The 57671-nt window shown below is 56.7% G+C and carries 47 protein-coding genes, 1 tRNA gene and 2 pseudogenes (2 of these 50 only partly in view); 26 read left to right on the top strand and 24 right to left on the bottom strand.

Features of this window, described 5'->3' with window-relative positions:
• The 3 genes in view from HMPREF3044_RS05330 to HMPREF3044_RS05320 are tightly spaced (at most 20 nt apart) and all read left to right on the top strand, a layout consistent with a single transcriptional unit that may run on beyond the window.
• Positions 1 to 466 carry the final stretch of a FecCD family ABC transporter permease gene (locus HMPREF3044_RS05330; RefSeq protein WP_005392125.1) on the top strand. The gene continues 566 nt to the left of window position 1, outside the view, so only the last 466 of its 1032 coding nucleotides appear in the window; its start codon lies off the left edge, out of view; its stop codon occupies positions 464 to 466.
• Positions 466 to 1260 (top strand): ABC transporter ATP-binding protein, encoded by a 795-nt coding sequence (locus HMPREF3044_RS05325; RefSeq protein WP_005392123.1) that lies wholly within the window; start codon positions 466 to 468, stop codon positions 1258 to 1260. Before HMPREF3044_RS05330 ends, HMPREF3044_RS05325 begins: the two co-directional genes overlap by 1 nt.
• Positions 1261 to 1280: 20 nt before the next feature.
• On the top strand, positions 1281 to 1583 hold the full coding sequence (locus tag HMPREF3044_RS05320; RefSeq protein ID WP_005392121.1) for an ArsR/SmtB family transcription factor: 303 nt from the start codon (positions 1281 to 1283) through the stop codon (positions 1581 to 1583).
• A 137-nt stretch (positions 1584 to 1720) separates the two neighbouring features.
• On the opposite strand, the gene HMPREF3044_RS05315 is transcribed toward HMPREF3044_RS05320, so the two are convergent.
• From HMPREF3044_RS05315 to HMPREF3044_RS05280, 8 genes are all read right to left on the bottom strand, one after another.
• Positions 1721 to 2599: an urease accessory protein UreD gene (locus HMPREF3044_RS05315; protein ID WP_005392120.1), complete on the bottom strand. Its 879-nt coding sequence runs from the start codon at positions 2597 to 2599 to the stop codon at positions 1721 to 1723.
• 1 nt (position 2600) lies between these two features.
• Positions 2601 to 3224: an urease accessory protein UreG gene (gene ureG, locus HMPREF3044_RS05310; RefSeq protein WP_005392119.1), complete on the bottom strand. Its 624-nt coding sequence runs from the start codon at positions 3222 to 3224 to the stop codon at positions 2601 to 2603.
• A gap of 107 nt (positions 3225 to 3331) precedes the next feature.
• Positions 3332 to 4072 (bottom strand): urease accessory protein UreF, encoded by a 741-nt coding sequence (locus tag HMPREF3044_RS05305; protein ID WP_005396004.1) that lies wholly within the window; start codon positions 4070 to 4072, stop codon positions 3332 to 3334.
• Positions 4053 to 4523 carry an urease accessory protein UreE gene (locus HMPREF3044_RS05300; protein ID WP_005392117.1) on the bottom strand — a complete coding sequence of 157 codons (471 nt, stop codon included), beginning with the start codon at positions 4521 to 4523 and terminating at the stop codon, positions 4053 to 4055. Before HMPREF3044_RS05300 ends, HMPREF3044_RS05305 begins: the two co-directional genes overlap by 20 nt.
• 277 nt (positions 4524 to 4800) lie before the next feature.
• A complete protein-coding gene (gene ureC, locus HMPREF3044_RS05295; protein WP_005396003.1) occupies positions 4801 to 6513 on the bottom strand; it encodes an urease subunit alpha in 1713 nt (570 codons plus the stop codon).
• Positions 6514 to 6548: 35 nt separating this feature from the next.
• Positions 6549 to 6857 carry an urease subunit beta gene (locus tag HMPREF3044_RS05290; protein ID WP_005392113.1) on the bottom strand — a complete coding sequence of 103 codons (309 nt, stop codon included), beginning with the start codon at positions 6855 to 6857 and terminating at the stop codon, positions 6549 to 6551.
• Positions 6858 to 6869: 12 nt separating this feature from the next.
• A complete protein-coding gene (locus tag HMPREF3044_RS05285; RefSeq protein ID WP_005396002.1) occupies positions 6870 to 7172 on the bottom strand; it encodes an urease subunit gamma in 303 nt (100 codons plus the stop codon).
• A 170-nt stretch (positions 7173 to 7342) separates the two neighbouring features.
• Positions 7343 to 8527: a DMT family transporter gene (locus HMPREF3044_RS05280; RefSeq protein WP_070739741.1), complete on the bottom strand. Its 1185-nt coding sequence runs from the start codon at positions 8525 to 8527 to the stop codon at positions 7343 to 7345.
• Positions 8528 to 9451: 924 nt separating this feature from the next.
• Here HMPREF3044_RS05280 and HMPREF3044_RS05275 point away from each other — a divergent pair.
• Positions 9452 to 10492: pseudogene (locus HMPREF3044_RS05275) on the top strand (FecCD family ABC transporter permease); the annotation flags it as partial.
• A gap of 178 nt (positions 10493 to 10670) precedes the next feature.
• On the top strand, positions 10671 to 11255 hold the full coding sequence (locus HMPREF3044_RS05270; protein WP_070739738.1) for a TroA family protein: 585 nt from the start codon (positions 10671 to 10673) through the stop codon (positions 11253 to 11255).
• 89 nt (positions 11256 to 11344) lie between these two features.
• Here HMPREF3044_RS05270 and HMPREF3044_RS05265 read toward each other — a convergent pair whose 3' ends face one another.
• Genes HMPREF3044_RS05265 through rho form a run of 3 tightly spaced genes read right to left on the bottom strand, consistent with a single transcriptional unit; the run spans position 11345 to position 15206 of the window.
• A complete protein-coding gene (locus HMPREF3044_RS05265; RefSeq protein ID WP_005396001.1) occupies positions 11345 to 12202 on the bottom strand; it encodes a N5-glutamine methyltransferase family protein in 858 nt (285 codons plus the stop codon).
• Positions 12165 to 13241 carry a peptide chain release factor 1 gene (gene prfA / locus HMPREF3044_RS05260; RefSeq protein ID WP_005392094.1) on the bottom strand — a complete coding sequence of 359 codons (1077 nt, stop codon included), beginning with the start codon at positions 13239 to 13241 and terminating at the stop codon, positions 12165 to 12167. The genes HMPREF3044_RS05265 and prfA overlap by 38 nt, the downstream gene beginning before the upstream one ends.
• Entirely contained in the window at positions 13242 to 15206 is a 1965-nt protein-coding gene (gene rho, locus HMPREF3044_RS05255) for a transcription termination factor Rho (protein WP_141759638.1), read from the bottom strand. It lies immediately after the preceding gene.
• Between the two features lie 187 nt (positions 15207 to 15393).
• On the opposite strand from rho, the gene HMPREF3044_RS05250 reads away from it, so the two are divergent.
• From HMPREF3044_RS05250 to HMPREF3044_RS05235, 4 genes are all read left to right on the top strand, one after another.
• Positions 15394 to 17094 carry a long-chain fatty-acid--CoA ligase gene (locus tag HMPREF3044_RS05250; protein WP_070739733.1) on the top strand — a complete coding sequence of 567 codons (1701 nt, stop codon included), beginning with the start codon at positions 15394 to 15396 and terminating at the stop codon, positions 17092 to 17094.
• Between the two features lie 491 nt (positions 17095 to 17585).
• The gene (locus tag HMPREF3044_RS05245; protein ID WP_070739730.1) at positions 17586 to 18650 is read left to right on the top strand and encodes a glycerophosphodiester phosphodiesterase family protein; all 1065 of its coding nucleotides are present in this window, start codon (positions 17586 to 17588) and stop codon (positions 18648 to 18650) included.
• Between the two features lie 449 nt (positions 18651 to 19099).
• The gene (moaA, locus tag HMPREF3044_RS05240) at positions 19100 to 20107 is read left to right on the top strand and encodes a GTP 3',8-cyclase MoaA (protein WP_070739727.1); all 1008 of its coding nucleotides are present in this window, start codon (positions 19100 to 19102) and stop codon (positions 20105 to 20107) included.
• A gap of 3 nt (positions 20108 to 20110) precedes the next feature.
• The gene (locus tag HMPREF3044_RS05235; RefSeq protein ID WP_070739724.1) at positions 20111 to 20356 is read left to right on the top strand and encodes a MoaD/ThiS family protein; all 246 of its coding nucleotides are present in this window, start codon (positions 20111 to 20113) and stop codon (positions 20354 to 20356) included.
• Between the two features lie 231 nt (positions 20357 to 20587).
• Here HMPREF3044_RS05235 and HMPREF3044_RS05230 read toward each other — a convergent pair whose 3' ends face one another.
• Both HMPREF3044_RS05230 and HMPREF3044_RS05225 read right to left on the bottom strand, forming a co-directional pair.
• On the bottom strand, positions 20588 to 21490 hold the full coding sequence (locus HMPREF3044_RS05230; protein ID WP_232621863.1) for a hypothetical protein: 903 nt from the start codon (positions 21488 to 21490) through the stop codon (positions 20588 to 20590).
• 249 nt (positions 21491 to 21739) lie between these two features.
• Positions 21740 to 22189, bottom strand: coding sequence for a molybdenum cofactor biosynthesis protein MoaE (locus HMPREF3044_RS05225; protein WP_070739767.1), 450 nt, complete (start codon positions 22187 to 22189; stop codon positions 21740 to 21742).
• Here HMPREF3044_RS05225 and glp point away from each other — a divergent pair.
• The 3 genes from glp (at position 22188) to HMPREF3044_RS05210 (ending at position 24608) form a co-directional block, all read left to right on the top strand.
• Complete coding sequence (gene glp, locus HMPREF3044_RS05220) at positions 22188 to 23342, top strand: molybdopterin molybdotransferase MoeA (RefSeq protein WP_246820893.1); 1155 nt, start codon at positions 22188 to 22190, stop codon at positions 23340 to 23342. The two genes, HMPREF3044_RS05225 and glp, sit on opposite strands and share 2 nt — an antisense overlap.
• Positions 23343 to 23501: 159 nt before the next feature.
• The gene (gene moaC, locus HMPREF3044_RS05215; protein WP_005392073.1) at positions 23502 to 23972 is read left to right on the top strand and encodes a cyclic pyranopterin monophosphate synthase MoaC; all 471 of its coding nucleotides are present in this window, start codon (positions 23502 to 23504) and stop codon (positions 23970 to 23972) included.
• Positions 23973 to 23975: 3 nt separating this feature from the next.
• Positions 23976 to 24608, top strand: a complete 633-nt coding sequence (locus HMPREF3044_RS05210; protein ID WP_005395985.1) for a molybdenum cofactor guanylyltransferase — start codon at positions 23976 to 23978, stop codon at positions 24606 to 24608.
• 311 nt (positions 24609 to 24919) lie between these two features.
• Here HMPREF3044_RS05210 and HMPREF3044_RS05205 read toward each other — a convergent pair whose 3' ends face one another.
• Positions 24920 to 25420: a MogA/MoaB family molybdenum cofactor biosynthesis protein gene (locus tag HMPREF3044_RS05205; RefSeq protein ID WP_005392069.1), complete on the bottom strand. Its 501-nt coding sequence runs from the start codon at positions 25418 to 25420 to the stop codon at positions 24920 to 24922.
• A gap of 634 nt (positions 25421 to 26054) precedes the next feature.
• On the opposite strand from HMPREF3044_RS05205, the gene modA reads away from it, so the two are divergent.
• Positions 26055 to 26834, top strand: coding sequence for a molybdate ABC transporter substrate-binding protein (gene modA / locus HMPREF3044_RS05200; protein WP_246820891.1), 780 nt, complete (start codon positions 26055 to 26057; stop codon positions 26832 to 26834).
• Positions 26812 to 28554, top strand: coding sequence for an ATP-binding cassette domain-containing protein (locus HMPREF3044_RS05195; RefSeq protein WP_070739715.1), 1743 nt, complete (start codon positions 26812 to 26814; stop codon positions 28552 to 28554). Before modA ends, HMPREF3044_RS05195 begins: the two co-directional genes overlap by 23 nt.
• Positions 28555 to 28809: 255 nt before the next feature.
• Here HMPREF3044_RS05195 and thrB read toward each other — a convergent pair whose 3' ends face one another.
• Positions 28810 to 29736 (bottom strand): homoserine kinase, encoded by a 927-nt coding sequence (gene thrB / locus HMPREF3044_RS05190; RefSeq protein WP_070739712.1) that lies wholly within the window; start codon positions 29734 to 29736, stop codon positions 28810 to 28812.
• Between the two features lie 2 nt (positions 29737 to 29738).
• Positions 29739 to 31082 carry a homoserine dehydrogenase gene (locus HMPREF3044_RS05185; protein ID WP_070739709.1) on the bottom strand — a complete coding sequence of 448 codons (1344 nt, stop codon included), beginning with the start codon at positions 31080 to 31082 and terminating at the stop codon, positions 29739 to 29741.
• Positions 31083 to 31470: 388 nt separating this feature from the next.
• Between HMPREF3044_RS05185 and HMPREF3044_RS05180 the strand changes: the two genes are divergently transcribed.
• From HMPREF3044_RS05180 to HMPREF3044_RS05170, 3 genes are all read left to right on the top strand, one after another.
• Complete coding sequence (locus HMPREF3044_RS05180) at positions 31471 to 31986, top strand: hypothetical protein (RefSeq protein WP_070739706.1); 516 nt, start codon at positions 31471 to 31473, stop codon at positions 31984 to 31986.
• A gap of 459 nt (positions 31987 to 32445) precedes the next feature.
• Positions 32446 to 32736: a hypothetical protein gene (locus HMPREF3044_RS05175; protein WP_246820889.1), complete on the top strand. Its 291-nt coding sequence runs from the start codon at positions 32446 to 32448 to the stop codon at positions 32734 to 32736.
• A gap of 25 nt (positions 32737 to 32761) precedes the next feature.
• On the top strand, positions 32762 to 33064 hold the full coding sequence (locus HMPREF3044_RS05170) for a hypothetical protein (RefSeq protein WP_070739703.1): 303 nt from the start codon (positions 32762 to 32764) through the stop codon (positions 33062 to 33064).
• Between the two features lie 299 nt (positions 33065 to 33363).
• Here the strand turns inward: HMPREF3044_RS05170 and lysA are convergent, their stop codons facing one another.
• From lysA to HMPREF3044_RS05155, 3 genes are all read right to left on the bottom strand, one after another.
• The gene (lysA, locus tag HMPREF3044_RS05165) at positions 33364 to 34737 is read right to left on the bottom strand and encodes a diaminopimelate decarboxylase (RefSeq protein ID WP_070739757.1); all 1374 of its coding nucleotides are present in this window, start codon (positions 34735 to 34737) and stop codon (positions 33364 to 33366) included.
• A 21-nt stretch (positions 34738 to 34758) separates the two neighbouring features.
• The gene (argS, locus tag HMPREF3044_RS05160; protein WP_070739700.1) at positions 34759 to 36408 is read right to left on the bottom strand and encodes an arginine--tRNA ligase; all 1650 of its coding nucleotides are present in this window, start codon (positions 36406 to 36408) and stop codon (positions 34759 to 34761) included.
• A 408-nt stretch (positions 36409 to 36816) separates the two neighbouring features.
• Positions 36817 to 38496, bottom strand: a complete 1680-nt coding sequence (locus HMPREF3044_RS05155; RefSeq protein ID WP_005392053.1) for an L-lactate permease — start codon at positions 38494 to 38496, stop codon at positions 36817 to 36819.
• A gap of 480 nt (positions 38497 to 38976) precedes the next feature.
• Here HMPREF3044_RS05155 and HMPREF3044_RS05150 point away from each other — a divergent pair, with 480 nt between their 5' ends.
• The 5 genes from HMPREF3044_RS05150 (at position 38977) to HMPREF3044_RS05130 (ending at position 44220) form a co-directional block, all read left to right on the top strand.
• Positions 38977 to 39762: a (Fe-S)-binding protein gene (locus tag HMPREF3044_RS05150; RefSeq protein ID WP_070739697.1), complete on the top strand. Its 786-nt coding sequence runs from the start codon at positions 38977 to 38979 to the stop codon at positions 39760 to 39762.
• Positions 39759 to 41282 (top strand): LutB/LldF family L-lactate oxidation iron-sulfur protein, encoded by a 1524-nt coding sequence (locus HMPREF3044_RS05145; RefSeq protein ID WP_070739695.1) that lies wholly within the window; start codon positions 39759 to 39761, stop codon positions 41280 to 41282. The genes HMPREF3044_RS05150 and HMPREF3044_RS05145 overlap by 4 nt, the downstream gene beginning before the upstream one ends.
• Positions 41282 to 41941, top strand: a complete 660-nt coding sequence (locus HMPREF3044_RS05140) for a LutC/YkgG family protein (protein ID WP_070739692.1) — start codon at positions 41282 to 41284, stop codon at positions 41939 to 41941. The genes HMPREF3044_RS05145 and HMPREF3044_RS05140 overlap by 1 nt, the downstream gene beginning before the upstream one ends.
• Positions 41942 to 42433: 492 nt before the next feature.
• Positions 42434 to 44005 carry an alpha/beta fold hydrolase gene (locus HMPREF3044_RS05135; protein WP_246820887.1) on the top strand — a complete coding sequence of 524 codons (1572 nt, stop codon included), beginning with the start codon at positions 42434 to 42436 and terminating at the stop codon, positions 44003 to 44005.
• Positions 44006 to 44147: 142 nt separating this feature from the next.
• Positions 44148 to 44220, top strand: a tRNA-Arg gene (locus tag HMPREF3044_RS05130).
• A 277-nt stretch (positions 44221 to 44497) separates the two neighbouring features.
• Here the strand turns inward: HMPREF3044_RS05130 and HMPREF3044_RS05125 are convergent.
• On the bottom strand, positions 44498 to 45004 hold the full coding sequence (locus HMPREF3044_RS05125; RefSeq protein ID WP_204086098.1) for a MarR family winged helix-turn-helix transcriptional regulator: 507 nt from the start codon (positions 45002 to 45004) through the stop codon (positions 44498 to 44500).
• 198 nt (positions 45005 to 45202) lie between these two features.
• On the opposite strand from HMPREF3044_RS05125, the pseudogene HMPREF3044_RS05120 reads away from it, so the two are divergent.
• A pseudogene (locus tag HMPREF3044_RS05120) lies at positions 45203 to 45735 on the top strand (YceI family protein).
• A 186-nt stretch (positions 45736 to 45921) separates the two neighbouring features.
• Here HMPREF3044_RS05120 and HMPREF3044_RS13350 read toward each other — a convergent pair.
• The 4 genes from HMPREF3044_RS13350 to HMPREF3044_RS05100 form a co-directional block, all read right to left on the bottom strand.
• Positions 45922 to 48615 carry an AAA family ATPase gene (locus HMPREF3044_RS13350; protein WP_070739686.1) on the bottom strand — a complete coding sequence of 898 codons (2694 nt, stop codon included), beginning with the start codon at positions 48613 to 48615 and terminating at the stop codon, positions 45922 to 45924.
• A 4-nt stretch (positions 48616 to 48619) separates the two neighbouring features.
• A complete protein-coding gene (locus HMPREF3044_RS05110) occupies positions 48620 to 49834 on the bottom strand; it encodes a metallophosphoesterase family protein (protein WP_070739683.1) in 1215 nt (404 codons plus the stop codon).
• Between the two features lie 651 nt (positions 49835 to 50485).
• Positions 50486 to 51364: an SWIM zinc finger family protein gene (locus HMPREF3044_RS05105; protein WP_231286160.1), complete on the bottom strand. Its 879-nt coding sequence runs from the start codon at positions 51362 to 51364 to the stop codon at positions 50486 to 50488.
• The gene (locus HMPREF3044_RS05100; RefSeq protein ID WP_005392024.1) at positions 51348 to 54467 is read right to left on the bottom strand and encodes a DEAD/DEAH box helicase; all 3120 of its coding nucleotides are present in this window, start codon (positions 54465 to 54467) and stop codon (positions 51348 to 51350) included. Before HMPREF3044_RS05100 ends, HMPREF3044_RS05105 begins: the two co-directional genes overlap by 17 nt.
• A 506-nt stretch (positions 54468 to 54973) precedes the next feature.
• Here HMPREF3044_RS05100 and putP point away from each other — a divergent pair.
• The 3 genes from putP to HMPREF3044_RS05090 form a co-directional block, all read left to right on the top strand.
• Entirely contained in the window at positions 54974 to 56509 is a 1536-nt protein-coding gene (gene putP, locus HMPREF3044_RS05095) for a sodium/proline symporter PutP (protein ID WP_005392022.1), read from the top strand.
• A gap of 231 nt (positions 56510 to 56740) precedes the next feature.
• Positions 56741 to 57346 (top strand): HNH endonuclease family protein, encoded by a 606-nt coding sequence (locus HMPREF3044_RS12565; protein ID WP_231286186.1) that lies wholly within the window; start codon positions 56741 to 56743, stop codon positions 57344 to 57346.
• Between the two features lie 99 nt (positions 57347 to 57445).
• Positions 57446 to 57671 carry the beginning of a hypothetical protein gene (locus HMPREF3044_RS05090; protein ID WP_005392019.1) on the top strand. Its footprint extends 245 nt past the window's final position, so only the first 226 of its 471 coding nucleotides appear in the window; it begins with the start codon at positions 57446 to 57448; its stop codon lies beyond the right edge, outside the window.

Below are 57671 nucleotides of genomic sequence, written 5' to 3'. Positions count from 1 at the left end.
GCGAGGAATCATGTTTTGGCTCCTCGGAGTCTTAAGTGCCGCACGTTGGCATACGTTCTGGGCTGTGGCGATCATCGGCACATTGGGGATTATCCTGCTCTGGTCTCTATCACGATATCTCGATGCACTGTCCCTCGGTGATGCCACAGCCCAGACGATGGGGATCCCTGTCGTTGCGCTTCGCTACACGGTGCTCATCGCTGTATCGCTCATGACAGCCGCTACCGTTGCTTCCGTCGGCGCGATCGGCTTCGTCGGCCTTATCGTCCCGCACGCTATCCGCATGCTCAACGGCCCCCGCCACGTCACCCTCATCCCCCTCTCAGCGCTGCTCGGGGCAATTTCCCTCGTCGTCGCCGACGCGATTGCCCGCGCACTATTTGCGCCACAGGAACTTCCCGTCGGAGTCATTACAGCGCTCATCGGCGTTCCCGCCTTCTTCGTCATCCTGAGGAGGAAGCGCTAATGCTGGAAGTATCCAATCTCCGCGCCGGTTTCGGCGAGCACACCGTACTTTCGGGAGTGTCTTTCACCGCGGAGGCCCCCACCATCGTCGGTCTGGTTGGTCCGAATGGTTCTGGGAAGTCCACCCTACTCAAGTCACTCGCCGGTGTGCACCACTTCGATGGTTCGGTGCTTTTCGACGGCAAACCGCTCACCTCTTACCGCATAAACGAACGCGTTCACCACCTTTCCTACGTCGCACAGCACTCAGGAGCTGCCATCCCCCTCACCGTCCGAGAGGTTGTGCAGTTGGGATGCTCGGCCGGTCGCGGCCCATTCTCCCAAACTCAAGCAGGCGACGAAGAGCGGATCACCCGGGCGTTACATCACTCGGCACTGGAGGATCTGGCCGATGCCAGGCTCAGTGAGCTCTCCGGTGGCCAGGTGCAACGCGCGATGGTGGCCCGCGCGATGGCCCAGCAGGCCTCCACCATGCTTCTCGACGAGCCGACAAACCACCTGGACCTGCATCACCAGTACCGCCTCATGGATCTACTGTCGCACATCTCCACGCAGCACAATACGGTGATCATCCTGGCTATACACGATCTGGCACTAGCAGCCCGCTACTGCGACCGTCTCCTGCTCATTAACGGTGGGACGGTGGAAAACGACGGCCCCCCGCTCGAGGTCCTCACTGCGGACGTACTTGCTCGAGTATTCCGGGTAAACGGCTCGCTTACGCGTAGTAGCGGTGGCGTTCCTTCGCTTGTGATCGACGGTGCAATTGGCTCACAAGATACTCTTTCCGGTTAAACTACCTGCAGGAGGTAATTGTGTCTCACGAAGTTGACATCGACAGTTGGGCCGGCACGTTTAAGATCCTCGGCGACCCGACACGGCTCGCTCTACTCGCAGCCATCCACTACGCCGGCCAGAACACTCTGACTGTCAGCGAGCTTGCCGAGGAAACTGGACTCAGGGTAGCAACAGCTTCGGCGGCCTTGAGGGCGATGGAAAACAACGGAACGGTTAAGTCGCAGCGCGATGGCCGACGAATTTACTACGGGATTGCTAACGACGACGTTCATGAGTTGCTTCACTGGATCGGTTCTGGCCACAAGGTCTCGGACGATTAGTCAACCACCGCCAGCAATGTAGTTCACAACAGGAGCCAAAAGACGGAACCAGCTTTACGCTGCTTCCGTCTTTTCCTTTTTTTGGAGTCGCCACTGGCTTCCTTTGTGCTAGCACTGGCTAGTACCGGTGTAGGTCGCTAATACTGGCGTAGGTTGATTGGTCCCTGTCCCCTCGTCTTGTCCCGGACAACGTTGGCGGCTGCCTGCACAACCCGCATGAGGTCTTCCGTCCAATCACCGACCGCGCGTAGTACGAATCCCGGAACATCGATTTCTGTGACCGATGCCTTGACGCTGCCTTTACCTTCGAGATGCTGCCGGACGGCATTGCGAACGTCCGCGACAACCTCCGGTGACACATGCGGATCGACGCAGATTGCCGTCGAAAAATGCGTGTGCTCCCCGAGGAAAGAAGAGCGTACCGTGGAGAAAACGTCCTTGGTGGGCTCGATCCGAATATTATCGACGAGTACCACCTCCCCGTCAACCTTCACAGCCGTGCGCAGGTGCGCGTTCTTGTATAGGAACTGCCCACCATCTGGCGACCAACCAGGCGTCACAATATCCGAGATGAACAACGATGACTCTTTGTCCATCTCCACCAGGATTTCCTGCCGGTAATCCGCATCGCGGTAGAGGATCAACTGGTCTGGGATGTACTCCATGACCGCATCGCCGTGCAGCGTAAAAGCGATGTTCTGCACAACAAAGTCATTCGGAGTGCGGTACACCTTTGCTGCAGACTGGTCAGTAAATAGGATCGATGCGCCGGCATCCACTTCAACACCGATGCGGTAGGCGTCACCACCGACGTAGCCACCGCCGGGATTGGCAATGGTGTAGTACACCTGCCCGGAATCGTCCAGATAGTGCGGGCGAATAATCTTGAGAGCACCCTGGTGATACTGCTTCGTAGCGATGGATTTTCCACCGCTGACAGAGATTCCGAGATCGAGCTCTCCCATCTCCTGGTGCGGCGGATCATGCCTAAAAACCGGCTTAGACTCGCCCCACATGCTATTTACCACTGGCCTCGAGATCCTGCATAAGCACATCGCGGCGGAGCCACTGAAGCACCTCGTCGAGGCCCTCATCCGTCTTCAGGTTCGTGAGCACAAACGGCTTGTCACCACGGAAGACCTTGGAATCGTCGGTCATCACCTGGAGATCAGCGCCGACATAAGGAGCCAGGTCGGTCTTATTAATGACGAAGAGGTCAGACTTGATCATCCCCTGGCCTGCTTTACGAGGAATCTTCTCCCCCTGGGCGACATCAATGATGTAAATGGAGAAGTCCACTAGTTCAGGCGAGAACGTAGCGGAGAGGTTATCGCCGCCAGACTCAATGAACACGAGCTCCAGGTCTGGGTGCCGATTCAACAATTCCTCGTATGCGGCCTCGTTCATCGACGTATCTTCACGGATGGCGGTATGCGGACAGCCACCCGTCTCCACACCGATGATCCGATCCTCCGGGAGCACGCCGTCGCGTGCGAGAATGCGAGCGTCCTCAGTCGTGTAAATATCGTTCGTGATCGCCGCCATGGAGATTTCACCTTCCAGGGCGCGCGTAATGCGCTCGATCAATTGGGTCTTACCAGAGCCGACCGGTCCACCGACGCCGACTTTTACAACAGACATTTCTAAATTTTCCTTTCATGTTGTGGAACCTCCCCAGAAAAGGAGGCATCCCTCTTGTGCCACTGTGTGGCTTCTCTATTCCCGTTGGTAGGACATGAATCCCGTTGTTAGGACATGAACATGCGCGAGCGCAGGAATTCGTGTTCCATCTGGGCGATTTCCATATCGGGAGCAGCAACACCCAGGTCGTGAACGGTGTGTTCCATCGCTTGTTGGGCAAACTCCGTCACGAGGCCGTAGACCCCAACGAGCAGACGTTGGCCTGCATCCTGGCCAAGGGGAATAGCGCGGATCGCATTTTGGACCATGGACGTGGCTAACTGCATGAGATATGCCTTCGCTGCCGTGTATCCGTCAACTCCGGCAGCAGCCAGAACGAGGCCGAGAGCGATTCCCGGGTTGCCCTTGTACTCTCGAGCACGCAAACCACGGTCGTACTCTTCTACGAGCATGTCATCTGCGTCAACTATTCGCGCGACCTTGCTCATCCGCTTGCCCATGGAACGCATTGCTGCACGTAGCTCCTTGGGAGTCAACGTTGCGTGTAACAAGCGGTCCAGCTGGTTCAGCCGCGCTACCTTCTCATCCCAGCCAATCGTGGAATTGTGCAACTCCACCGCGAAGCGAACCGCGAGGGCATCATTGAAGGTAGCCTGGTACAAATACCCCTTTAACCACTCTGCGAAGGTATCTGCATCATCAACTGCACCGCTTTGGATATATGTTTCCATACCCGCTGAGTGGGCGAACCCGCCCGTAGGCAATGCGGAATCGGTCAAGTGCCAGATGACCAGCTGCGCCCGCTCGCTCGAGCTGGCTTCCTGGGGCTTAGTGGGTGTGCTCTGCATGACGGAAAGCCTTCGGCATGACGTATTGACCGCGCTCGTAGTTTGTTTCCATGTGATCCAGGAAGTGCTCGACAGTGTGGTCGTAGCGCACAACCATGACGGAGCCAGTGAAGCCAGCCTCATCCTCAAAGAACTGGGCCTGGAGGTGACGGTTACCGAGGGAATGTGCGACTGTCAGTGCTTCCTTGATAGAACCGGGTTTGATGACGAGAACGTCCGTTGGATCAATCTTGGCAACGATAAGTGAATCGCCCTCACGCCACAGGATGTCACCATCGTGAAGTTCGCGGAAGTCGGTATCAAAGCGCAGGCCGATTTCGGTCCCCCCTTCTGACGTTACGCGCTGTACTCGCTTCAGCCGGGATTCATTGTCAAACAGCACAGAGTCTATGGATAGCTCTGCAGGTTCAGATACATCGTGGACGTTTCCGAGAATCTCGGTGACGATCATGATAGGCCTTCCTTGTTTTTGAGGAATTGTCAGTTGATATTTGTGATGGCTTTATCCACGTCATTGTTTGCGTTTCAGCCTACGCCACCCTTCGTTTCCATGATCATGGATTGTCCGTCACCACGGGACGATTTTTGGCGAGGAAATCTGGGCACACTTCGCGGATGTGGGCGCACGTGAAAAAGGTTTTACTTATCGCTATCGGGGCGCAGAAAGATGACGGAGGTAGCGTTCATTACTGCTACCTCCGATCTACTTTTACGCGACGTTCGTACGCCTAGAAGAGGAAGTAGCGCTGTGCCATCGACAGCGACTCCGCATACTCAGACGTAATTTCCTTTCCGTCGACCTTCAGCACATAGGTCTCGGGATCCACGGAAATCTCGGGCGTCTCGGAGTTGTGCTTCATGTCGGCCTTGGAAATGTTGCGCATGTTCTTCGCTTCCACGAAGGCACGCTTGGTGTTCAGGGATGCGGGAACACCAGCCTCAATGGCTGCCGTCGGGAGGAAGGTCACGCTCGTGCGGCTAGCAGCATCACCGTAGGCACCGAAGGAGTAACGCATCGTTCGCGGCTGAGGCGTCGGAATAGAAGCGTTAGAATCACCCATTTCGGAGCGAGCAATGTAGCCAGACTTCAGCACGATGAGCGGCTTCACACCGAAGTGCGCCGGCTCCCACACCACGAGGTCAGCAATCTTGCCTTCCTCAACCGAGCCAACAGCGTGGGAAATACCAGCAGCAATCGCCGGGTTGATGGTGTACTTGGCAATGTAGCGCTTGATTCGGTTGTTGTCGTTATCCTCCGTGTCGCCCTCAAGCGGACCACGCTGCATCTTCATGCGGTCAGCTACCTGCCACGTGCGCAGAACGACCTCGCCCACACGACCCATGGCCTGGGAGTCTGAAGATGTAATCGACATGATACCCATGTCGTGCAGAACATCCTCGGCTGCGATCGTTTCCTTACGGATACGGGAATCTGCGAAAGCAACGTCCTCCGGCAGATCCGGGTTGAGGTGGTGGCACACCATGATCATGTCAAGGTGCTCATCCAGTGTGTTCTTGGTGTACGGCAGGGTCGGGTTCGTCGACGCGGGAAGCACGTTGGAGTGACCCGCAAGTTCGATGATGTCCGGTGCGTGACCGCCACCTGCACCCTCCGTGTGGAACGTGTGGATGACGCGACCGTCGATGGCCTTAATGGTGTTGTCCACGAAACCGCCCTCGTTAAGGGTATCGGTGTGGATCGCAACCTGGATGTCCATCTCGTCGGCAACCTTTAGGGCGTTGTCGATCGTGTTGGCGGTAGCCCCCCAGTCCTCGTGGATCTTCAGGCCAATTGCGCCGGCCTTGATCTGCTCACGCAGGGGGTTGAGGTCGGAGGCATGGCCCTTACCGAGGAATCCAACGTTAATCGGCAGATCGACCGTTGCCTGCAGCATGTGGCGAATGTTCGCCGCGCCGGAGGTGACCGTAGTCGCGTTAGTGGAATCAGCCGGTCCAACGCCGCCACCAATGAGGGTAGTTGTGCCGTTATCCAGCGCAGCTTCCACCTGCCCAGGAGAAATGAAGTGAATGTGGGTATCGACAGCGCCAGCAGTGACGATCTTGCCTTCGCCAGCAATAACCTCGGTGCCTACACCGACGGTGATATCGATTCCATCCTGGATATCTGGGTTGCCGGCGCGACCGATCTTCATGATCTTGCCGTCCTTGATGGCAACGTCAGCCACGTAAACTCCGGTGTAGTCGATCACGAGCGGACCGGTAATCACGAGGTCAGGGATAATGTCGTCACCCTTTACTCGAGAGTTCTGCCCCATGCCGTCACGGATAACCTTGCCGCCACCGAAGTTAACTTCCTCACCGGGGTTGAGGTAGCTCTTCTCTACGCGTGCAATGAGATGGGTATCTGCAAGACGAACACCGTCTCCGGTTGTGGGACCATACAGTTCGGCGTATTGACGCCTGTCGATCTCAAATGACATGTTCTACGTTCCTTTCAGCTTTTCAGTCTTCAGAGTTAGTCGAGCGGGCCGTTGACTGCGCCGTTGAATCCGTAGACCTGGCGCTCACCAGCAAAATCAATGAGTTCTACAGTTCGAGAATCGCCCGGCTCAAGACGCACAGCAGTGCCGGAAGGGATGTCAAGGCGCTTTCCCCGCGCTGCTTCGCGGTCAAATTCGAGAGCGCTATTGGCCTCCGCAAAGTGGAAGTGGGAGCCAACCTGAATCGGACGGTCTCCGGTGTTTTTCACCTCGAGAGTGATCGACTCACGACCCTCGTTGAGGGTAATCTTTCCTTCAGAAATAAAGTACTCGCCTGGAATCATGGGAAACTCCTCTTATCGGATCGGGTTGTGGACTGTGACGAGCTTCGTGCCGTCGGGGAACGTAGCCTCGACCTGCACATCAGATATCATCTCGGGAACGCCTTCCATAACGTCGTCACGAGAGAGGACCTGGATGCCTTCAGACATAAGCTCGGCTACCGACTTTCCATCACGGGCACCTTCAAGGAGGTAGTCGGTGATGAGGGCGACGGACTCAGGGTAGTTCAGTTTGAGACCGCGCTCTTTGCGACGGCGGGCAACGTCTGCTGCAACAACAATCAGCAGCTTTTCCTGTTCGCGTTGGGTTAACTTCATTTCTTCTCCTTCAATTAGGGGGAAATTTCCGGGGGATCACACGGGTGCACCCCGTTCGCTTTCAGAACGGGGCTCCCCATCAATAGCACTGCTTGAGGCCACTACCGCCGATTTAGGATTGTTCCGAAAACAATTCGAAACTCTGACCTAGTCTTTGTGGACACCTAGTCTTAGTGGAACGGTCCGTGGTTGTGCTTCTTGTAGGGGTTATTAGGTACTTCTTGGGGATCGTGGTGGGGCGCTAACCCCTCACGTATCAGTTCTTGATCAAGAGGCTCGTCTGGGTTTCCTCTCTCGTGTTTTCGTTTCGATTTTGTGAACATACTGAACAAACCGTTCTGGTACGCCACTGTACCGAGAATCAGGAAGATACCGAGGACCTGCAGCTTGGAGGGAATCTCACCGAACAGAGGGGCTGCAATGATGACGGAAGTCACCGGGGAGAGCAGCAGAATACCTGCAGACAGCGTCGGATCCAGCCACACGGTGCCGTACTGTACGAACGTCCAGGCAAGTGCCTGACCAAGCACGGCGAGGCAAATCAGGTTGAACCAGTTCCACGCAGTGAGGGGATCACCGACTGTCGTCTCGGGGTTAACAAGCGGAAGTTCGCCGTTCAGGAGAACTCCATTCTTGAAATCGAACCCCCCACGCGGGGAGAAGAAGAAAGCAATGATAGTGGGCGGGATTGCCTGTGCGGCCATCGTGTACATCATCGGCTGAACGTACAGATCCTTACGAGCCGACGTTCCTGCCTTGCGGGACAAGTAGAGGTAGAAGGAGTAGCAGATACCGGAAGTCAGGCCGAAGATGGTTCCGAGCGTAGCTGTCTTAATTCCGTAGATCGTTTCGGGGCCACCCGATGCCTCTGCAGACTCAAACACACCACCAGTGAGCAAAACACCCACGGTCATGATCGGAACCAGAATGAGGAACACTGGCGGAATCTTGTACTTATCAAATACGGCCGTGAGCATCGGGACGATGATCACCTGAAGGTTCAAGAGAATTGCTGCAATGCCGGCTCCCACATAGAAGATGGAGTAGTTCCACGCGGTGAAATCGATGCCGAGGAAGAGTCCAGCAGCGACGGAGAGCATGATGCCTTTCTTCCCCAGACGCTCCTTTTTCCGCATCTCGCGGATTCCAAACGGCACCAACAACAGACATCCGATGACTACTCGAAGGAAGGCCTGAGTGGAGGGGTCCATGTTGGTGGCCTTCACCCACAGGGGAGTTCCCGCGAGGAAGGCGGTACCAGTAGCAAGCACCAGGACGGCACGACCGTGACTAACGTGTTTTATTGGTGGGCCGTCAATAGTGACATTCATGCCCACTTCAGATGTTTTCGACATACCGTCAATCTATCCTGTATTTTATTTTTTGCAAGAAAGTTTTTTCCGCCGTTGCATACATTACGGTCCATTGCAATATTTGCGGAAAAATATATGTAATTTACGGAAAAAATACAGAAACCATTGATATTACCTACCCCCGTTCTAGGGTGACTGCAATTAACAGTATGTCCGTACTGACCAGCGTTTTTTACGATTCCGAATAAGAACTATCGATGCTTCAGTGACACGCCCGACCACTTCCGCATATTCACGTATTCTATTGAATGTTTTAAGGCCTCGAGTTCATTTCATTCCCCTTTACTGGTCAATAATTTATCCACTCTTCCCCGCTAATAATTTTCCCGACTAAAAATAAACGACCTTCTGTGCCGTCCCATATCACACAAGCCTAAAACGATGCCACGATCCAAACATTCGCCCCTAACAGACGAGTCCCCTCCTCCTAAAAACCGAAATTTTATCACCAGGCTCGGGACAGCTCGGTCATCAGACTTCCATCCTCGATTTACCCCACGATCATCCCGTTACAGCAGCGGCACCTAAGACCACCAATCACCAATGTTCAACAAGCATCCACTCACTCACATTCGTTCACCGCATACAAAGACAGGTCACACCATAAATGCCGAAGAGCTGCCCTCGTACAGCATGGGCACACCCCCTCCCGACACGCCTCTTGACTTCCTCCGCGAACACATTCCTTTTCCCACCCTCGCGCCCTCCCCTCTACCCAAAACTTTCCTGCGGTTCCACCCCCTCATCCAGGCGCTTGTAGTACACGACAGCCTTAGAGGTACTCCAAGGGAACACAGAAACAGTCCAATGGCCAACCCACCCCAAAACCCCCTTCTTCAAAGAACCAATTGACTTTTAGAAAACCCTCTCCTACCCTGAGGCCATGATTACAGCTGCGGATCTGTATTAGGGCTCAGAAGGCATCGTCGCCTAGCGACAGTTTGGCTTTTTGGGCTCACGATCGGTCTCGCCATTACTCTCGTGATCAGCGTTGGGCTGGGTTCGGTTCATGTATCCGCTACTGAAACAGTGAGCATCATTTCACATCATGTCTTCGGCACAGATTCCACTGTGGAATCCGTCAAAGACACAATCGTCTGGGACATTCGCGTCCGTCGCGCTATCCTCGGCATGGCCGTAAGCGCTGGCCTTGCCGTAGCTGGTGGCATACTGCGGACTCTGGTTCGCAACATCCTTGCCGATCCCTACATCATCGGGATCAATGGTGGAGCATCGACGGGTGCGGCTCTCGCAATCCTCTTCGGCGCAGGCGCAGCCCTTGGCGACTACGCACTCCAAGGCAGTGCTTTTATCGGGGCGGTCGTCGCGTCGTTTGTTTTGTATGGCGTTGCGCGCTCGCAGGGCAGGTTGACGTCCATTCGCCTCCTCATCGCAGGAGTCGCTCTCGGTTACGCGCTCTCTGCGGTGACGAGTTTCCTCATTTTCGCCTCAGGCAATGCCGAAGGAGCGCGGTCAGTCATGTTCTGGCTTTTTGGCCCCCTCGGCCTTGCGAAGTGGGACATAGCATTAGTGATAACCGTTGTAGTTGTACTTTTTGGGCTCGTCAACGGAGTTGTCTGGGGCCGGAACCTCGATGCACTGGGGATCGGGGACGAAACAGCACTTACAGCCGGGATAAACCCGGAGCGCTTCAGACTCCTGATGCCCATTCTGACCTGTTTAATCGTAGGGGCAATCGTCGCCATGGCAGGATCAATTAGCTTCGTTGGTCTCGTCATCCCGCATCTCGCCCGTCGCACGGTAGGGGGATCTCATCGGTTCATGCTTCCCGTCGCGGCTCTCCTTGGCGCGGTCTTACTCATGTGGGCCGATATTGGGGTCAGGATGCTTCTCGCACCAAGAGAACTATCCATCGGTATTATCACCGCGCTCGTCGGAGCCCCATTCCTCCTCATTCTTGTACGAAACATGCGCGCCACCAGTTAGAGGATCTCACCAGTCACGCCACCAGTTAAAGGATCTCACCAGTCAGAAGAATCACGTCCCGATCTCACCCCAACACGCAGAACTCCATTCACATACGCAGAACTCCGTTTACACATGGGAAATTCCGTTTAGTACGCGGAATGCTGCACATCAGACACATAAGAAAGGAAGACAGAAAATGAAGAAAGTTTTCTCCCGCAGCCTCGCTCTAGCCATCATGGCTGCCGTGAACATGAACCTCGCTGGGTGTTCGTCAGACACCACGAATTCTGCCACGTCATCGCCGGCTGCTGCAGACAGTAGTCATGGCTTTACTTTTGAGAACTGTGGACACGAAATCACGGTAGACGGCGTTCCCCAGAAGGTACTCCTAGTGAACAGGATTGGGGTTGTTCCAACTCTCTATGCCCTGGGCGTGCTATCTGATGTCCACATGCGCGCCGGTGCTTTTGCGCCGGAATATTTCGATTCCTCCCCCGAGCTGAAGAAAAAGGTGGACTCGATTCCGAACCTTACTGAAAAGGTAGATCCGACCGGACACCTGCAGATCTCCAAGGAGGAAGTTGTCGATGGCCCCAATGCGTTTGTCAAAGCCTATTCTGGGAGCGTGATGAGTGATCTTCCACTGGCTACTGCGGATTCACCGGAACGATACGCCGACATCTTCCGCGCAGCTGGCCTGCAGGATGTGTCTGTCACGTGGCTTCCTGAGATTACTACACTGGACGACACATACGGCACCGCCCCAGGGCACGAGTCCTAGCCCCACTTCATGGTCTGCGGATCAACTCCGGTTTAGAGGGATACGGTGGAGGAAAACAACCGCGCACATCAGCGCGGTTGCCTGCCTCGTTAAACGTCAGCGCCGACCGGCTTCACACCGGTGACAAATCGCGGCTTACCGGCGAAATCCTGCATGGGTTCGATGTGGGTGAAGCCTGCCTCCTGCAGGCTCATGCATACGGCGGGCTGGGTCGCATCGTCGTGCTCAACTCCAAAGCAGCCGCCTGGTTTCAGCAACGCGAAGGCGGTGTGGGCCAGCTGCGGGATACAAGACATGCCATCTTCACCAGCGAAGACAGCATCGTGGGGATCGGCTTCGACTTCCGGCGAAACCTCGGCGGCCTCCGGCACGTAGGGCGGATTCGAGACAACTACATCAAACCCATCCCCCTCCGGATCGAGAGCGGAGACACATGCTGCAGTGTCCAGCACGTCTCCACACCACAGGTTATCCACGCCGTTTTCGCGAGCGTAGCGCGCGGCTTCTGTGGACTTCTCCGCCGCAACAACGCGCGCTGCGGGCACATAGTGGGCGATGTAGGCAGCGATTGCGCCGGATCCCGTACACAAATCAGCGTACGTGGCGGCATGTTGCTTTACCGCCCAATCTGCGAGAATCTCTGTTTCCGGACGGGGGATGAATACGCCAGGACCGACGTGTAGGTCGAGGGGACCAAACGGTGCCGTGCCGAGGATCCATTGCAACGGTTCTCGTGTGGCACGTCGGCGGATGAGCTCCCAAAAGCCAGCGGGAACATCGTCGTGGAAAAAGAGCGTTCCCACATCGGTGTGCAACAGGTGAGCGGCGATGAGCCGGGCGTCGACAAGCGGAGACGCGCAACCGGCGGCGGACAGTTCGTCCGCCGCCGACCGTAACGCCTGGGAGAGCTTAATCCTCGGCCTCCAAGCGGGCCTGCCGGTCCGCATCCTGGAGAGCCATCAGGAGCGCATCCATATCGCCGTCGAGCACGCTATCAAGGTTGTTAGCCTTGTAGCCGATGCGGTGATCGGTGATCCGATTCTCCGGCCAGTTGTAGGTGCGGATCCGCTCGGAACGGTCCATGGTGCGCACCTGCGCGTGGCGACCCTCAGCAGCCTCTGCCTCGGCCTTCTCCTCTTCGATCTGCTGCAGGCGCGCCTGCAGGACCTGCATGGCGCGGGCCTTGTTCTGGATCTGGGAGCGTTCCTTCTGGCAGGTCACAATGATGCCGGTAGGAAGGTGCGTCAGGCGGACTGCGGAGTCCGTCGTGTTCACGCCCTGACCGCCCTTACCGGAGGAACGGTACACATCGACGCGAATGTCTTTCTCGTCGATCTCCACCTGGCCGACCTCATCCGGCTCCGGGTACACGAGGACACCGGCGGCGGACGTTTGGATACGACCGTTTGATTCCGTCACGGGGATGCGCTGCACGCGGTGCACGCCGCCCTCGAACTTGAATACACTCCACGCACCGTCCTGGGACGGATTCTTGGAACGGATGGATAGCGTCATGTCCTTGACACCACCGAGGTCCGACTCGGACTCGTCCAGCACCTCGGTGATGAAACCGTGCTTTTCTGCGTAGCGCTGGTACATACGCACCAGTTCGCCTGCGAACAGCGCTGCCTCTTCCCCGCCCGCGCCGGCCTTGATCTCCATGACCATGTCGTCCGGATCGTGGGGGTCACGCGGTGCGAGCATGTCGGCGAGCTTTTCTTCAAGCTCGACAACCTTCGGCTCAAGGCGCTCGACCTCGGCTGTAAACGCGGAGTCCTCGTAGGCGAGTTCCTTCGCGTCGGCAAGGTCAGCACGTGCCTGCTCGAGCTGCGTGTTCAGGTTCACGATGGGCTGCAACTGGCTGTACCGCTTGCCAGCCTTGCGCACATTGTCCGGGTCGTTAGCGAACTCCGGGTCGGCCATCTGGGCCTCGAGACCCTGGTATTCAGCAAGAATGTCATCTACTGCGGAGACGTGGCTCGCCATTTAGATGTAATCCTCCTCCGTCTCACCCGCTGTCATCGGCGCGGACGTGGCCAGCGCTCGCATAAATTCGCGGTTCGACTTCGTCTTCTTCAGCTGCTTGATGAGCAAGTCAATCGCGGCCTGCGAATCCAGTGCGCTCATGATACGACGCAGCTTGTGCACAAGCTTGGCCTCATCGGGAGCGAGAAGGAGATCGTCCTTGCGGGTACCCGACGGGTTGATGTCCACAGCCGGGAACACACGGCGCTCGGCGATCTTGCGATCAAGCTTCAACTCTGCGTTACCGGTGCCCTTGAACTCCTCGAAGATGACGGTGTCGCCGGCGGAGCCGGTCTCGACCATAGCCGTAGCGATGATCGTCAGCGAACCACCGTTTTCGATATTGCGGGCAGCGCCAAGGAACCGCTTCGGCGGGTACAGGGCGTTGGAATCCACACCACCGGATAGGATGCGCCCGGAGGCCGGTGACGAGTTGTTGTACGCGCGGCCGAGGCGGGTAATGGAATCCAGGAGAACGACCACGTCACTGCCGAGCTCAACCAGGCGCTTTGCGCGCTCAATGGCAAGTTCCGCCACGGCGGTGTGCTCTGACGGCGGGCGGTCAAACGTGGAGGCGATCACCTCACCGTTGACGCTGCGCTGCATATCCGTGACTTCCTCGGGGCGCTCGTCCACGAGCACGACCATGAGGTGGCACTCTGGGTTGTTTGCGGAGATCGCGTTGGCCACGGTCTTGAGCACGGTGGTCTTGCCAGCCTTCGGCGGGGAGACGATGAGTGCGCGCTGCCCCTTACCAATCGGCATGACAAGGTCGATGACACGCGTGGTAAGAATGTTCGGCTGCGTTTCCAGGCGCAAGCGCTGATTCGGGTACAGCGGCGTGAGCTTGGAGAATTCCGGGCGTTGCTTGGCGTTTTCCGGCGGAAGCATGTTGATCGCATCCACACGCTGCAAAGCGTTGTTCTTCTGGCGACCGCGATTGTTATTGCGACCGCGACCACGATTATTGTGGTTGTTGTTGGAATCCTGGTTCGCGCCCTCACGCGGTGCGCGGATAGCACCCTGGATGTAATCGCCGCGACGCATTCCGTAGCGACGAATCATCTGCTGGGGAACGAAGACATCCTGGCTGCCTGCTTGGTAGCCCGTCGTACGCACAAAGGCGATGTTGGAATCGATGATGTCCAGAATGCCAGCGATTTGCTGCATCGGCTGGGATTCCTCGTTCTCCCCTGTGTGATCGTTCTTGTCGTTGCGCTCGTTACGGTCGTTGCGCTCGTTACGCTGGCGACCACGTCCACCGCGACGATTGTTATCACGGTCATTCCGATCGTTGCGCTCGTTCTTGTCCTTGCGCTCGCTACCGTTGCCCTCGTGACGGTCCTCGGCACCTTGGCGAGCATCCGAATCACGGTTGTCAGATCCACGGTTGTCGGAGGAATGACGATTGTCTCCACCGTGCGAATCATTGCGGTGAGAATCGTTCTCGTCGTTGTTCTGGTTGCGACGGCGGTTGTCACTTTTACCACCGTTGTTATCCGCATCGTCACGGCCATCACGGTTGCGACGGTGGTTCATCTTTTGGCGAACCCGGCGCGCACGACGGGCCTGTGACCTCGACTGGTGGGCGCCATCGTGGCGGTCAGACGTGTTGGACTCGCTGTTTTCTTCCTGCGCATCCTGTGTAGAAGATTCTTCTGCAGGAGACTGGTTTTCTGGCTCAGACTCTTCCACGATCGTGGCAGCGGGCTCGGACTGAGCCTTGCCCGTGGACTGTGCTTTCCGTGTAGCCCGGCGTGGCTTGGACGCTTCACGCTTGGGCTCACTATCCCCGTTCAGTTCGGCTGCCAGTCGATCGATGAGCGCCTGCTTACGGAGCCCAGATACCCCTTTGATCCCCTTTTCCTGGGCGATCTGCTTGAGCTCGGAGAGCTTCAGCGTTGACAGATCCACATTGTCCGTCATAGACACATATTCCTTTCGTACCGCCTTGAGACTGCGGTAGTTAGAGGTAATTTCTTGAAAAGAAGTTCCGCGATGGGAACGACAAAACTTGGAATATTGCGGGAAGAAGTGAGAACCCGCATCTGTTTCGGGATCTATCCTAACCCATACGCCCATGCCACGACAACATTAGGTTAAAGTTTGTGGTATGCGCGCCACCATGCAAGATATCCCGTTGAATGTCGCCCGAATCCTTGAATATGGAACGACAATTCATGGCGACACGACAGTGTACTCCTGGAATCGGGATGAGCTGGAGGAAACCACGTTCGCTGCGATCGGCAAGCGAGCTGCTGCTTTCGCCCATGCTCTCGAAGATGAGCTGGGAATCCTGGGCGACGAACGGGTGGGAACACTCATGTACAACTGCCCGGAGCACCTCGAAGTGCTATTCGCCGCAGCGTGCAAGGGTGCGGTGTTCCAGCCTCTGAATAAGCAGCTGCAAGCCGATCAGATCGCGCACATCATCAATCATGCCGAGGACTCTGTCATCGTCTGCGACCCTCGACTTGTGGACATTCTTGTTCCGATCCTCCCCCAATGTCCCATCGTCCGCGCTGTGGTGGTCATCGGTGATGGTGATCTAGCACCAGTCCTGGCCGAGCTTCCTGCTTCAGTCGCGGTGTACTCCTATGAGGAGCTTATCGACGGCCGACCCACCCACTACGACTGGCCAGAGCTGGAGGAACACACGGCCGCTGCTCTGTGCTACTCGACGGGCACCTCGGACGGCCCGCCGAAGGGTGTCGCCTACTCACATCGCTCCATTTACCTGCACTCGCTTTCCCTGCGCACGCAGGATTCGTTCGCGGTGTCTCACGGCACGCCATTCTTGTGCTGCGTTCCGATCTACCACGTTCTGAGCTGGGGTGTTCCGATCGCTGCTTTTATGTCCGGTGCCCCTCTGGTTCTTCCCGGTCAGGACGTGTCCCCGGCTCGGCTTGCGCGGATCATCGCCGAGGTGCATCCACGCGTAGCAACAGGAGTGCCCACACTGTGGATTTCTCTCATGGTTCACTATCTACATCACCCGCCAGCCAGGATGAGTTTGACGGAAATTATTGCTGGTGGGTCGCCCGTACCTCCTTCGCTCACGCAGATGTGGGAGGAAAAATACGGCGTCGATGTCATCCAGATGTGGGGAATGACGGAAAGTTCTCCTGTTGGCACGGTCGCACGGCCACCGTCCGGCGTATCAGGACAGCAGCGCTGGGCGTACCGCATCTCCCAGGGCAGATTCCCAGCATCCGTGCAGTACCGTGTGGTGACCGATGGTGTCGAAGTTTCCCGTACCGACCGCAACCACGGCGAAATTCAGATCCGTGGCCCCTGGGTAACGGGATCGTACTTCCATTCCGACAATGTAACGACATTCCGGGGCAAGCCTTTTTCAGATGCCGAGGATCAGTTCACAGACGATGGCTGGCTTCGCACAGGCGACGTGGGACGTGTGACCAAGGACGGCTTCCTCACTATCGAGGATCGCGCCCGGGATGTGATCCGCTCCGGCGGTGAGTGGATCTACTCCGTACAGCTGGAAAACCTCGTCATGGCGCACCCGGATGTCATCGAGTGCGCGGTCATTGGCTACCCGGATAAGAAATGGGGCGAGCGACCTCTCGCTGTCACTGTCCTGCACGAGGGTGTTCCGCCGACGAGCGAAACCGCTGAGCGCCTGCGTACCTCCATGAGGGAAACTCTGCCCAACTGGATGCTGCCCGAGTACTGGACGTTCGTCTCCAGCGTGGATAAGACAAGCGTTGGCAAGTTCGACAAGAAGGATCTTCGCGGACACCTTGCCCACCACGAGTTCGAGATCGTCAAACTTAAAGGGCCCGGCGAACGTTAGACTGCCGGACTCTCACCACCGCGTTACTGATTTCACGCCACGTTGGTTAGGCGCACGCTGGTTTTTCGCCGGGCCAGTGTTTCGCCAGGCCGGTTTTGCGCACGCTGTATTCCCAAAGCACTTCAAAGGTGTTGGAACCATGCCACGTGACCAGGCGGTGACATCCTCCCCCTCCCCCACTTCTTGGTGTTTTACTGCCAACATCCTGAATGCCAGCTAAAAGCGATAATGCTACGACGAGAAACCTGGCATAACTAAAACAAATGGTAGGTGAGTCGCGACTCATCCCCCGCTTCGATGGCGTTCACGGCGGCTCTAAACCGACAGCTGTTGTTCACCTGGCACGGTTCCCAACATGCGCTAATTTAATGTTCGTTAGCCTTGAATAAGACTTTATACATCCCAGCTACTTGGTTGCTTCTAACAGGATCACGCTACGACGACTTCGTTATGAAGATCTCGTTAGAAAGACAGCCCTAGAAAGACCGCTTATGCACCACCGTCATCTCTATGCAGTGCCACTCGTCGGCGCGGTGATGATTGGTACGCTATCGGCATGCACAAGTAGCGTGGCTTCCGATTCCGCCATCACCCCCGAGCCGATTGCCGCCGAAGCGAGTGGCTCCGTATTCTCATCATCACCGATCGATGTGCAAGCACATAGTGGTGGCCGTGGCGAGTACACCGAAGGATCCGAGGCTGCTTTCATCAACGCACTCGAGGTCGGGGTTACTACCCTGGAGTTCGTCATCACGCTGAGCAAAGACGGGGTTCCCGTTGTGTGGAACGACGCTCGCATCTTCGCGGAAAAGTGCTCCGACACCGCTCCAGTTACACCGGGCGATCCGCAGTTTCCCTATGTAGGTAAGCGCATCGATACGCTTACCTACGCCCAGGTGCACACCCTGGATTGTTCTAAGCCGTTAGCCGATTTTCCCGAGGCGCATCACCCGCAGGGAAGCACGATTCTCCAGCTCAAAGATGTCTTCAACCTAGCCAAGGATGCACCGTACGTTCGTTTCAATATCGAGCCACGAACTGAGGTTGATTCCGATGAAGCAACGGCTCTACCCCAGGATTACGTCGCGGCCATCCTATCGGAAGTGGAATCATTCGACCTCAGCGACAGGGTCGCTATCCAGTCGTCGGATTGGAGCGTCCTCCCCCTGGTCCGGGCATCGAACCGCGAGGTTTTAACCGTGGCGAAGTATGACGCTGAGACATTCACCGATGGCTCCCCATGGCTAGCAGGAATTCAGTATTCTGCGGTCCACGGAGATCCGATTACAGCGGTCGTCGCCCTTGGTGCCGATGCGATTGCTCCCAATTTCGGAGGCCCGTTGGGAGTTCGCAGAGGGGACACCGGGGCTCGTCCGGAGACCATGGCAGAGTATGTTGATCGGGCTCATGAGCATAATTTACTGGTCATTCCGTGGACGGTTAATGATCCTGCCACCATGGTCGATCTGGTCAACGCAGGTGTCGATGGAATCATCACTGATTATCCGTCACGTCTAGCTGACGTACTCAACGATCAGCGCATCTCGTTGTCGTAGCACTTCTTCGTTCCCCACGGCCGCCGGTGTGAGCCCGGGATAGGTGCGTACGAGAACGATTGCCCCGTTACAACACCCGACGCCGCCCTTGGTTGCCCTAGGTCGCCCTACGTCGCCCTACGTCGCCCTATGTCGCCGAGCATCGCCCTACGGTTAAGAAGCGGATACGTGGCGCTGACTACTGTTTTCCCGCACACGGTTTGCCTGCACATAGTTTGCCCACACTTAGTTTGCCCACACGTGGTGCGCCCTGCACATGTTGTGACAGAACTCCGCCTCACCAGCAGTCGCTCATACTCACTTGCTTTCGCTACGACGCACAAATCTCACAGGCTGGACCGGCGACGCTTAAACCCACAAGCTAGACCGGTAAGGCAAACACAAGAATAGACAAGGTCGTACATCTGTTATTAGCTACCGCAGGGTATTTCGACTAGTTTGGAGGGGACATGTCAACACACACTTTATTGGCCGACCGCTACGGCCGCGTCGCCCGCGATCTCAGGGTGTCGCTCACCGACCGTTGCAACCTCCGGTGTACCTACTGCATGCCTGCCGAAGGACTGGAGTGGATTCCCACCCCGGATACGTTGACTGATGAGGAAACGATTCGACTCATCCGCATCGCTGTGGAACAGCTCGGAATCCAACAGGTTCGCTTTACTGGTGGCGAACCCCTGCTTCGCAAATCCCTTCCGGAGATCATTACTGCCACGAAGGCCCTCACACCTTCTCCCTCCACGGCAATCACCACCAACGGTGTGAGCCTGCATCGCCATGCACGAGTGCTGAAGGACGCAGGATTGGATCGCGTTAACATTTCTCTAGATTCCCTTGATAACGACACATACACACGCCTCACCCGTCGCGACCGCCTTGACGATGTGCTCACATCGATACGTGTCGCCAGCAAAATCGGCCTCACCCCCGTGAAGGTGAACACGGTAGTCATGCCGGAGGTCAATGAAGGGGATATCGTACCGCTAGCGGAGTTCTGCCTACAGCATGGAGCACAGTTGCGGTTCATCGAGCAAATGCCCCTCGGGCCCCCTGATAAATGGGATCGTTCGAAAATGGTAACTGCCGATCACATTCTGGACACCCTGCGGACGCGGTTTACTTTGGAGGAGGCAGAAAAACCGCGCGGATCTGCTCCTGCTGCCCTGTGGCATGCCACCGATGGTGCCCTCGATGGGTACGTCGGCATCATCGCAGCTGTGACACACCCGTTTTGTGGCGATTGCGACCGCACGCGTCTGACCACGGACGGCGCCATTCGCAATTGTCTCTTCGCCCGCGAGGAGACATCACTGCGCGACCTCATGCGCACCGGCGCCACAGATGACGAGCTCGCTCGTGCCTGGAGCGAGTGCATGTCCGTTAAGAAGGCTGGACACGGTATTGATAGCCCCCTTTTCATCCAGCCGGACCGGACTATGAGCGCAATTGGAGGTTAACAAGTGACAACTATTCGCTACTTCGCTGCCGCGGCCGATGCCGTAGGTCACACCGAGGAACCAGCAAAGGTCGATGAAACGACCACGCTTGCAGAGCTGCGGGAGCAGGTACTACACACACACCCGCATGCACGAGCGGTGCTTGAGCAATGTGCCATTTTCGTCGACAACGCCCAGGCCACTGACCGACAGGCATCGGTCGCCTCGGCACAATCCGTCGATTTCCTGCCTCCCTTCGCAGGAGGCTAAGGCAGATCACAGTTACCCGCGACGCATGTCTTTTTCTGGATCTCGGTACGCATTCACGTCGGGTCCGTATTTCCATCACACCCGTCTTTTTCGTCGACTCACCTGTCCAACGCATCCATAATTTTCATAAATCTATAATGCGTGTTTGCTGCGGTGCATGCTCCCGCGACGGAGAAAGCTTTCACGAACGGCGAGCACTCCCGCAGGACATTTATTCCTAACAATTTATTCCTAACAAACAGGCGCTAAACCGGATGGAGCCAAGGATTGGTTCGCTGCCACACAAGCGTCACGTGCAGCCCGCTGAGCCTGTTCCGTGGCCCCTTCGAGCACTCTATTTGCCTCCTCCTGGGCGGCACTCACCTGGGCATTAACGGCGGCGACAGCCTCTGAAGAACCGAGGCCGATCGTTTCTAACGGAGTTACCACGGGTGCCGGTGGCGGCGCAGGGGCAGGATGAGGATCATTATGCACAGCGGCTACAACATCGGCAGTGTGTGCATCAGGTCCTCCGTAGGTATTGGCCGCCACCGTGAAACCCGGCGCGAATGATACCGAGGCATGGATATCACGACGATCTGCCCACCCGAACTTAGTTCCCTGAACCCCCGGAACCCGGGATGTCCCATAGTTTTGGTGGTAGCCATCGGCAGCAATCGGAGCTACTGTCTCCATCCCACGGATAATCGGTGCGGCGATAGGGTCATTCCTGATCTGTGCAGTGAAGCGAGAGACATCTTCGGTGGACGTGCGGACGCTCCCCCAGTACCCCGTGTAAAACGTTTCTCTTAGGCCAAACTCTGCAATGACACCACTGATGGCGTTCCGATATCGCTGATCGAGGTAGGAGGCGGTGCCGTCCTCGCTGTAGCGAATCATGTTCTCTACCCGCTCCTTATCAGAAGGATCACCGTACTTGAGGACCCAATACCCCAAATACAGCTTGCTCAAAGACAAAGCAGGACGCGCTTCGTGACTGTTACCGGTGGAAAAGGTCAAACCAGAATCTTGCCGGACGGTAATTTGAGTGCGTGGCGGTACCATGCGCGGATCTAGCGTCACTGCCTGCGCTGCTGGCACCACACCACAGGTGAGCACCGTTGCCACACACACTCCGAAAAATTTTTTAACCACTAAATGATTGTATGTGGCAATAAAACAATTACTGTGGAAAAACGACACGGAAGCAAGAGATAAAGATCACAGAGTCTGTCTCAGCGATACGGACGAGGTATGTATTGGTGTATGTATTGGTCAGCCTCGAGACCTGCAGAGGATCCAGGAACCTGTGGAGGCTCCAGGAACCTTAGATATCAGGTCACATCTTTTTCGATTCCTGTGCAGGAGCGCCCGTACAGGAACCGCTTGCAAAGGGATGACTGGTTAGGCGCAATTGCTCCACTCATAGGTGCCGTCAGAGAAGAATTGTTGCTTCCAAATAGGAAGCTGGGCCTTAATTTCGTCGACGAGCTCGGTTAACGCCTCAAACGCCTCACGCCGGTGGGATGAGGAGACAGCCGCACCAAGGGCAGTGTCGCCGATGGACAGATCCCCTGTCCGATGTTCGACTGCGATGGAATGGAGGTCGTATTTCTTCCCAATCTGTTCAGCGACCTCAGCGATGATGCGCTCGGCTGCGGGGTGAGCCGAGTAGGTCAGTTTGGTCACCGCGTGGCCGTGATCGTGGTTGCGTACCCGGCCGTCGAACGTAGCGATGGCTCCGGCCTCATCGCAGGCAACCTGCTCGGCAAGAAAGGGGACATCAATAGCGGTGTCGCGGATACGTGAGTAAATCATTCGGGTCAGTATAGTGGGCGTTGTGTTAATCCCCATGAGTGAATACCTGTCCACCATCCAGAAACTCGCAAAACCGCTGGAAAAGCGAGTAACCCTCGCCACCGAGGAGGCTGCAGGTTTCGTCCTTGCTGAGGATGTCACCGCTACATTGCCTATCCCGCGGTTCACCAATTCTGCTATGGACGGATTTCTCGTGCGCACGGAGGATGCTGACGCTACTCGACGCGTAATCGGGGATGTTCCAGCAGGATCCACGGCGCTCTCGGTCGGCTCGGGGGAAGCCGTGCGGATTATGACGGGTGCTCCAACGGGCGATGACGAGGGGCTTGCTGTTGTCCCCGTGGAGGACACTAACCTCGAGCCTGGGCCACAAGAGCTTCCTCGCACGGTGGAGGTTCACCGTTCTCCAAAAGCGCAGGCAAACATCCGTCGGAAAGCAGAAGACGTGTGCGTTGGCGACACCGTCGTCCGCGCCGGGCAGCGGCTTGATGCGTCCGCTATCGCGGCAATCATCTCGGTTGGTGTCCCTACCGTGACGTGCTACCCCCGCCCCGTTGTCGGCGTGATCTCTTCCGGCGACGAGCTGGCAGCCGTCGACAAGCTAGAAGAAGGGCAAATACCCGATTCCAACGGCCCCATGATCGAGGCGCTTGCGCGCGCGGAGCACTGCGACGTGGTCCGCGCCCACCACTCCAGCGACAACCCATCCGATTTCCTCGAAATCCTCGATGATCTTGCCAGCCGCTGCGACCTTGTCGTTACGACCGGCGGGGTGTCAGCCGGCGCATTCGACGTAGTCAAGGAAGCTACCGCTGGATCTATCGCCTTTGTCAAGGTCGCACAACAGCCAGGTAAGCCCCAGGGCTGCGGGTTGTGGAAGGGCATACCGCTTGTGTGCCTGCCTGGTAACCCTGTGAGCTCCTGGGTGAGTTTCCATATGTACGTTCGCGAAGTGATTGCATGTCTCACCAATACCCCGCACGAACTGGTGAAGATTCCCATGTCCATCGACGGCCCACTCGACCCGATTGAGGAGCGCACCCGCTTCTTCCCCGTCCGCGTCGAAGGCGACCGTGTGGTGTCGAAGGGCGCGGGATCCCACCGCATTGGTTCCCTCGTTGGAATGAACGGCCTTGCCATCGTCCCTCCCGGACACACCGGCCACGATGCGCTTGTCATGCTGCTCTAGTTCTGACACAACTCCACATACTGGCACCAGTTCGCCAATCATCTCAGTTTCACTACGGGTGTCAGCTGACAGTAGCCTAGGCTGCTGTCGCACAGGAGCCGCCCGCTACCAGAATTGCCATTGGCCTTTCGGCAGATCACAAGGAAAGGACTACAGGACATGAAATTTACGCACCTCAATAACGCCGGCGAGGCGTACATGGTGGATGTCACGGAAAAGACTCCCACAGTTCGCAGCGCAACCGCCCAGGGCGAAGTGTACTGTTCCCAAGACATTATCCGAGCCCTGAGAGACGGTACTGTGCCCAAGGGCGACGTCCTTGCCGTCGCACGCATCGCTGGAATTTCCGCGGCGAAGAAGGTTCCAGACCTGTTGCCCCTCGCCCACACAATCGGTATCCATGGAGCGGCTGTAGACCTCGAGATCCGCGATGACTATGTCTTTATCGAAGCCACCGTGCGTACGGCAGACCGCACCGGAGTAGAGATGGAGGCGCTCACCGCTGTATCCGTCACGGCGCTGGCAATTATCGACATGGTGAAAGGTGTTGACCGCTCGGCATACATTCGCTCATGCAAGATTACAAAGAAGTCCGGCGGGCGCTCTGGCACGTGGATCCGGGAGGACTAACAAGTGTGTTCGGGAGACGAAGCTAGCGTGCCCCCTGCATGCGATAGCCCCAGCAGCGGCGAGATTTCCGCCATGGTGCTTGCCGGTGGGCGTGCGACTCGGATGGGTGGAATCGATAAAGCCTGCGCAGTTGCTGATGGCGAGCGGCTCATCGATATTGTTCTCCGCTCACTAGGCCCCGCACCTCGCATCGTAGTCAGTTCACGGCAGCCGGAAGGCCTCCCCGCCGACGTGCAGCTCGTGGCAGAAAATCCTCCCTTCGCCGGCCCCATCGCCGCGATCGCGCGAGGAAGCGAAGAGATCGCTACTCCCTTCGTTTTCATCACCACGGTCGATGCCCCCTTCGCCTCTCGTCTGCTTCCCCGGTTAGCTCGTGTCATTGGTGACCATTCGGCCGCCGTCGTCCGCTCGAGCGACGGTTTTTTGGAGCCACTTATTGCTCTCTGGCGTACCGTTGACCTGCGTGCCGCTATTGCGGAGACAGGGACAGAGGGCGCTGCCAAGCGCCTCTACTCCGCCGCTCCTTCATTCATCGAAGTTCCGGGCGATGGCTCTGAGCGCGACTACGACACGTTGGAGGAGCTCAAATCCTTCACGCATCATTCTGCAGCCACCATTCCGTCGGTACAGAAGTAAACGACGAGAGACTCATCAGATCGTTCCGAATGCGCTGAGAAGGAATGCGTCGGTAGCACGGCGCTCGCGGGAAAATGCAGGGGTAAGTGCGTATGACACGTCCCTCCGCGATAAACAGCACGTGCCTTTGTCATCATGTTGCCTTGCCGGTATCTTTATGATTTTCCGAGCTCTGGCAAGGATAAAGGTGAGAACGCCCCGGTCCAGCTTCGCACTCTGATTCAGCGCTCAGTCAGCGTCGGCAAGCTGAGTTAGCCAGCGCACAGCAGGGGTGTGCACACCAAGCGAGTGTGAACGAGTGCGATACAGCCCTATTCACCGTGAGCTTTTCCGGCAACCCCGTCCAGCTGCTCAATTAGATGAGGCAGAAGTGGAATCACAACAGACAGGACATCTTTTACTCCGCCCCTCGAACCCGGCGCGTTGATGAAAACGGACGTGCCTCCGACTCCGACGAGCCCGCGAGACAGCCCGGCCATAGGGGTCTTTTTCAGTCCCTCCAGCAAAATTTGGGTTTCCACGCCGACGAGCTCATGTTCTATGAAAATACGAGTAGCCTCCGGCGTGAGATCACGTTCGGTAATCCCCGTCCCCCCTGTAGTAAAAATCACCCGGGATCCTTTCACTACGGCATCTCTGAGCGCATTAGTAACTGAATCGATTCCATCAGGAACGACAACAGGATCACCGCAGACTAATCCGGCTTCACGGAGAGCAGTAACAGCCAGCGGCCCTGAGGCATCTTCCCGAGTGCCTGCGTAGCTTCTATCACTAACCGTGATCACGGTGGCTGTGATATTCGAAGGCTCCATTTTCTACTTCACTTTCCCTTGTCTGTTCCAACGCACATCTGACGTTCACTGAGCTATCGCGAAATAGCACAAACAACTGCACTGGTTTGCTACCAGTGTGCTTCGCAAGCAGCATCTCACTCAACTGTTGCTCTTATGTTCTCACATCCGATAAGACCGTGCCTGGACAGCTGTCACGCACTTCATGGAACGCTGCCTCGCGGTGTGTGGGTGGCGAACCAAAAGCTCCCCACGCTGAGTCCCTATGGCAGATCAAATCAGCAAGCCAAAGACACAAATCGAGGCTACGCGCCCCTGTCTTTCGACAAAATACTCACAACTCCTATTCGCAGTCCGCACTCTCAACGCGCGGACACAAATGCGCGGCCACAACGCGGGTCGGCAGACGCGGAGCCTCATACCTGCTTTTTGAGTCATGCTGAGAGGTCTAGTACACGCTCTAGAACAATCGAGATGCCCGAATTCTATTGGGAGGAAACTGAGACAAACGTAACGCACCGCGCTCTTCTCGGTTAGGATACATAGCAAAACCATTGTTTTTACTGGTCACAAGAAGCAACGACCGCAGTCCAGAAGCGCCAGGATTGTTCCCCAGTGCACGCCGGTGCGTTGCGAGAGAAGGAGGACATGTCCCGTGGGGCATAAAGCAACAAAACTAGTAGCAACGACGCTGATGGCAGCACTTGCTGTGGCGGGCTGCTCGCAGAGTGCGGAGACCACCTCCGCGTCGAATAGCAGTTCTGCCCAGGCCTCTGATACCCAGAGCCAAGAGCAGATCCTCATCATGGGCGCTGCATCCACCCGCGTGCTCAACGACGCAATCTCCAAGGAATTCCCGGTTGAATTCAACAACGCCGGCAGCTCGACCCTCATTTCTCAGCTTGCAGAGGGCGCCCCCGGCGACCTCCTGATCACCGCTGACCGCAAGGCCATGGATGAGGCAGTGGAAAAGGATCTCGTTGAGGAGCCCACCGTCTTTGCCACGAATGAACTCGTGCTTGTGACAACAGATCCGGAGATCACCTCCATCGACAAGCTGGTGGAAAAGGCCAACGCCGGTGCCACCGTTGTCGCATGTGACCCGCAGGTTCCCTGTGGCCGTGTAACGGAGGCCCTCGTCGGTGATAAGAACATCCCGTTCGCATCCCTCGAGCACTCCGTAACCGATACGCTCGGCAAGGTGACCTCCGGCGAAGCCGATGCCGGCTTTGTGTACTCCACCGATGCTATCTCCGCCAGCGACACAGTCATCACTGTGCCGATCCCCGGCGCGGAGAAGGAAAAGAACGAGTACCCGATCGCCGTGACCAAGAGCACACAGCACCCGGAGCAGGCTAAGAAGGTCAAGGATTTCCTGACCTCCGATAAGTTCGCCGAGGTTCTGGAACAGTATGGGTTCAGCCCGGTTCGTTAAGCCGCTGGCGTGGGTGGGCCTGATCATTTTGATCGGGCCCATCGTTGCGTTAGCTATCCGCGTCCCCTGGCTCCGCTTCCCGGAGATCGTCGCCCGGCCGGAGACACTGGAGATGGTGTCCATCACGCTGTCGTCTGCAGCGTGGTCGACGGTCATCACCACCCTTCTCGGTGTCCCCATCGCGTTGCTGCTGCGGGGGAAGAAACTCGTGCGGATTTTTGTTCTGCTGCCTCTGGCTATGCCACCTGTCGTGGGGGGTCTTGCGCTGACGGCTCTCATTGGTCGCCGTGGTATCACCGCTCCGATCCTTGACGCGCTGGGGTTGCAGTTCGCCTTCGCCTATCCAGGTGTGGTGGCTTCGCATATCTTCGTATCCCTGCCTTTCGTGGTTGTCGCCGTTGACGGCGCTCTACGCACGATGGACAGGGAGATTGAGCGTTCCGCTCTCGGCCTCGGTATGAGCCGGTCGACGGTACTGAACAAGATCACTCTCCCGGCAATCGCTGCTTCCCTAGCAACCGGCGCCGGACTCGCGTTTGCTCGCTCGCTCGGCGAGTTCGGTACGACGATTACCTTTGCAGGCTCCATGCCCGGGAAAACACGCACCCTGCCGCTGGGAATTTACTTGGAGCGCGAGATCGATCCGGATGCTGCCCTCGCTATGGCTGCACTGCTCATCGGCATTGCGCTTGTTGTCCTCGTGTTGGCTACTCTTCCCAGTCTCCTTCAGAAATCGTACAAGCCGACTGTCCGTACCATTGGCGATATCGATGTCGAACGCGTGCGGGCGCTTTCTACCCCTGCGGAAACGACACACGCAGGCGAATTCATCGTGATCATCGGCCCCAACGGTGCGGGAAAGACAACGTACATGCGCACTTTGGACGGTGTTCTCCTCACGCAGAACCCCGGTCTTCCCCGCACATGCACGGTGAAGAAGGCATTGGAAATGGTGACGAAGGATGCGGACGCGTGGATTTCTGCGGCTGGTTTGGCTGATCTTTCCGACGTTCCCGTCCCAGCGCTGTCCGGTGGGCAGGCGGCCCACGTCGCCTTGGTTCGAGCGCTGGCCACTCGTCCTGCCCGTTTGCTTCTCGACGAACCTCTGGCAGCCATCGATGTTGCCCGCGCTTCTGCGTGGCGGACTGTCCTCCATGCTGTTAGCAAGGACAGGCAGACGATGCTTGTTACGCACAACCCAACGGACATTTACGCGCTCGCGACCTCCGTCATCGTCATCGAAGGCGGTAAAGTCGCCGCGCAAGCACCGGTCGAGGAGATTCTGCGCGTACCCCCGACACAATTCGTTGCTGATCTGACAGGTCTGAACCGCATCACCGGGACGATCAACTCGGTACACGATGGAATTGTCACCCTCGGTGATGTCTCCGGCGTGGCAGGCGAGGATGTTCCTTGGGATACTCTTGTTCCCGGGGCCCAGGCCGTGGCTGTTTTCGCACCAGAGGCCGCGATCCTTCGTCTGTACAGCAAGGAACAAAATTGGTCCGGACCACAGGAATCCGCACGGAACCATTGGCTTGGCGTAGTCAGCGGCATCGCCCACTCCGGTGGCAAGATTAACATCAGCGTCACTATTGCAGGAGGCAACGAAGTCACCGTGCCGATCACCCCGGCAAGCTTTGCCGACCTCGCACTCGACTATGGCACACGCGTCAGCGTTGTTGCCAAGGCACTTGCGACCAGCGTCTACCCGCGATAGGCCTTCGTTTCCACTGATCTACAGGAACGCTGAAGGGACACACCGTAGAAAAAGGAAAACTACAGAGGAACGTAAAGCGAAGAAAAATCCCGGCAGTTCACGGTGCCGGGACTTTTGTATTTACCTCACTCTTGCCGTCACTGCTTCACCGCAGGATTCCTTACGGTTTCGCGCATCGTGTCACAGAGCGACATTTAACTGCCCACTGCCCTACTAGCAGTGGCACGATCACTGCCACTCGGTACGGGTATGTTCTTAGACCGTGGTGGTAACTTCCACGGGTCCTGCTACACGAAGGTCCTCCACTCGCAATCCGTCCTCACGGGCAGCGACAATAATGGACTCTGCGATCGGTTCGGTGTGGAGCACCATGACGGTGGGACCTGCACCCGAAAGGTACGCAGCGTACCCACGGTTACGTAGACGGTTAACCCATTCGGCTGTTACTGGAAGCACGTCTGCCCGGTACGGCTGGTGAAGCCTGTCACGGGTAGCTTCCCACAGGTACTCGGGGTGGCTTTGCAGCGCCACGGTAAGCAGAGCCGCGCGAGACACATTGAACCGTGCATCTTGATGGGTGACATCGCTAGGCAATACTTTCCGCACAGCATCTGTTGACGCATGGAAGCTCGGGATGAACGCCGTTGCCTCAATAGATTCGTGAGCATGAATGCCAACAGCATGGAACTGTGGCAGCGTCTGCCCGTCAACGGGGACATCAGTCCAGCTCACTACTGCATCACCAAGCACAGAGGCCGATGCGTTGTCAGGATGTCCTTCGAAGGCGCTCGAAAGCTGAACCACCTGATCCGGGGTGAGGGACATACCTACAAGACCATTTGCTGCAGAGACACCTGCCACTGCAGCAGCTGCGGAAGAACCCAATCCACGCGCCTGCGGGATCGTGTTGTAGCACGTCACTTTCAGTCCAGGTGCCGTGGCATCGGCTGCCTTCAACCCGGCTCGAATGGCCCGCACAACAAGGTGTGAACCATCACGAGGCAGAGTATCGGCCCCCTCACCGTGAATCTCGATCTCGAGACCCGACTCTACGACTTCTACATCTACATCGTCGTACATGGTCAGGGCAATGCCCAGGGTATCGAACCCCGGGCCGAGGTTTGCTGACGAGGCAGGAACACGGACGTGCACCTTCGTCCCCTGCGGAATTTCTACTGCCACAATTACTCCTCCAGGCGGATAACGGATTCAATACCACGCACGGCTTCAAGCTTCTTCAGCTCATCGACGACCTCCTCGAGGTCCTGTTCACGCGCGGTGTGTGTGACCAGAATCAGGCGAGCGTGGTCGTCGCCCTGGTGCTGACGCACCGTACGAAGCGAGATGCCATGTTTAGTGAAGATCTTAGCGATATCGGCGAGTACACCAATCCGATCCTCCACCTCCATGTCAACGTGGTAACGGGTGGACACGTCACCAAAGTCTGCGATCGGCAGGTTGGCGTAGGTGGACTGGCCAGGTGCACGGCCACCGTGAACCTTGTTGCGGGCAGCACCAACAATGTCTCCGAGAACGGCAGAAGCGGTGGGCGACCCGCCTGCTCCGTTTCCGTAGAACATCAGGCGACCGGCTGCCTCAGCTTCAACGAAGATTGCGTTGAACGACTTGCTCACGCTAGCCAGCGGGTGGCTGCGCGGCACAAGTGTGGGGTGAACACGTGCGGAAACCACTTCTTTTCCTTCCTGGTTGGTAAACCGCTCGCAGATAGCGAGCAGCTTGATTACATAACCTGCAGCCTGCGCTGCCTTGATGTCATCGGGGCTGATATTGGTGATGCCCTCACGGTGCACATCCTTGGCGTACACCGGGGTGTGGAATGCGATTGATGCCAAGATGGCGGCTTTACTAGCCGCATCAAATCCCTCGACATCTGCGGTCGGATCCGCTTCGGCATACCCGAGTCGGGTTGCCTCGGCGAGCATCTCGTCGTAATCGGCACCGGTGGAATCCATTCCGTCAAGAATGAAGTTCGTCGTGCCGTTAACAATGCCCATTACCGACTTGATGCGGTCGCCTGCAAGCGAGCGGCGAAGGGGGCCAACGACAGGAATTGCCGCGGCAACAGCCGCCTCGTGGTAGAGATCAACGTTTGACTCGTCAGATGCATCTCCCAGTTCCTGGTAATGCGCGGCGATGAGAGCCTTATTAGCGGTGACGACGGACTTCCCAGCTTTGAGCGCGGCGAGGACTAACTCGCGAGGGTAGTCGATCCCTCCGATCACCTCGACAACAATATCTACGTCGTCACGTTGAATGAGGCTGTATGCATCATCAGTGAGCAGCTCAGCCGGAACGGTCTCCCTGTGTTTCTCTACGTTGCGCACGGCGACGCCTTTGACCTCAAGGGGGCCGCCAATGCGATGTTCGAGCTCGTCCGCGTATTCGTCCATCAAACGCAACACCTGAGCTCCGACAGTGCCGTGTCCCAAAAGGGCGATACCCACCGGGGATCCCTCCCCCTTACCTGAGTTGTACTGAGGTGAAGCAGAGCAGACGTTAGCAGTCATGCTGATCTCAACTTTCTAGTGATGTGGTTAAGCCGTTCCACCCAACTATAGACCAAGCGGTCTAAATTTGCGACCGTTATTTTCCTTCAGTTCATCCCCGCTGCGTATAGCGCTTAAAGGTAGAAGACGATGAGCGAGAGGAATCAAATTCCGCACGGTAGCGAAAATTTCAGGAGATCACCCCCACCGAACCCCACCGAAAGATGAATACCCCACCGAAAAGTTCTAAAAATTCGCGCAACTCTGAGAGTTGGCTGTAAGCTATGACGGTACGCTTGCCACGCAACAGCCACCACATTCAGGTGGTTTGAACTGTTTTTATACAGCTCATCTTATGTGTGCTAGTTTTCAACCTTGTTTATTCCAACAGTCTTCCAAAGGAGTTCACATGACCCGCAAAGTAGCTAACACCCTCGTCGCCGGCGCAACCGCCTTCGCCGTCGCCTTTTCCACCGTCCCTGCAGCTTCAGCTGCCGATCCTTTCGGCGGACTTGGTGGCCTCATCGGCAACTCCCTTCCTAAGCCGAAGAACGAAAAGATTGACCAGATCGGAACCCTCCTCAGCTCCGAAGGCAAGGATCCGGTGGAGAACTCCGATCGCCCGATCGAAGGACAGCTGCTCGACATCCTCAGCTCTGAGTCCGAAGCCGACAAGGTAGCAAACGAGGCCAAGAAGAAGGAGCAGGACGAGAAGCTGAAAGGCGCATCCTCCTCCGAGAAGATCGCCTACGGACTCGTCGGCGGTAAGGGCTTCTCCAACACCACTGACGATGCCGCAAAGTCGATCTCCATTCTTCTCGACGCAGGTCTAGCCATCGGCATTGTTGGCATCATCCTCGTCGTTCTCAATTCCGCAGCCTCCCTGGTCACCATTGGCCAGGCACTCCCCGGTTTCGGCCGTTAAGATAGCCTGACACCCGGAACCCGTCCTTTATAGCGGCGAGCTACCGATACGGGCTTAATTCATCAACAAAATGCTCCGGCGACGCATTGCCGGAGCATTTTTATGTACCCACTTTCAGGCCAATACCAGCCGATAATGGCACACAGACCCCCACAGCCCACGGTCACCCGGTGCCGTCGATAGTTTTTGATTCCTTACTTACCCCTCCGCAGATCTGCAGCACACGACTGAATTCGCCGAAATACCCCCAAAAGTGCCGCCTAAATCACACCTGAAGTATATGTGACATATCTCACGTCATACGTTATTTACATATTCCCGCAGGCAGCACCATTTCCCTTAATCTTTTCTTAACTATCCTTGCTATTTCCCTGTGTGGTAGCTGTTTTTGCACTGCCAATAACTGTTTGATTTCGTAGACTTTAAGCTGAAACCAACCATCAATTGAAAGGAACTTTCATGAGCCTGAAACGATCAGCAATTGCTTCAGCCATGAGCGCTGCACTGGTTCTGAGTGCCGTTCCCGCTACTGCAGATGAAATCATTGTGGCGGACACCTCCAACCGCCAGGCCACGGGTTCCCAAACAGGTACCGCCGTCGCCGACAGCACCCTTAGGGTGATCTACTCTGGTGTGTCCCTGTTTGTTGGCGCTTTGAGCGCGGGTGGCTTCTGGGGAATTATCTACAACGCCCTTGTAAGCCGTGGCATCATCCCTGGTCAGATCGAGCCAAACCTTCCGGTTCTGTAACGGCTCTTAAGAAAGGAATAAACTCATGCGCTCTATACTTTCCCGCAGTTTCCTTGCAGCCGCTACGGCGTGCGCGGTCGCAGTGTCAGGTACCACGGTCGTTTTCGCAGATGAGGCTGCTCCCGCTCCAGAAACCGCAGTTCGCCAGACTGCCGATGGTTCCGCCGCAGCGACAGTCTACGAAGCCGTAGGTTGGACACTGACCGCGATCGGCATTGCAGGATGGATTGCTGAAATCGCCTACGCCTATAACTTCCTCGTTCGCCACGGGACGATTCAGGGCAATCTCATCCCGAACGTGCCGTCTGCATCCTCTGACTTTATGTAGGATCGTCACCTGTTCTTGTACGTCTGCTCAGCGTGGCTACTCCCTCGCTCGTGGGTACTATCCAACGAACAGGTGGCAAACGGAAACGGTCGGTTTCACCACCCTGTGGGTGGGAAACCGACCGTTTATTGTTGTTGGAGAACGAGGATTCCCACCAAAAAGCTAGCCTGGAGTGTTATGCTCCAGTAGTTGTTGGACACAGAGTCCCGAGACTTTTTGGATACGGTAGGCAGCGCACGCCTTCACGCATCAGGCAAGCATGCACATGTCAGCGCAAGCCAGCACGTGTTGGCTGATCGCTAGAGCTGGTTTTCGAGCACATCCTCGATCGTCTCGCGCTTCACCATGAGTCGTGCTTTGCCATCTTTGACGGAAACAACGGCCGGGCGCAGCATCATGTTGTAGCGGGAACTCATGGCGTAACAGTACGCACCCGTGGCTGCAGTGGCGACCAAATCGCCGGTGGCGACGTCATCCGGGTACGCCTCGTTTGTGATCAGGATGTCTCCGGACTCGCAATGCGATCCCACAACACGAGTGGGAATTGGAGCGCCAGAAGCGCTCCTGTTCACCAGGCGCAAGTCATACTCCGCCTGGTAGAGAGCAGGCCGGAGGTTATCACTCATGCCGCCATCCACGGCAACATAGCGGCGCGTCTGTGTATCCGTCACGTGAACATCCTTCACCTGGCCGACTTCGTATACCGTTACCGTCGTAGGACCGGCGATAGAGCGACCGGGCTCCACCATGATGCGCGGGACATTGAGATTGAGTTTCTCGCAGCGACGCTGTACACGGGCGATGAGATCTTCGGCAACGTCCTCCACACGCAGCGGGCGCGAGTGAGCAGTGTAAGCGATGCCGAAACCACCACCGAGGTCAAGCGTGGTGAGAGTAACTCTCCGCTCGTCATGAAGCTTCACAAACAGCGTCAGCACACGCTCTGCAGCCTGGGAGAAACCCTCGGCATCGAAGACCTGGCTACCCACGTGACAGTGCAGGCCGACAAGGTCGAGATGGGCTGCGTCCAGGGCCTTTTCACACGCTGCGTAGGCGGAACCGGAGGCCAAAGAAAAGCCGAATTTCTGATCCTCGTGAGCCGTGGCGATCATCTCATGCGTATGTGCCTCGATGCCGGGCTTCACACGCACCATGACGTTCTGTGTCACACCGGCGAGTGCGGCGCGGTCATTGAGCAGCCCGATTTCGCCTGGAGCGTCAAGGACAACCGTTCCCACACCCGAGCTGACAATCTTGTCCATGTAGGCCACGGTCTTGTTGTTTCCGTGCGCGGTGATTCTCTCGGCTGGAAATCCCGCAGCCAGCGCCACTTGAAGCTCGCCGAGGCTAGCGACATCGAGGTGGAGACCCTCATCATTGACCCACCGAGCGATTGCTTTGGTGAGAAAGGCTTTAGCGGCATAGTGCACATTCTCCGCACCAAAAGCTGCAGCCATCGCCTGACACCGGGAACGGAAATCATCTTCATCCACGACAAATAGCGGCGTTCCGTACTCGCGGGCGAGATCCGGCAGCCCCACACCGGCGATACTCACCGCGCCGTCATCTTCACGGCGTGCATTCTTTGGCCACACGTGTGAGGGAAGATCGTTGAATTCTTCGAGGGACCGTGGTGCCGGCTGCTGAAATCCGCGATCGTAGGTCTCAGGAATGAGACGGGAATCAACCACGCGCTACATCCTCTCCGGAGCAGTAACGCCAACGAGGCCAAGAGCATTGGCCAGCGTCTGGCGGGTCGCCATCGCAAGCGCAAAGCGAGCAACGTGGATGGGCTCAACCTCTTCGTCCTGCCCAGGAAGGACATGGCAGGTGTCGTAGAATCTGTGGAACGTTGCCGCCAGCTGCTCGGCGTAGCGAGCGATACGGTGTGGCTCACGCAGCTCTGCCGCCGACGCCACGACGGACGGGAACTCCCCCAGCGTACGAATGAGGTCACCCTCGCGCTCGTGAGTCAACAGAGACAGGTCGGCGGAGTCCGTATCGGTCACACCATTGCCGATCCCCTCGGCCTTGCGGGCAAGCGAGCACAGGCGGGCGTGTCCGTACTGGACGTAGTACACCGGGTTATCCGAGGACTGGGCTGCCCACAGATCTAGGTCGATGTCGAGAGTGGAATCCACGCTCGAGCGGATAAGTGAGTATCGTGCGGCGTCGATACCGATAGCCTCCACAAGGTCATCGAGAGTAATCACGGTGCCTGCACGCTTACTCATCTTCACGGCCTTGCCGTCGCGCAGGAGGTTCACCATCTGGCCAATCATGACCTCGACTCGATCAGCGTCGTAGCCAAGCGCTGCCGCTGCGGCCTTCAAGCGAGCGATGTAGCCGTGGTGATCGGCACCCAGCATGTAGATAGCCAGGTCGTGGCCACGGTCGAACTTGTTGGCCACATAGGCGATATCACCGGCGATGTAGGCAGCGTTGCCGTCCGACTTGATCACGACGCGGTCCTTATCATCGCCGTAGTCTGTAGACTTCAACCACCAGGCACCGTCGGCTTCGTACAGCTCGCCGCTGCTCTTTAGCTTTTCGACGGCCTTCTCTACCGCACCAGACTCAAACAGGGAGTTCTCGTGGAAAAACACGTCGAAGTGGGTGCCGAACTCGGCCAGCGACTTCTTAATGTGGTCGAACATCATCTCCACGCCGTGGGCGCGGAAGGTTTCCTGTACCTCTTCATCTGAGCCCTCAAGGGCCGTTGGCACCTCTTTTACCACGGCTGCAGCGATGTCCTTGATGTAATCTCCGCCGTAACCGTCCTCAGGGGTCGGTTCGCCCTTAGCGGCCGCGACGAGGGACCGGGCAAAGCGGTCAATCTGCCCACCGTGATCGTTGAAGTAGTACTCGCGAGTCACCTCTGCACCAGAAAATTCCAGCACACGCCCGAGGCTATCGCCCACGGCAGCCCAACGGGTGCCACCGAGGTGAATCGGTCCCGTGGGGTTCGCGGAAACGAACTCGAGGTTGATCTTGGTTCCGGAAAGGACGTCGGAAAAGCCGAACTTTTCGCCGAGTTCCAGTACCCGGGCGACGATCTCACCCTGTGCGGCCGAGTTGAGCCGGAGGTTGATAAAGCCCGGACCGGCGATCTCGGCGGACTCAATCGCAGGGTCCTCCGACAGAGCGTCGGCAAGCTTCTGCCCCAGTTCGCGCGGATTCATACCAGCCTTCTTTGCCACCTGGAGTGCCAGGTTAGTGGCATAATCACCGTGTTCGGGGTTACGGGGACGCTCGACGGTCACCTCCTCGGGCAACACACTCGGATCCGGGAGGATTGATTCTGCGGTTTTCTTTACCAAAGTAGCAAGATCAGCTGGTGTCATGGAGAGTGATCTTACCGCGTAGCTGGCGGTATGACGATTCGGGTGCCCGCCGCCCAGACGGACTCCTGCTCTACCACCGAAACCACATGAAACACGACAAAATCACCTGGCCCAACTTCAGGACTCATCATCTGGGCCACAGACCGCCGTTATTCGACCTCACAGCGTGCACCGACCCGCGCTGCCGAAGGAGTGAGCGGCAATAATTTAGCAACAAGAACAAGGCAACAAAAAACGAGGCAACATGAACGAGGCAACAAGAACGAGAAGAACAAGGGAATAAGAACGAGGCAGGAAGAACGGAGTAGGAAGGCCGAAGGAAGAAGAGCGGTGCAAGAAGAACGGGGCAACAAAAAGTGCCCCGCAACAAGCGGGGCACAGGTAACTCGGGGCACAGGTAGTTGACGTTTATGCCAGCGAGAAGAGGAACACGACGATGCAGATGTAGGCGAGGAGACCCATCGAATACGGGAACACCTTGCGCATGATCTTGGATTCGCCGTTTTCCATGTGCACTGCCGTGGAAGCGATGGTGAGCGTCTGCGGGGAGAACATCTTGCCGATGACTGCACCACCGGAGTTCGCTGCAGTGAGGAGGACCGGGTTCGCGCCGATCTCACCCGCGGCCGTGGCCTGCATCTTGGCAAACAGCGCGTTAGAGCTCGTCGCAGAGCCGGTAACTGCGGTACCGACCCAGCCGAGGATCGGGGAAATAAGCGGGAAGACTGTACCTGCTGTTGCCAGCGCAGCACCGATGGCCGCCGTCTGACCGGAGTAGTTCATGACGTACGCAAGACCCATGACGGAAGCGATGGTCAGCGCGCTGAAGCGCATCTTGTACGCACCCTTGCCCAGGTCGCCGAAGCCTTGGCCAAAGCTCATCGGGAATGCCTTTGACGCGTAGGCCGAGTAGACGGCAACGGTAATCAGCCCAGAGATAAACAGCAGCGTGCCAGGGTTGGACAGCCAGTTGAAGTTGTAGAGGGTGCCCGTAACTTCAGAACCATCCGGGTTCAAGAGGTGTCCACCGATGACCGGCCACTGGAACTTCACGTCGGTGGAGGCCAAGGCCTTGGGGATGTTGATGCCGAGCGTCCACAGCTTGGCGATAGCGAAGACAACAACCACGAGCAGGTACGGGAACAGTGCGAGGAACGTGCGCTTGCCGTCCATCTCGTTGGCACGAGAGGTATCGACCTGTGAGGCCTGATCCTCCGGCGTTGTGGGTTTCCACACGCGCAGGAAGCCGATGCCGATTGCCAGGGAAAGGAGGCAGGCGACGACGTCGGTGAGCTCGTAGGAGAAGAAGTTACTTGCCAGGTACTGACCACCGCCGAAGCTCACGCCGAGGACGAGCGCCATCGGCCAGACCTGCTTGAAGCCCCGTACACCGTCCATGACGAAGGTGAGAATGAAGGGAACAATGATCGCGATCATCGCCATGAGGAGACCCGTCATGCCGGCGACCTCACGCTGATCCAGGCCGGTCAAAAGCGCAGCCGTGGTAACCGGAATTGCCATTGCACCGAAGGCGACAGGGGCGGTGTTGGCAACGAGGGTGGTGATGATCGCCTTCATCGGCTTCATGCCGAGGGACAAAAGCATCGCCGCCACGATGGCAACCGGAGCACCGAATCCGGCGAGAGCCTCGAGAAGACCACCGAAGGAGAAACCAATGAGCATGGCCTGCACACGCATATCCCCACGACCAATCTTGGAGAAAATCAACCGGAGATCCTCGAAGCGATTCGATGACACGGTGAGGTCATACAACCACACGGCCATCCAGATGATGAACACCACCGGGAAGAGACCGAAGGCGACTCCCTGTCCCAACGAGGCGATGGAGTAGGACACCGGCATACCAAAGACGAAGATGGCTAGAACCAGCGAGACGACGACGGCACCAATCGCCGAGGTATGGGCTTTCCATTTCAGCGTCATGAGGAAAATAAAGAAGGCAACCAGCGGCAGTGTTCCGACCAGCGCGGTGAGCCACGTGTTGTTCGCCACGGCCAGTGTATCGGCCTGGAAGGTCTGCGCCAGGTGGGCGACAGAGTCCCCCGCTGCGAAGAGGGTGTGTTGCATTTCACGCTCCTTGTTAAAAGTTTCAACGGGTGTACATGATCAATGGCGTCCAACCTGGTTGGCAGCACCGGATGACGCAAATTTAGGGGGTAAGAGCAAACATCAGACGTTTCGATAGCGCGATGTTTTTCCGACTTTTCCTTACCTCCTATTAAACATCACACCAATGTAACGTGAAAGTTTTCGAGCCTAAAATGAGAGATTTTTCACATTTTGGTCTGACGAATAGAAAATTGGACTGACCTCAGACGCTATGAATACAGCCAGCCACCAGCAGTAAACCGAATTACGCAACGCTTTAGTTTCCTAATTCCCGCTGGTGAGGCGGTATATTGAGATGATTTTTTGCCCAGTTTCACACTAGAATCGGATGTGACATTCACTGCACTCCGGATGTCTGACGTACCGTCGACGATTCGCCTACACAGGGAGATGAGCGCCCGGAGTAGCGGTTTCGCTAGCAAGAGTAAGGAGCTGCAATTGCGCGTCGCTCTATTTAATACCTGCATCGGGGATGCAATGTTCCCCGATGTGTTGAAAGCTACGGCGGTCATCCTCTCGCGCCTCGGCTACGAGGTAGTTGTCCCTGAGGAACAGACCTGCTGCGGCCAAATGCATTACAACACCGGTTACCGCAAAGAAGTCGTCCCCATGGTGGAGAACTATGTGGATGCCTTCAGCGACCCATCCATTGATTACGTCGTCGCCCCCAGTGGTTCCTGCATCCACTCGGTGCGTTCTCAGCACCCGCAGGTTGCTCAGAAGTACGGCACCGCCGCATTGCGCGACGGCGTAAGCAAGGTCACCAAAAAGAGTCTGGATCTCAGCGAGTTCCTCATCGACGTAGCACAGACGGACAACGTGGGTGCATTCTTCCCCCACCGCGTCACCTACCACCCCAGCTGCCACGGCAAGCGCATGCTTGGCCTCGGCGAGCGCCCACTGCAGCTCCTGCGCAACGTGGAGGCAATCGACCTCGTCGAGCTCCCCAATGCTGAGGAGTGCTGCGGTTTCGGCGGAACCTTCTCACTGAAGGCCCCGGAGATTTCCGCAGCAATGGTCAATGACAAGACCCGCCACATCCGCGAGACCGGTGCCGAATACGTCACCGGCGGTGATCAAAGCTGCTTGTGGAACATCGGTGGCACGCTATCCCGCCAGCACGCCGGTATCCGCGCCGTCCATATGGCCGAGATCCTCGCTTCCACCAAGGAGCACCCATGGACCCCGACCTCCGCTGTGTACGACAAGGAGAAAATGCTGTGACAACCTTCCTTGGCAAACCCAAGATGCCCCCGTTCGCACCAGATAAGAACGGTGCGCTGCGTGGCGATCATAACTTCCTCGAAAACGCGCATGAAGACCTGTACAAGGTTACCCAGCGCCGCAACCTGCACAACGCCACAACGACGATCCGTAATAAGCGCCAGCGCGTTGTAGACGAGCTCGATGACTGGCAGCTTCTTCGCGATGCCGGCTCCGCAACGAAACGCGATGTGGGAACCCGCATGGCTGAGCTGCTGGAGCAGTTCGAGGCCTCCGTTACCGCCAACGGCGGACACGTACACTGGGCCCGCAACGCGGAAGAAGCCAACGAGATCATTACCGGCCTGGTCAAAGACACCGGCGCCAAGAAGGTAGTGAAGATCAAGTCCATGGCCACCATGGAAATCGGCATGAACGATGCCCTGAAGAAGGCCGGAATTGCCGCCCGCGAAACTGACCTCGCAGAGCTCATCGTCCAGCTCGGACACGACAAGCCTTCGCACATCGTGGTGCCCGCCATTCACCGCAACCGCGCGGAGATTCGCGACATCTTCGTCCGAGAGATGCCGACCACTGATGAGACGCTGTCTTCCGACCCGCCGGAGCTTGCAGAGGCGAGCCGTCTCTTCCTGCGTAAGCAGTTCATGGAGGCAGAGGTTGCCATTTCTGGCGCTAACTTCGGTATCGCCGAGACCGGCCACGTCACGATCGTTGAGTCCGAGGGCAACGGCCGTATGTGCCTCACCCTGCCGAAGACCCTCATCTCAGTGATGGGCATTGAGAAGATTCTCCCCACTTTCCAGGACCTCGAGGTATTCCTGCAGCTCCTGCCCCGTAGCTCCACGGGTGAGCGCATGAACCCCTACACGTCGCTGTGGACGGGTGTAACCGAAGGCGACGGCCCGGAGAACTTCCACATCGTCCTCGTCGACAACGGCCGCACCGCCGTTTTGTCTAATGAGACTGGCCGCGAGGCACTCAAGTGCATCCGCTGCTCTGCCTGCCTCAACGTGTGCCCGGTGTACGAACGCATTGGTGGCCACGCCTACGGTTCCATCTACCCGGGCCCCATCGGCGCCATTTTGTCCCCACAGCTGACGGGCATCAAGGATCACAACGATCCGAACGCATTCCTCCCCTACGCGTCTAGCCTGTGCGGACGCTGCAACGAGGTCTGCCCCGTCCGCATCCCGATTGTGGAGACGCTCCTTGACCTTCGTAATAAGAAGGTAGAAAAGGACGCACCGCCGATCGAAAACGCTCTCATGCAGATGATGAAGCTGGTGTGGGGCAAGCCACAGCTGTGGAACGCGGTCACGGGAGTTGTCTCCTTCGGACGCATCCTCGGTGGCTTCGACGGCAAGATCAAGCACCTACCGAGCTTCCTGTCCGGTTGGACGGACATGCGCGACAGCGCAGTTCCGCCGAAGAAGTCGTTCCGCGAATGGTTCGACACCGAGGAAGCCCAGGAACTGCTCCGCTCTGAGCGTGAGCACGGCTCAAAGGAGGAGTCCAAGTAATGCAACGCCATCTTGATGCCGCCAAGAACCAAGAGGCAAAGAAGGAAATTCTGAGCCGCATCCACAACGCGAACAAGCTCGCGGGCAAGGCCGAAGAGGCCTACCCCATTCCCCGTGAGTACCACCGCACGTGGGACAAGCCAGCTGAGGAACTGCGCGAGATTCTCATCGGTCGCCTGGACGATTACAAGGCAATCGTCCACGAGGTCAGCGAAGCTGATCTTGCCTCTGAGATTTGCTCCGTGCTGAATGAGCGCGGTGCAAAGGATGTCCGCTACGCACCGGGCCTGGATGCTTCTCTCTTTGAGAAGTTCGACGGCTCTGCTACCCCGGACAGCAAGGACACGGATCCGCGCCTCCTCAACGAGGTCGATGCCGTCATCACCGATTCCAAGGTGTCTGCTGCCCAGACAGGCACCATCTGCCTCGAATCCGGTGACCTGTGTGGCCGTCGCGCGCTGACACTTGTTCCCGACGTTCACCTGTGCATTGTGCGCCCCGACTCGGTTGTGTACTCGGTGCCGGAGATGATCGATCGCCTCGATCACCGCACCCCGATCACCATGGTGTCCGGCCCGTCGGCCACCAGTGACATCGAGCTCTCCCGCGTGGAGGGTGTGCACGGCCCACGTACCCTCATCGTGTTCGTGGTGAAATAGGTTCTCGCACTCTTGCTCCAAGCCCCCGCTTAATGAAGCGGGGGCTTTTGGGTGCCCGGTGGCGCACCCCGCCTGACGTCCACCTCCCTTTCACTCCGTCATCGTGTACCCGCATGCTTGTCTTCTCGGCGCATCAGCACACGTGCCCATACAGCTTCATAGGCACTCAGCTACTCGGAACGTGCCACTCTAACCACAGGTACACCCCGCGAAACTCCTCTCCAACTCCCTTGGTGGCGTTTCACCATATTCAATTACTGCCCTCGTCCTTGCTAGCTCTTGCGAATTGCAGAAGCTCAGTCCTAAGAGCATCCCTAGTTCTGTCCGTAGCGCTCCCACCGGGAGCATCTCTTCGCCCCTTTCCCGTGTGTCGGAGACGTCCACACTCTCCTCTTCACCCTTTGGTTGCCTGCAGGCAGCCGAACACTGTCACATGGGTACGCCAGTACAATGGATAAACAGAACCCCCTAACCGACATGAAAGGAATACCTGTGCTCCGTAAACTGGTAGCAACTCTCGCCAGCGCCTCTGCAGCGCTCGCACTCACAGTTTCCGCCTTTCCTATCGCCTCAGCTTCCCCTGTATCGTGGGAAAACTGCCCGGAGTCTGTGATACGCGAAGATGCAACATGCGGACGCACCGATGCTCCACTGCAACGGGAGAATCCAGACGGACCCCGGATCTCAGTGGGCTTCATTAAGCTCCCCGCAACCGGAGCCAAGAAAGGAACTATCTTCTATAACCCTGGTGGTCCAGGCGGGTCTAACTACGCCACACTCGGCGGCAAAGTCTTCACATTCCCCAACGAATTACGCGAACACTATGACATCATCGGCGTGGAACCTCGCGGTTTAGAGGGATCAACGCCGGTCGAGTGTGACTTGCAGGCTGCAGCAGCTGCGCCTATTACCGACCAGCTCAGCTCCAGTGGCGCCATCTCAAGAAACATCTGCAACCCGGACTATGCAACGTCTCTTACCACGGACAACAACGCGTCTGATTGGGAAGCCGTACGGTCAGCCTTGGGTGTCTACCGAATTGATATCATTGGCCTGAGCTACGGCACGGTTCTGGGAAGCCGCTATGCCACGCTGTACCCCGAGCACACGGGGAAGGTCGTCCTTGACTCTGGTTTGCCACCGGAAAAGTTCTGGGGCGATATCCTCCTTGCCCAGTCACCCCGCTACCTCAGCAATCTGAACGCTTTCTTTAGCTGGGTTGCCGAAAATGACGAGATGTATCACCTCGGCGATACACCACTCAAGGTGTACAACGCCTGGTCCAAGAAGGTGTTTAACGAGTCCGGTACCACTCCAACTGTAACTCCACCTCCTGCACAGCCAGGAGATATGGATCCGGCGTGGATCCCGGTGAATAACACGGTCGCACCGCATAAAGCCGTCGCTGACAACTTCTTCAACCAACTGGTAAATGGTGGAAATCAGTCCCAATCGCCAACTCTTGGGCTGTCCCGCATCCTTATGCCCGAGTCGTGGGCATGGCCGTATCTGGCATCCATGATCGGCGGATTCACTCCCACGCCCTCGATGACAGAACTCCAAGGCACCGAAAAAGCCAAGGAGCTTGCTGTTCAGTCACAGCTGGTGCAGGGCTTGATGATCTGCAATGAAAACATGTCGCCCACAGATCCGACCCGCATCCCAGCGTTCCTCTGGAACAGCTTTGTCAACGGGGACATTTTCTGGCTCGCCGCGAATTCCGTTGCATCGGGTATGAGCTGCAATGGGGCAGCCCCCGTAGTCTCCAAAATCCCCATCGACGGCTCGAAGCTGAAGGAACGTCCTCTCCAGATCCAGGGTACAAATGACCCTCAGACACCGTTTGATGTGTACGGACCTCTGGCGCAGCGTATGAATGGTCAGGTAGTTACCGTTGACGGATACAACCACGGCTGGCTCGGATTCAACCACCCGGATGTGGACAAGGTCGTTGTGGATTACTTTGCCACGGGTAAGCCGTCCACGGATCACATCACTGTGGGGTTGCCTACTCCGCTCATCGCTCAGGATTCCTTGGAGTCTTTGCGCGCCCAAGAGCGCTAACAGCCGCCTCATCTCCTCCCCGGGCGGAGGCGCGAAAGGATAACCGTTTGCCTCTCGTCCGCTGGAGAATACGGCTTTTTCCCCCCGTCATTGCGCGAGGATTTTGTTGGCTCCATGGTGGCGACTACAATTTCAAGACGTTGCCCTCGTAGCTCAGGGGATAGAGCGTCGGTTTCCGGTACCGAAGGTCGCACGTTCGATTCGTGTCGGGGGCACAAAAAAATGCACCGCTTTTACGCGGTGCATTTTTGTCTGCCGGCAGAATCACGCAGCGCTTCCCCCTCAATCCAGAACACTTATTTAGCTACGGAATTCCCGGCCTTTGGGTTCCCGACCTCTAATGATGCTGTGGAAAAGGCCCCGGTCGCTGGTGTCGAGACGATTGCACACAGGCATGCGCAGGGGACGTCAAGCATAGAAAGGCGGATCCCGCTCAGCTACTGGAGCGTGAGACCCGGCTATGATGAGGTTGAGGCTTACCCACTGCCTCAGCTATTCCGCGCAGTCTTTTTCCTCGCAGGTTTTCCCCCGCACGGGCGCGCCTGGTCGCGTGTAGGAATCGCGTACGCGGGTGAAGAATCGTGTCAGCACATCGATGTCCTGGTCATCAATATTGTCAAAGATGACCCGACGAACGCTTTCAACATGATCGGGAGCAGCAGCCTCTAGGCGCCGCATTCCATCTTCAGTGAGCTTGACCTCGACACCCCGCGCATCGCCTTCACACTTGCATTTCTCGACAAGCCCGCGACGTTCCATCCTCGTTACCTGGTGCGACGTGCGACTCCGATCCCATCGAAGCTGGCAGCACAAATCGCGGAGGCGCAGCATCCGATCCTCCGCTTCCGACAGCGCGACCAACACTGAGAACTCTGGTGCTGTGATCTGATGACCGGACTGGAGTGTTTCTTCTATGCAACGGTTCGCAGCACGTTCGGCGTCAAGAAGTAGACGCCACAAGTGCTGCTCGTCGTCTGTAAGCCAGCGGGGTTCAGTCATACCCCATACCTTAAGGTCACACCTCACGAAAGCAAAAATTCTACAAATCATTCACTTTTTATTGATATGTCCCTCTTTTTGTATAAACTTGGAACCACCGCACAGGGAGCCACCGAGAGCGGTACGAACTGCACGGCTCTCTATGCGATGCGAAAAACGTCAATACACCTCAAACACACCAACCGAAGGAGATAAACCATGTCCAATCTGAATGGCAACTACACCATTGACCCTGTTCACTCCACCGTCGGATTCACCGTTCGCCACGCAATGGTGACCAAGGTTCACGGCGTATTCAAGGACTTCGAGTCCAGCTTTACCGTCGCCGATGACACCGTTGAGGGGTCCGCCACTGTCCCCAAGCTGCCTCCATCGATACGGCAAACGAACAGCGCGATGAGCACGTCAAGAGCGCCGACTTCTTCGATGTGGACAATCACCCGGAGCTCACTTTCACGATCACTGGTGCTGAAGTCGGCGATGGCACCGAGGGCACTGTTTCCGGCGACATCACCATCAAGGGTGTAACCAAGCCGGTCACTTTCGATGTCGAGGTTCTCGGAATTCAGGAGGATCAGAACGGCGACACCCGCCTGGGTTTCGAAGCTTCTACCAAGCTCAACCGCAAGGACTTCGGCATTGATTTTCAAGCTCCGCTCAACGGCGGTGGCGTCCTCGTCGGAGAAAAGATTAACATCGTAATCGAGGGTTCTGCGCTCAAGAACGCCTAGCGGCATCATTCCTCGGAGCAGTCGTCATGACTGTTCAAAGGAAAAACACAAGGGGTGGCCTGCAATGCAGGCCACCCCCTTTCTGTCTGCGCAAAGCGTTTCCCACGATCACTTCGTCATCCTCTTCACAAGGACAAACAACGCCACCGTTCCCTGTTACCGGTTAGCGCACTTCCCTGTTACTGGTTAAAAGGTGATTTCGGGAGTACGCGCCGTGAGCTCATCGATCGACACGGTGCGAGCATTTCTGACCCCACTGAAGCGTGAGGGGAAACAGGTGAGGATGAAAATTTGGTGTCGGGATGAGATGCGGTTAATCAAGGCAGCCATATCATCCAAACGCTGTTGGTCCGAATGGCCAAGAAAATCATCGATAAAGATCGGTACTTGCTCACCATTGCGCGCAGCAACCTCGGCAAGTGCCAATCGGACGATGAGTGTCAGCTGTTCCCTCGCACCGCCAGAAAGCTGCTCAATACCAATCGCAACTCCGTCTTCAACCCGCTGAGCCAGTTTCATGTTCTCATCCAACGTGAAGTGCACATCAGGACCGAAAATGACGGTGGCTAGGTCGTTGATAGCCTTGGTAAGAGGCTCAGCATACGCATCGTAGGCTTGCTTTTTATGCTGCTCGAGCACGGCAAGCAGGCGGGCGTACACGGTGGCGCGGAAGGAAAGGCGTGCGCTCTTGTCTTCCGCGGCCTTTGCCTCCGCTTCCGCCTCATCGACCTCCTCTGCGAGTCCGCGGGCGCTTTCGACCTCGCTTGTCTTCGCTGCCAATTGGATTTCTGCCTGTTGGCAGCCCGACACGGCATTTTCCACCTTTGAGCGGGCGACGTCCAACCGACCGTCGATGAGCTCAGGTTGAGCGTCGGAAAGCTCAGCCTCCTTGACCCGAACGAACTGTTCGGCCTCGTAGGCTTCCGCAGCTACGGTCGCCGACGACTTTTCCAGATCCGCCAGCGACTGTGCCTCTTCTTCTGCGGCTACCTGCTGCGCAATCCGCTGGTATTCAGCTTCCGAGCGCTCCACCGACTTCTTGTGTACCGCATAATCAACCGGCGCCGTCGAATTTTGCAGGGTGGAAAGTGCAGCTTCTGCAATTTCCAACTGTCTGTCTGCTTCATCGGCTTCGTCGCGCAGCTCCTCAATGCTTTTCTCTGGGCTTGTTTCCCCTCTATCCGCCGCAGCTTTGGTGGTGTCATCAGCGCCACCAGCATCTGTGCCACCTGTGCTCATCGTGGACTCGTCTTCTTCACGCAACACGCGGGTGAGCCTGTCAAGTTCGGCTTGGCTCTGGTCTAAAGGAGAATCTCCGACGATTTCCTTCCTCTGCAGCTCCAGCTTCTCGATCTCACGCAGCGTCGCTTCATCGCGATCATGGATTGCGCGGGCTTCCTCGACAGTGGCACAGTTCACGGATTCCAAAAGCTCAGCGAGCTTCCCCTCCGCCTTCTCGACTGTTGCATTGAGACTGTCCGCCCCGCGTGCCGGTTGCACGCTCGCACGCAGCCCCCGGTAGCGAATAGTCCGCAAGGAGGCGACGGGAAGCGACGAATCTTCTGCGTCGAGGGTAACGTCCTCGTCATCAATGCGAAGCGATAAGGGCTCATCGGTCTCGTTATGTAAGGTCACCGTGGCGGCGGCTGCCTCGCGTGTCGCGCGGGCAACCTCTGCATCGGACTCAGCCTTCTCCAGGGCTCGAAGGTTCGCCGTGGTCACACTAACGGCAGCCAACGTCGCCTTCTTCTCGGCAATGGATTCACTGATTTCGCGAGCCTTTTCTACCACTCGCGCGAGACGATCCCGCTCCTCATGCAGATGATTCCTTTCGATAGCGCGCTCGGCAACGCGCACTGCGGCACGGGCTTTCTTCGCGCTTTCTTGAGCTCCGGTTTTTCTCTCCTGAGCAGCCGCAACCTTTTCTGCAATGCTCGCGGCTTTCTGCTCCAGATCGGTCAGGATCTCACTGTCCTGGACAAGTGTCTGCTTGCGTTCCTCGGCCTCGGCGATAGCTTTTCGACGCTGTTCACATGCGTTCTTCACGCTATCCGAGCGGTGACGCGCCTCCACCGCCACAGCAGTAGCATCACGGACTGCTTTTTCAAGCTCTGCGAGAGCCTCCTTTTTCTCCTCCCACCCTCGAACATCCTTCTTCAGCTTGGGAAGCGTCTCATGAAACTCGTCGATGGAACGGCGCAGGCGGGCAATCCCTTCAACGGTCTCGTCCATAGCGCGGGCTTTTCGCTTCAACTCCTCGCAGTGCGCCCGCGCGACATCGGCATTCTTTTCCGCATCCTTGACGAATTTTTTAGGCGAACCGGAGGGAGTGAGGTATTCTCTGGCTTCCTCCCACACCGAGGCAACAAGATCAGTCTCCCCTGAGGCAGGCTGTTCTGCGCCACTATCCAACGCCTTTTGAACAGAGGAAATCGCCAACGCATCCACCTGCGTATCAATTGTCCCCTGCTCGATAAACAGCTCGTGGGCGAGGTCTAGGTCAACGTTTTCCTGCAGCAGTTTCTGCAACTCGTCGTGGACATCAGTCCCTGTCGCAGTCGGGCGCAGAGTTCCCGGAAACGCAAGACTCGCCTTGGCACCGCCATTCAGCTTCTTCTTTACAATCGTGTCGATGCCATCAATGTTCATTCCCAGTTCAATACGAATGGACTCCCCCGCACCAGCTGTTGCGAGCGCCTTAATCCAGCCCTTAGTAGAGGTGTGCTTTTCTGTTAGCGCAATCTTTACTGCCTGCATGATGGATGACTTGCCTTTTTCGTTGTCCCCATGAATGATGGTGACACCGGTAGGGCTAATACCGTCCAGTTGAAACGAAGTCAGCGGACCCAGGTACTGCGCCGCAAGTGACGTTAAATACATGTTTTTACCTCGCGTTTGTCAGCCTGTACAGAATTTTCAATGCCTGAGCGTCAACACCATCGCCGAGGCGTGCGCCTTCACGAAGCTCATCAAAGGCTCCACGTGTGTATCCCTTCAGTTCCACCGCATCCATATCTTCAGCGGTCGGCTCAACTGCTAGGTCATGGAGTCGTTCACGTTCATATAGCGCAGCAAACTGTGGAGTCAAACGTTCCAGGGACGTAGCTAAATAGTCGTGATCCGCCAGCGATGCTGCCCCAATGAGGGCGTACTTGATGACGGTATGAGGCTTGTCGGGATAAGCCTCTAGCTCTTCGACAAAGCTTTCCACGTCTGCTGTTCCATCCACGTGACGGGTAATGGCTTCAAAAGTCCACGTTCCTATCGGGATTGTCTCTACTTCCACGTTGACGACCTCAGCCATAGAGCGATTCCCCGTGGCGTTCGTCGGGTCGTCGGGAACCTCGACGGTGATGAGCAGCACATTGCCCGAGTTGTTCTCCCCGCCTCCGCCAGGCACTTCCTTAAAGTCTGTGGGTTCCGGTGAACCGCTGAACCAGACTCGACCGCGACTGTCTAGCTGGGTCGTGGAGTGGGTATCGCCGAAGGCCACATAGTCCACAACGCGCCTCGATACGGCATCCTCTACAGCGTGCAGGTCAATGAGACCGACATCCTGCTCATTACTACGCGATTCCACCTGCCCATGGGCGAGTAACACGCGGGATAGACACGTACTGCTCTCACCACCCACCGGAATCAGCGCGGAGCATGCTTCGGCAACGAGATCTGTCGCCGCTGCCTTAGATTTCAACGGTGCCCCTACCACTTCGACCCCAGGAATGACTTCCACAGGATCGGCAGAGTCCAAAACAATGACGGCGGTGTTACCAATACTCTCTGACGTGGACAGACGGGCGAGAATTGAGTCCGGGGACGCAGGATCGTGATTTCCAGGAAGTAACAAGAGAGGCACCCCCAAACCGGCGAAAACGGCTTCAGCGCGCCTAAAGGTCATGTCCGACACCATATTTGAGTCGAAGTTGTCGCCGGCGGCAACGATAAAATCGCATCCTCGTTCTCGCGCCAACCTACCCATCTTTTCGATGACATCGATGCGTGCTTGTCCGTAGCGGGCCTGCCCCTCCTCCCCGAGGAACCAGCGTCGCATTCCCAGCTGCCAATCCGAGGTATGGATAAACGAATATTTCACTGCCATCTCCTTTCTCCAGTCTCGCAGTAGCACAGTGGCACAGTGGCACAGTCACACAGTCACACAGTGGCACAGTTCAGAAGCTTCCATCCCACGCCTGTTACTCATGCAATCCACGGGGATGGCACGGGGATGACACTGGTCGTGCACATACGTACACATAAAACACGTACATACAAATAGTAAAGTCCCAAGGCAACTGGGCTTCTGCAGCGTCCGGGTGAATCAGTTTCTGTCCTCCACTACAACTAGTGATCATTGTCTATGTTCAATCGCATTCGGATCTGTGCTTTCCACACTACGCACCGTGTACACGCGACTGCTCGACTTTTCGAACACAAACTGTTTATCTCCCACCCCCTTTACTCCCAGCTACACCACGAGAGATATCGGAAAAGTAAGCAGTGAACTAAATCAGATAAGAACGTGCCCTGGCCCGTCACATTGCGGAACCATACCCACCGCCTATGGGCATCACCGGCAACCCAATCCCTGGAAAACAACCCCCCAATCGGTGGGGATAACACGGGGTCGGCGCGTGCGCACCATACTCCATAGCAGCTTCTGTTCCCCACCAGCTAGAGGGAAATGAGGCAGAAGCAGAGTGCTCATCTGTACCGTCAGTACGGATCGCATTCCTATTCTCTCGGTAAAGACTTAATCCATATCCTTTGTAAGCACGTAGTAGAGATCTTCTAGGTCACTGACCGCCCGCATCTGATCGATGCTGGTATAGGAGATCGCTTTGAATGCCTCACGGAGGAATGTATCGTCACCATCACTGACAGCAGGAGCTTTCCGCGGACGTGGAAGATCTGGCAGTGCGCCACCTTCCCAAAAGGTCTCCGTCGACTCCACGGCTCTCCGCTCAGACAACGTGGCAACAGATGCGGAAACCGATTGTTCGAGCTCACGAACGTCCACTCCGCGGATGTCAAAAACCTTCTTCGGATCGTCATCGAGAATGAGCGCCAGCTGGTGCGCCACCGCGACGATGTGCTTGCAGACGCGGGCAGAATCAGGGCACGTGCATCGGTAGACAAATTCTGAGCTATCCCTGGCTGCAATGATGCCAAGAACCTCACCTTCTAAAACGCCCTCATGCAGCAGCGTGGGACGCGACGCCAAGATTTCAACAAGTCGCGCAATCTCGTCTGGGGAACGGCGAGGGAAAACTATCGCGACATCAAACGGCTCATTCTGGGAGCCCGCTACATACGCGTGGACAGCGCCTGTGTCCAAGCGAATATTCGGGAGAACGCGCCCCTGTTTGGAATAATCCATGCCGCGGACAAAACGGCCTGGTTCGGCGTTCGACTGAACTGCGTCCATAATGAACCGGGCGATCGGCTGGCTCAACTCGTTTTGCGGTGAAGCAGATTTCGCCTCCGCGTACTTATTGGCCAATGCGCGTGCTCGATCGAGAGCCCCATTCTTGCGGAAATTGGCGTAGATGACGTTATCCTGGGACCGTCGATTCCGCCTCGATCCTGGTCGATTTGCAGAGTAAGGCGGTTCACTAGAATCGTGTGACATCGTGGGCGGTCCTTTCTGCCTCAGAGCGATAGGCCATGAGCTGGCTGAGCTGTTGCGGATCGAGCTCTGTAATCCATCCTTCACCCGTTCCGACGACGGAACCAGCAAGTGCTGTCTTCTCTTCCAGCACCTTCTGGATTTTCTCCTCCAGGGTACCGGCGGCAACCATCTTGTACACGTGAACATCGCTCTCTTGGCCAATGCGATAGGCACGGTCGGTGGCTTGGTCCTCCACGGCGGGATTCCACCAGCGGTCCATATGCACAACTTCCGTTGCAGCGGTGAGGTTCAACCCCGTTCCGCCTGCCTTCAGGGAGAGAATGAAGATGGGTGGGCCACCCTCGCTCTGGAAGTCGGCAACCATCCGTGTTCTCATCTTCTGAGGCACTCCCCCATGTAAGAAAGGAATGTCAATCCCGGTTCGCTCAGCAAGGTAGTGCTGCAGCATCGTGCCGAACGCCGTGTATTGAGTGAAGATGAGAACTCGCCGTTCACGCAGTAGAGCTGCGTCGACGATCTCCATCAGTTTCTCTACCTTTCCGGACCTGTGCTTCCCGTGATGTGTCATTTCTGAACCATCGCCAAGGAAGTGAGCAGGGTGATTGCAGATCTGCTTAATACGCGTGAGTGATGCAAGAACGATTCCGCGGTACTGGATACCACCCATCTTCTGCTCTTGGAGCTTACGCTGCACATCGTCAACGTAGCTCTTGTACAACGCAGCCTGTTCCGGGGTCATCTTCACGGTGATCACCTGTTCACGTTTCTCCGGCAATTCGTCGATAACGGCGGTATCGGTCTTCAACCTACGCAAAATAAAAGGCTGGGTGAGTGCTTGGAAGCGCCGGGCGAGATCGGAATCCTTATCTCTTTCAATCGGTCGGGCGAAGTGGTTGCGGAAAAAAGTTGCAGATCCGAGGATGCCAGGATTACAAAAATCCAAGATAGCGCGCATCTCCGAAAGCCGGTTCTCCACCGGGGTACCTGTGAGAGCAATCCGCTGTCGTGGATGGATTGACCGCACTGCGCGATGAGTTGTCGTTGACGTGTTTTTGATCGCTTGCGCCTCATCAACGATGACGTGGTCCCACTCTAGCTTTTGCAATTCAAGGAAATCCCGCACCACCGTTCCATAGGATGTGACGAGGATATGCAGGTCCTGAACCTGACGGGCCAGCTCTTCCCCTTTCTTCCTCGAGGAACCGTGGTGGAGAGCCACCTTAAGGCTGGGAACGAATCGCTCAGCCTCCGCTTTCCAGTTACTGATCACACTCGTAGGAGCGACGACTAGCGTGGGCGGGCGCTGCAGATCCTGCTCACGCTCGTAGGCAATAAGACTCAGTACCTGAAGAGTCTTCCCCAGCCCCATGTCGTCGGCAAGCACCGCCCCGAGATTCCTCGAGGACATCCAGGCGAGCCAGGCCACGCCACGTTCCTGGTAGGGGCGCAACGTAGCGGTGACAGTTGGAGGGAGATCGACAGGCTCGGGTGCGACCTGGAAACCTGTACCAACGAGAGACGCAGTCCACGAGTTACCGGTGAACTGCAGATCCTTGTTGTTCGCCTCTTGGAGTGCAAGCGCACGAATTCTCTCGATGGAGCTTTCACCCTCAACGTTGTCTGCGGTGAGCAGATTCTCCAGTTCTTCCTCGGCCTTGTCACGCTCCTTCAACAGGCCTTCCAGCACCGAATTGTGACCGGAGGGGGTCACATTGTCGGGTTTTTTCGCCTCAACAATTTTCCAGTTGAGCTTTTCAATCTTGGCTTGCAAAGCGTCAATATCATGGCCGGCGAGTTCCGCCATATATTCACGTACTCGCCTCAGCGATGCGCCGTCCACGTGCACCCACGAGCCACGGATTTTTACAAGATCCGTGCTCGAATGGATGAGCTCCCGCATCTCCGCATCCGTGAGCTCAGTGTCTCCCACAGACAGATGCCAATCGTAGGCGACAATGTTATCTAGACCGAACTTCGCCGGGCCTGTCACGCGCGCCTCGTCCGAGCTCTGCGTACGAATCTTCGCCTTCACAGATGCACTCGTCCAGGCGCGTGGGAAAAGCACCTCGAACCCGGCCGCCTTAAGCTCGTCTACATCTTCATTGACAAAAGCGAGGATCTCTTCCGTTGTCAGCTGCAGGTCCCAATCGCCATCATCAAGAGTCCGGGCAGTCCCGCGACCGTGTGCAGTGGGGTCCAACAGCGAAGTGATGGCGGTTGCCTTCGAATGCAGTTCTTTTATTTTGCGCTTTGTCCCCTGATCGTATTGGCCGATGCGGACGGGTGAGAGAACTGCGGTCCCCTCCCTCACTTTCGTACGCACGATCCATGGACTGTCACTGAGAGAATCATCCGCCCCCTCTTCTACGAGGAACACCAGTGAGACCGCAGTGGAAGTGAGGGTATCCTTCCACTTATTCAGATTGGTAATGACGTGCGGGCTGAACCGTCCCAGGGGACTGCTTGTGAGAAGCGACTGCAAAAAAGGGTGGAGATCATACGGACGCGCTTTATCCACTTCGTCTGCCAAAGCCGCATTAGTGATCCAGTGGACCCAGTGGCGCGCCACAGTCTCGGCGGCGTTAGTTGGTGTGTTCAAGACGATGATTCCTGGTGCAGCAGCCTGCATGGCGGCAAGCCAGGTGCGTTCTTCGACAGACCTAGTCAGCTCCCATTCTGGCCACCATGCATCGTCTTGGAATGAACACCGAATAACAACGCGGCCTGCATCAACAAAGCGGCCAAGTCCCGCAACCATCGTGGCTAGCCACCACAGGTCAGGTGCCAGCGAATCCTTCTGATCCTTCGGGATGCCTCGGCTTGTCCCCGCCGAGTAGACCTCCTCCAGGAGGAGGATTGCTTCCTTCGGAGCGAGAGCTGCTGTGGGGATCCGCAAACTAACTTTGTTTTCTTTGGGGGTAAGAAGAACCGCGCTGTACAGTCTCGTAAAGGCGTGCCTGGAGACAAGGTTTTCAATCGCTGGCGGAAAAGTCTGGTCTGGAACCTCATCGGGCCTTACCACCTTGTGCCCAATCACCCGTTCAATCCATAGACGGAGCCCACCGGAAGGCTCGAAAAGTCCGTGCAATTTAAAGGCGACCATAGACTCCTTTTTACCAGGCGCGCATCTCACGTCCCGTATCGGTTTAGAACAAATGTACACCGAAGCCATAGTTGGGATTGCCCACATGTGATGCAAGCATTGAGAGCGCTGTTTATCGTGGCGGCTTCCTACGTGCCTGGTATTTGCCATACGTGATCGCTAGGGACCGCACGGTGACTACTCGTGTGCCTGGCTATAGGTCGTTTCCTCCACATACCAAACCGTCGGCTGCGCATACACCCAATGTGGCGTGGCACATGTGGTTGAATTCCCCGCTACGCACTTTGGCCCATGTCCATCATTTATGAACAGAAAAACATGCGGCAGAATGCTTCTTTCCGCATCTTCCCCTTTTTTCCGCAAAACAGTAACAACAGCTGGCGCATCTTGGTCACAATTTGGAAACTTCATTTCACTTAATGAAACTTTCGTGGTTAGTTAGAGTTCTAGAGATCTCTTGTACCCACCAGTAACAGGTGCGCCGCCGAGGAAAGGTTTAGACCCCTATGAACGTCTCAATAACCGAACACACATGGTTTATTATCGCAATCATCCTGTATATGCTCCTCATGCTCGCAATTGGGTATTGGAGCTACCGGCAGACGGATCGCTATGACGAATACATGCTCGCCGGTCGTTCTCTCGGCCCGGTTGTCGCCGCTCTTTCCGCAGGTGCTGCGGATATGAGTGGGTGGCTCCTCATGGGGCTACCCGGCGCGCTTTTTGTCACAGGCTTGTCCGAGATCTGGATTGCCGTCGGTCTCTGCATCGGCGCAGCGGTGAACTGGCGGATGGTAGCACCGCGACTACGCGCGTACACGGAGGTCGCCGGCAACTCGATTACGATTCCCAGCTTCTTGGAGAATCGGTTGCGTGATTCATCGCATGTGTTGCGCATCGTCGCGTCCCTCGTCATCTTGGTGTTCTTTACGTTCTATGTTTCCAGTGGCATGGTGTCCGGCGGTAAGTACTTTGAATCTACTTTTGGCGGGTCGTATCTCGATGGCATGCTCATCATCGCGTTCGTTACGGTGGCGTACACATTTATCGGTGGGTTCCTTGCTGTTAGCTACACCGATACCGTCCAGGGCATGATTATGTTCGGTGCGCTGGTGCTTGTTCCTATCGGCGCGTACGTCCTCATCGGCGGAGATTACGATATCTTCAGCTACGCGACACAACACCCCTACGGTCCGCATCCGAGTGGGAACCCGACGTACTTCTCTTTGTTCAGTGGCATTTCTGCGGCGGCAATCATCGGTAACCTCGCTTGGGGCCTCGGGTACTTCGGCCAGCCACACATCATTGTCCGGTTCATGGCTCTGCGCTCCCCCAAGGAGGCACGCTCCGGGATGTTCGTGACAGTGTTCTGGATGGTCATCTGCGCGCTGGGAGCCGCTGGTACGGCTCTTGTCGGCACGGTCTTCTTCGGTGCATACCCTGACCACACGGTGACGGATCAAACGTCTTACGAGACTATCTTCCTTGACATGGGCCGGATGCTTTTCCATCCGTTGATTGGCGGTCTGGTGCTCACTGCAGTCCTCGCAGCTATCATGTCGACGATGGCCTCACAGCTCCTGGTCGTCTCGTCGGCCCTCATTGAGGACCTATACAAAATCACCACAAAGCGTACGCTTTCCGACGGTCTCCTCATGAACTTGTCTCGCACCGCTGTCGTTGCTGTGGCAATCATCGCAGCCTTACTCGCTATCAATCCCAGCGATTCGATTCTGAGCCTCGTTGGGTTCGCCTGGGCTGGCTTTGGTTCAGCTTTCGGCCCTGTTATCCTCGCATCACTGTTCTGGAAGCGACTGACGGTTCCGGGGGCTATTGCAGGGATGATCACAGGAACGGTTATCGTATTCGCCTGGGGAAATTCGGTTCTCAGCGACTGGCTATATGAAATCGTCCCGGGTTTTATCGGCGCGGGCCTCGTCCTTATCGTCGTGTCTCTTCTCACCAAGTCTCCGTCAACGCACATTCTTGACGAGTTTGACCAGGCCAAGACGCTGGCAGTGTCGGGTGATTTTGAGGCTTAACACTGCAGCACAGATTCGGTCGCGGAAGGAAAAACTCTACCGCGCGTAGCTCTCGCTGGGCGGGATGGTGGAATACACCACCCCGCCGGAGGGAACCGATAGGTGCCCGCGCATCGTCTAACCGGTGTGAAGATTTTCCGACGCATTTTGCTTACGATCACGCTGGCGCTGACTCTCACTTCATCCGTTCCCACTGCTGTGGTCTTCTCACCGCTTTTCGACGATTCCAACATGGCCACCATTGCTTCTACCAAACAGCAACACAGATTCGATCTTGTCCGTCATCTACCACCCGTACAGGCGACAATAGGCACAGTCAGCACGACACCACCTCGTGTGCATGTCCTTGGGTATTCCCGTGATGAGTTTGGGCATGGCTGGGCTTCAGCGAGAGCCTGCACAACCCGTGAACTTGTCATTGCTGTTTCTATACCCGGCGCTCGTCTCAACAAAAAGACGTGCCAACTCGACGGTGGCAGTAGTGTCGACCCCTATTCGGGAGACCACATTACATCGCGGAGTGCTCTTGAACTCGATCACGTCATTCCTCTATCGGCAGCATGGGACTTGGGGGCCTTTGCGTGGAGCGAACAAAAACGCATCGCATTTGCCAACGATCCCCTTAACCTGGTTATAGTTTCGAAACAGCAGAATCAGGCTAAGTCAGATCACCTCCCGAACGAGTGGCTACCACCAAACAGATGGGCACGATGCTGGTACGCGCGGAGAGTGTCAGCCGTTGCTTCCTCCTACGGTCTTCCCCTCCCGGAAGCAGATAAGAATACTCTTAAGAAGCAGTGCATTATTCGAGATTTTTTACAAATGTCGCTAGAGTGATGGGGTCCAAAACCCACGAGCGTTTTGGGTTAGCAAAATGGTCCAGGCGGAAAACAATGTCGCTCTGGGCTCACAAATCAGAACGAAAGGCCTCTCCGAGTGACCACACTTTTCACTATTCTGCATGTTGTCGCCGCGATCCTATTTCTGGGTCCAGTGACCGTCGCTGTTTCAACTTTCCACAAGTACGCGCTCGAGGCTGACAACGGCAAGGACCGCGCCAAGGGGACTGCTAGTCTCCTGCACCGCATCACCCGCGTTTACGGAATGGGGTCTCTCCTCGTTCCTCTTCTTGGCTTTGCGGTCATGGTCAGTGACTGGGCGA

The organism is Corynebacterium sp. HMSC073D01 (assembly GCF_001815555.1).
GTDB lineage: Bacteria > Actinomycetota > Actinomycetes > Mycobacteriales > Mycobacteriaceae > Corynebacterium > Corynebacterium glucuronolyticum.
Note: the sequence above shows the minus strand (reverse complement) of the source record. Positions and strands in the feature narration are given on the sequence as shown.

Coding starts and splice junctions, on each gene's coding strand:
- HMPREF3044_RS05325 (WP_005392123.1), top strand. CDS start 466: ATGCTGGAAGTATCCAATCTCCGCGCCGGTTTCGGCGAGCACACCGTA.
- HMPREF3044_RS05315 (WP_005392120.1), bottom strand. CDS start 2,599: ATGTGGGGCGAGTCTAAGCCGGTTTTTAGGCATGATCCGCCGCACCAG.
- ureG (WP_005392119.1), bottom strand. CDS start 3,224: ATGTCTGTTGTAAAAGTCGGCGTCGGTGGACCGGTCGGCTCTGGTAAG.
- HMPREF3044_RS05305 (WP_005396004.1), bottom strand. CDS start 4,072: ATGCAGAGCACACCCACTAAGCCCCAGGAAGCCAGCTCGAGCGAGCGG.
- HMPREF3044_RS05300 (WP_005392117.1), bottom strand. CDS start 4,523: ATGATCGTCACCGAGATTCTCGGAAACGTCCACGATGTATCTGAACCT.
- ureC (WP_005396003.1), bottom strand. CDS start 6,513: ATGTCATTTGAGATCGACAGGCGTCAATACGCCGAACTGTATGGTCCC.
- HMPREF3044_RS05290 (WP_005392113.1), bottom strand. CDS start 6,857: ATGATTCCAGGCGAGTACTTTATTTCTGAAGGAAAGATTACCCTCAAC.
- HMPREF3044_RS05285 (WP_005396002.1), bottom strand. CDS start 7,172: ATGAAGTTAACCCAACGCGAACAGGAAAAGCTGCTGATTGTTGTTGCA.
- HMPREF3044_RS05280 (WP_070739741.1), bottom strand. CDS start 8,527: ATGTCGAAAACATCTGAAGTGGGCATGAATGTCACTATTGACGGCCCA.
- HMPREF3044_RS05270 (WP_070739738.1), top strand. CDS start 10,671: ATGAAGAAAGTTTTCTCCCGCAGCCTCGCTCTAGCCATCATGGCTGCC.
- HMPREF3044_RS05265 (WP_005396001.1), bottom strand. CDS start 12,202: ATGCGGACCGGCAGGCCCGCTTGGAGGCCGAGGATTAAGCTCTCCCAG.
- prfA (WP_005392094.1), bottom strand. CDS start 13,241: ATGGCGAGCCACGTCTCCGCAGTAGATGACATTCTTGCTGAATACCAG.
- rho (WP_141759638.1), bottom strand. CDS start 15,206: ATGACGGACAATGTGGATCTGTCAACGCTGAAGCTCTCCGAGCTCAAG.
- HMPREF3044_RS05250 (WP_070739733.1), top strand. CDS start 15,394: ATGCGCGCCACCATGCAAGATATCCCGTTGAATGTCGCCCGAATCCTT.
- HMPREF3044_RS05245 (WP_070739730.1), top strand. CDS start 17,586: ATGCACCACCGTCATCTCTATGCAGTGCCACTCGTCGGCGCGGTGATG.
- moaA (WP_070739727.1), top strand. CDS start 19,100: ATGTCAACACACACTTTATTGGCCGACCGCTACGGCCGCGTCGCCCGC.
- glp (WP_246820893.1), top strand. CDS start 22,188: ATGAGTGAATACCTGTCCACCATCCAGAAACTCGCAAAACCGCTGGAA.
- HMPREF3044_RS05225 (WP_070739767.1), bottom strand. CDS start 22,189: ATGGGGATTAACACAACGCCCACTATACTGACCCGAATGATTTACTCA.
- moaC (WP_005392073.1), top strand. CDS start 23,502: ATGAAATTTACGCACCTCAATAACGCCGGCGAGGCGTACATGGTGGAT.
- HMPREF3044_RS05205 (WP_005392069.1), bottom strand. CDS start 25,420: ATGGAGCCTTCGAATATCACAGCCACCGTGATCACGGTTAGTGATAGA.
- HMPREF3044_RS05195 (WP_070739715.1), top strand. CDS start 26,812: ATGGGTTCAGCCCGGTTCGTTAAGCCGCTGGCGTGGGTGGGCCTGATC.
- HMPREF3044_RS05185 (WP_070739709.1), bottom strand. CDS start 31,082: ATGACTGCTAACGTCTGCTCTGCTTCACCTCAGTACAACTCAGGTAAG.
- HMPREF3044_RS05180 (WP_070739706.1), top strand. CDS start 31,471: ATGACCCGCAAAGTAGCTAACACCCTCGTCGCCGGCGCAACCGCCTTC.
- HMPREF3044_RS05175 (WP_246820889.1), top strand. CDS start 32,446: ATGAGCCTGAAACGATCAGCAATTGCTTCAGCCATGAGCGCTGCACTG.
- HMPREF3044_RS05170 (WP_070739703.1), top strand. CDS start 32,762: ATGCGCTCTATACTTTCCCGCAGTTTCCTTGCAGCCGCTACGGCGTGC.
- argS (WP_070739700.1), bottom strand. CDS start 36,408: ATGACACCAGCTGATCTTGCTACTTTGGTAAAGAAAACCGCAGAATCA.
- HMPREF3044_RS05155 (WP_005392053.1), bottom strand. CDS start 38,496: ATGCAACACACCCTCTTCGCAGCGGGGGACTCTGTCGCCCACCTGGCG.
- HMPREF3044_RS05140 (WP_070739692.1), top strand. CDS start 41,282: ATGCAACGCCATCTTGATGCCGCCAAGAACCAAGAGGCAAAGAAGGAA.
- HMPREF3044_RS05125 (WP_204086098.1), bottom strand. CDS start 45,004: ATGACTGAACCCCGCTGGCTTACAGACGACGAGCAGCACTTGTGGCGT.
- HMPREF3044_RS13350 (WP_070739686.1), bottom strand. CDS start 48,615: ATGTATTTAACGTCACTTGCGGCGCAGTACCTGGGTCCGCTGACTTCG.
- HMPREF3044_RS05110 (WP_070739683.1), bottom strand. CDS start 49,834: ATGGCAGTGAAATATTCGTTTATCCATACCTCGGATTGGCAGCTGGGA.
- HMPREF3044_RS05105 (WP_231286160.1), bottom strand. CDS start 51,364: ATGTCACACGATTCTAGTGAACCGCCTTACTCTGCAAATCGACCAGGA.
- HMPREF3044_RS05100 (WP_005392024.1), bottom strand. CDS start 54,467: ATGGTCGCCTTTAAATTGCACGGACTTTTCGAGCCTTCCGGTGGGCTC.
- putP (WP_005392022.1), top strand. CDS start 54,974: ATGAACGTCTCAATAACCGAACACACATGGTTTATTATCGCAATCATC.
- HMPREF3044_RS12565 (WP_231286186.1), top strand. CDS start 56,741: ATGGCCACCATTGCTTCTACCAAACAGCAACACAGATTCGATCTTGTC.